Annotated in this window: 57 protein-coding genes (2 of these 57 cut by a window edge); 20 read left to right on the plus strand and 37 right to left on the minus strand. The window is 63.6% G+C overall.

The annotated features are described in order from the left end of the window. From ruvA to E0702_RS00840, 5 genes are all read right to left on the minus strand, one after another. Positions 1-465 carry the 5' portion of a Holliday junction branch migration protein RuvA gene (gene ruvA, locus E0702_RS00820; protein ID WP_132041065.1) on the minus strand. Its footprint begins 147 nt before the window's first position, so the window shows 465 of its 612 coding nt (coding positions 1-465); the start codon lies at positions 463-465; the stop codon falls past the left edge of the window. Between the two features lie 135 nt (positions 466-600). Further along, a complete protein-coding gene (gene ruvC / locus E0702_RS00825) occupies positions 601-1,140 on the minus strand; it encodes a crossover junction endodeoxyribonuclease RuvC (RefSeq protein ID WP_132041066.1) in 540 nt (179 codons plus the stop codon). A gap of 9 nt (positions 1,141-1,149) precedes the next feature. Continuing rightward, the gene (locus E0702_RS00830; RefSeq protein WP_132041067.1) at positions 1,150-1,899 is read right to left on the minus strand and encodes a YebC/PmpR family DNA-binding transcriptional regulator; all 750 of its coding nucleotides are present in this window, start codon (positions 1,897-1,899) and stop codon (positions 1,150-1,152) included. Positions 1,900-1,974: 75 nt separating this feature from the next. Then, complete coding sequence (aspS, locus tag E0702_RS00835; protein ID WP_132041068.1) at positions 1,975-3,756, minus strand: aspartate--tRNA ligase; 1,782 nt, start codon at positions 3,754-3,756, stop codon at positions 1,975-1,977. Between the two features lie 100 nt (positions 3,757-3,856). Continuing rightward, positions 3,857-4,096 carry an FmdB family zinc ribbon protein gene (locus tag E0702_RS00840; protein ID WP_132041069.1) on the minus strand — a complete coding sequence of 80 codons (240 nt, stop codon included), beginning with the start codon at positions 4,094-4,096 and terminating at the stop codon, positions 3,857-3,859. 173 nt (positions 4,097-4,269) lie between these two features. Here E0702_RS00840 and E0702_RS00845 point away from each other — a divergent pair, with 173 nt between their 5' ends. Genes E0702_RS00845 through E0702_RS00855 form a run of 3 tightly spaced genes read left to right on the plus strand, consistent with a single transcriptional unit; the run spans position 4,270 to position 7,158 of the window. Beyond that, positions 4,270-5,208 carry a D-2-hydroxyacid dehydrogenase gene (locus E0702_RS00845; protein WP_132041070.1) on the plus strand — a complete coding sequence of 313 codons (939 nt, stop codon included), beginning with the start codon at positions 4,270-4,272 and terminating at the stop codon, positions 5,206-5,208. A 2-nt stretch (positions 5,209-5,210) separates the two neighbouring features. Further along, the gene (locus E0702_RS00850; protein ID WP_132041071.1) at positions 5,211-6,203 is read left to right on the plus strand and encodes a ribokinase; all 993 of its coding nucleotides are present in this window, start codon (positions 5,211-5,213) and stop codon (positions 6,201-6,203) included. Positions 6,204-6,216: 13 nt separating this feature from the next. Continuing rightward, a complete protein-coding gene (locus tag E0702_RS00855; protein ID WP_132041072.1) occupies positions 6,217-7,158 on the plus strand; it encodes a nucleoside hydrolase in 942 nt (313 codons plus the stop codon). Positions 7,159-7,174: 16 nt separating this feature from the next. On the opposite strand, the gene E0702_RS00860 is transcribed toward E0702_RS00855, so the two are convergent. Then, on the minus strand, positions 7,175-7,447 hold the full coding sequence (locus E0702_RS00860) for an acylphosphatase (RefSeq protein WP_132041073.1): 273 nt from the start codon (positions 7,445-7,447) through the stop codon (positions 7,175-7,177). Positions 7,448-7,506: 59 nt separating this feature from the next. Next, positions 7,507-8,454 (minus strand): YihY/virulence factor BrkB family protein, encoded by a 948-nt coding sequence (locus tag E0702_RS00865; protein ID WP_132041074.1) that lies wholly within the window; start codon positions 8,452-8,454, stop codon positions 7,507-7,509. A gap of 135 nt (positions 8,455-8,589) precedes the next feature. Here E0702_RS00865 and E0702_RS00870 point away from each other — a divergent pair, with 135 nt between their 5' ends. Then, positions 8,590-9,684, plus strand: a complete 1,095-nt coding sequence (locus tag E0702_RS00870; RefSeq protein ID WP_132041075.1) for a bifunctional nicotinamide-nucleotide adenylyltransferase/Nudix hydroxylase — start codon at positions 8,590-8,592, stop codon at positions 9,682-9,684. A gap of 53 nt (positions 9,685-9,737) precedes the next feature. Here the strand turns inward: E0702_RS00870 and E0702_RS00875 are convergent, their stop codons facing one another. From E0702_RS00875 to E0702_RS00900, 6 genes are all read right to left on the minus strand, one after another. After that, complete coding sequence (locus E0702_RS00875) at positions 9,738-10,655, minus strand: LysR substrate-binding domain-containing protein (RefSeq protein WP_132041076.1); 918 nt, start codon at positions 10,653-10,655, stop codon at positions 9,738-9,740. A 65-nt stretch (positions 10,656-10,720) separates the two neighbouring features. Beyond that, positions 10,721-12,139 carry a cardiolipin synthase gene (gene cls, locus E0702_RS00880; protein WP_132041077.1) on the minus strand — a complete coding sequence of 473 codons (1,419 nt, stop codon included), beginning with the start codon at positions 12,137-12,139 and terminating at the stop codon, positions 10,721-10,723. A gap of 163 nt (positions 12,140-12,302) precedes the next feature. Then, positions 12,303-13,808 carry a fumarate hydratase gene (locus E0702_RS00885; protein ID WP_132041078.1) on the minus strand — a complete coding sequence of 502 codons (1,506 nt, stop codon included), beginning with the start codon at positions 13,806-13,808 and terminating at the stop codon, positions 12,303-12,305. 229 nt (positions 13,809-14,037) lie between these two features. Next, positions 14,038-16,059 carry an excinuclease ABC subunit UvrB gene (gene uvrB, locus E0702_RS00890; protein WP_132041079.1) on the minus strand — a complete coding sequence of 674 codons (2,022 nt, stop codon included), beginning with the start codon at positions 16,057-16,059 and terminating at the stop codon, positions 14,038-14,040. Between the two features lie 59 nt (positions 16,060-16,118). Then, positions 16,119-16,535: an OsmC family protein gene (locus E0702_RS00895; protein WP_132041080.1), complete on the minus strand. Its 417-nt coding sequence runs from the start codon at positions 16,533-16,535 to the stop codon at positions 16,119-16,121. Positions 16,536-16,551: 16 nt separating this feature from the next. After that, on the minus strand, positions 16,552-16,749 hold the full coding sequence (locus E0702_RS00900) for a hypothetical protein (RefSeq protein ID WP_132041081.1): 198 nt from the start codon (positions 16,747-16,749) through the stop codon (positions 16,552-16,554). 140 nt (positions 16,750-16,889) lie between these two features. Here E0702_RS00900 and ygfZ point away from each other — a divergent pair, with 140 nt between their 5' ends. After that, a complete protein-coding gene (gene ygfZ / locus E0702_RS00905; protein WP_132041082.1) occupies positions 16,890-17,924 on the plus strand; it encodes a CAF17-like 4Fe-4S cluster assembly/insertion protein YgfZ in 1,035 nt (344 codons plus the stop codon). On the opposite strand, the gene E0702_RS00910 is transcribed toward ygfZ, so the two are convergent. Beyond that, complete coding sequence (locus E0702_RS00910; protein ID WP_132041083.1) at positions 17,919-18,677, minus strand: TatD family hydrolase; 759 nt, start codon at positions 18,675-18,677, stop codon at positions 17,919-17,921. The two genes, ygfZ and E0702_RS00910, sit on opposite strands and share 6 nt — an antisense overlap. Positions 18,678-18,867: 190 nt before the next feature. After that, complete coding sequence (locus E0702_RS00915) at positions 18,868-20,457, minus strand: peptide chain release factor 3 (protein ID WP_132041084.1); 1,590 nt, start codon at positions 20,455-20,457, stop codon at positions 18,868-18,870. 178 nt (positions 20,458-20,635) lie between these two features. Between E0702_RS00915 and E0702_RS00920 the strand changes: the two genes are divergently transcribed. Genes E0702_RS00920 through E0702_RS00930 form a run of 3 tightly spaced genes read left to right on the plus strand, consistent with a single transcriptional unit; the run spans position 20,636 to position 23,351 of the window. Continuing rightward, positions 20,636-21,442 (plus strand): formate/nitrite transporter family protein, encoded by an 807-nt coding sequence (locus E0702_RS00920; protein WP_132041085.1) that lies wholly within the window; start codon positions 20,636-20,638, stop codon positions 21,440-21,442. Positions 21,443-21,502: 60 nt separating this feature from the next. Next, positions 21,503-22,783, plus strand: coding sequence for an ATP-binding protein (locus E0702_RS00925; protein WP_132041086.1), 1,281 nt, complete (start codon positions 21,503-21,505; stop codon positions 22,781-22,783). A 28-nt stretch (positions 22,784-22,811) separates the two neighbouring features. After that, a complete protein-coding gene (locus tag E0702_RS00930; RefSeq protein WP_132041087.1) occupies positions 22,812-23,351 on the plus strand; it encodes a response regulator transcription factor in 540 nt (179 codons plus the stop codon). A gap of 64 nt (positions 23,352-23,415) precedes the next feature. On the opposite strand, the gene E0702_RS00935 is transcribed toward E0702_RS00930, so the two are convergent. Then, complete coding sequence (locus E0702_RS00935) at positions 23,416-24,183, minus strand: 3-hydroxybutyrate dehydrogenase (protein ID WP_132041088.1); 768 nt, start codon at positions 24,181-24,183, stop codon at positions 23,416-23,418. A gap of 107 nt (positions 24,184-24,290) precedes the next feature. Further along, complete coding sequence (hybE, locus tag E0702_RS00940; protein ID WP_165927457.1) at positions 24,291-24,749, minus strand: [NiFe]-hydrogenase assembly chaperone HybE; 459 nt, start codon at positions 24,747-24,749, stop codon at positions 24,291-24,293. 139 nt (positions 24,750-24,888) lie between these two features. Between hybE and E0702_RS00945 the strand changes: the two genes are divergently transcribed. The 3 genes from E0702_RS00945 to E0702_RS00955 all read left to right on the plus strand — a co-directional run bounded on the left by E0702_RS00945 (position 24,889) and on the right by E0702_RS00955 (position 27,022). Next, a complete protein-coding gene (locus E0702_RS00945) occupies positions 24,889-25,710 on the plus strand; it encodes an inositol monophosphatase family protein (protein ID WP_132041090.1) in 822 nt (273 codons plus the stop codon). Positions 25,711-25,879: 169 nt separating this feature from the next. Beyond that, positions 25,880-26,155: a GrxA family glutaredoxin gene (locus E0702_RS00950; protein WP_132041091.1), complete on the plus strand. Its 276-nt coding sequence runs from the start codon at positions 25,880-25,882 to the stop codon at positions 26,153-26,155. 99 nt (positions 26,156-26,254) lie between these two features. Then, complete coding sequence (locus E0702_RS00955; protein WP_132041092.1) at positions 26,255-27,022, plus strand: DUF1338 domain-containing protein; 768 nt, start codon at positions 26,255-26,257, stop codon at positions 27,020-27,022. Positions 27,023-27,181: 159 nt separating this feature from the next. Here the strand turns inward: E0702_RS00955 and E0702_RS00960 are convergent, their stop codons facing one another. Both E0702_RS00960 and E0702_RS00965 read right to left on the minus strand, forming a co-directional pair. Beyond that, positions 27,182-27,841 carry a CoA transferase subunit B gene (locus E0702_RS00960; protein WP_132041093.1) on the minus strand — a complete coding sequence of 220 codons (660 nt, stop codon included), beginning with the start codon at positions 27,839-27,841 and terminating at the stop codon, positions 27,182-27,184. Positions 27,842-27,899: 58 nt separating this feature from the next. After that, positions 27,900-28,601: a CoA transferase subunit A gene (locus tag E0702_RS00965; RefSeq protein WP_132041094.1), complete on the minus strand. Its 702-nt coding sequence runs from the start codon at positions 28,599-28,601 to the stop codon at positions 27,900-27,902. Positions 28,602-28,777: 176 nt separating this feature from the next. Here E0702_RS00965 and E0702_RS00970 point away from each other — a divergent pair, with 176 nt between their 5' ends. From E0702_RS00970 to E0702_RS00985, 4 genes are all read left to right on the plus strand, one after another. Beyond that, positions 28,778-29,680 carry a LysR family transcriptional regulator gene (locus E0702_RS00970; RefSeq protein WP_132041095.1) on the plus strand — a complete coding sequence of 301 codons (903 nt, stop codon included), beginning with the start codon at positions 28,778-28,780 and terminating at the stop codon, positions 29,678-29,680. An 87-nt stretch (positions 29,681-29,767) separates the two neighbouring features. Beyond that, entirely contained in the window at positions 29,768-30,637 is an 870-nt protein-coding gene (locus tag E0702_RS00975) for an acyltransferase (RefSeq protein WP_132041096.1), read from the plus strand. Beyond that, positions 30,586-31,509, plus strand: coding sequence for a M23 family metallopeptidase (locus E0702_RS00980; RefSeq protein ID WP_132041097.1), 924 nt, complete (start codon positions 30,586-30,588; stop codon positions 31,507-31,509). Before E0702_RS00975 ends, E0702_RS00980 begins: the two co-directional genes overlap by 52 nt. Before the next feature lie 2 nt (positions 31,510-31,511). Beyond that, on the plus strand, positions 31,512-32,102 hold the full coding sequence (locus tag E0702_RS00985; RefSeq protein ID WP_240721641.1) for an alpha-ketoglutarate-dependent dioxygenase AlkB family protein: 591 nt from the start codon (positions 31,512-31,514) through the stop codon (positions 32,100-32,102). Between the two features lie 129 nt (positions 32,103-32,231). Here E0702_RS00985 and E0702_RS00990 read toward each other — a convergent pair whose 3' ends face one another. Further along, positions 32,232-32,672 (minus strand): hemerythrin domain-containing protein, encoded by a 441-nt coding sequence (locus E0702_RS00990; protein WP_132041099.1) that lies wholly within the window; start codon positions 32,670-32,672, stop codon positions 32,232-32,234. A gap of 182 nt (positions 32,673-32,854) precedes the next feature. Further along, entirely contained in the window at positions 32,855-34,261 is a 1,407-nt protein-coding gene (locus tag E0702_RS00995) for an alanine/glycine:cation symporter family protein (RefSeq protein WP_132041100.1), read from the minus strand. A gap of 447 nt (positions 34,262-34,708) precedes the next feature. Between E0702_RS00995 and gcvH the strand changes: the two genes are divergently transcribed. Both gcvH and gcvP read left to right on the plus strand, forming a co-directional pair. Next, positions 34,709-35,101, plus strand: coding sequence for a glycine cleavage system protein GcvH (gcvH, locus tag E0702_RS01000; RefSeq protein WP_132041101.1), 393 nt, complete (start codon positions 34,709-34,711; stop codon positions 35,099-35,101). A 106-nt stretch (positions 35,102-35,207) separates the two neighbouring features. Further along, on the plus strand, positions 35,208-38,102 hold the full coding sequence (gene gcvP, locus E0702_RS01005; RefSeq protein WP_132041102.1) for an aminomethyl-transferring glycine dehydrogenase: 2,895 nt from the start codon (positions 35,208-35,210) through the stop codon (positions 38,100-38,102). A 96-nt stretch (positions 38,103-38,198) separates the two neighbouring features. Here gcvP and E0702_RS01010 read toward each other — a convergent pair whose 3' ends face one another. Further along, positions 38,199-39,122 carry a LysR family transcriptional regulator gene (locus tag E0702_RS01010; RefSeq protein WP_132041103.1) on the minus strand — a complete coding sequence of 308 codons (924 nt, stop codon included), beginning with the start codon at positions 39,120-39,122 and terminating at the stop codon, positions 38,199-38,201. A 100-nt stretch (positions 39,123-39,222) separates the two neighbouring features. On the opposite strand from E0702_RS01010, the gene ppnN reads away from it, so the two are divergent. Next, positions 39,223-40,584 (plus strand): nucleotide 5'-monophosphate nucleosidase PpnN, encoded by a 1,362-nt coding sequence (ppnN, locus tag E0702_RS01015; protein WP_132041104.1) that lies wholly within the window; start codon positions 39,223-39,225, stop codon positions 40,582-40,584. A gap of 71 nt (positions 40,585-40,655) precedes the next feature. Here the strand turns inward: ppnN and E0702_RS01020 are convergent, their stop codons facing one another. After that, entirely contained in the window at positions 40,656-41,027 is a 372-nt protein-coding gene (locus E0702_RS01020; RefSeq protein ID WP_132041105.1) for a hypothetical protein, read from the minus strand. A 1-nt stretch (position 41,028) separates the two neighbouring features. Further along, positions 41,029-41,493, minus strand: coding sequence for a flavodoxin (locus tag E0702_RS01025; RefSeq protein ID WP_132041106.1), 465 nt, complete (start codon positions 41,491-41,493; stop codon positions 41,029-41,031). A gap of 195 nt (positions 41,494-41,688) precedes the next feature. Here E0702_RS01025 and E0702_RS01030 point away from each other — a divergent pair, with 195 nt between their 5' ends. Next, on the plus strand, positions 41,689-41,898 hold the full coding sequence (locus E0702_RS01030; RefSeq protein ID WP_132041107.1) for a DUF2788 domain-containing protein: 210 nt from the start codon (positions 41,689-41,691) through the stop codon (positions 41,896-41,898). 121 nt (positions 41,899-42,019) lie between these two features. Here E0702_RS01030 and ihfA read toward each other — a convergent pair whose 3' ends face one another. From ihfA to E0702_RS01075, 9 genes are all read right to left on the minus strand, one after another. Further along, positions 42,020-42,322, minus strand: coding sequence for an integration host factor subunit alpha (gene ihfA, locus E0702_RS01035; RefSeq protein ID WP_132041108.1), 303 nt, complete (start codon positions 42,320-42,322; stop codon positions 42,020-42,022). Between the two features lie 78 nt (positions 42,323-42,400). Further along, positions 42,401-44,797, minus strand: a complete 2,397-nt coding sequence (gene pheT, locus E0702_RS01040) for a phenylalanine--tRNA ligase subunit beta (protein WP_132041109.1) — start codon at positions 44,795-44,797, stop codon at positions 42,401-42,403. A gap of 39 nt (positions 44,798-44,836) precedes the next feature. Then, entirely contained in the window at positions 44,837-45,856 is a 1,020-nt protein-coding gene (gene pheS / locus E0702_RS01045; RefSeq protein ID WP_132041110.1) for a phenylalanine--tRNA ligase subunit alpha, read from the minus strand. Between the two features lie 126 nt (positions 45,857-45,982). Continuing rightward, the gene (rplT, locus tag E0702_RS01050; protein ID WP_013332273.1) at positions 45,983-46,336 is read right to left on the minus strand and encodes a 50S ribosomal protein L20; all 354 of its coding nucleotides are present in this window, start codon (positions 46,334-46,336) and stop codon (positions 45,983-45,985) included. Positions 46,337-46,373: 37 nt separating this feature from the next. Further along, positions 46,374-46,568, minus strand: a complete 195-nt coding sequence (gene rpmI, locus E0702_RS01055) for a 50S ribosomal protein L35 (RefSeq protein WP_132041111.1) — start codon at positions 46,566-46,568, stop codon at positions 46,374-46,376. Positions 46,569-46,681: 113 nt separating this feature from the next. Further along, a complete protein-coding gene (gene infC, locus E0702_RS01060; RefSeq protein WP_306766891.1) occupies positions 46,682-47,224 on the minus strand; it encodes a translation initiation factor IF-3 in 543 nt (180 codons plus the stop codon). Between the two features lie 11 nt (positions 47,225-47,235). Continuing rightward, positions 47,236-49,155 carry a threonine--tRNA ligase gene (gene thrS, locus E0702_RS01065; protein ID WP_132041113.1) on the minus strand — a complete coding sequence of 640 codons (1,920 nt, stop codon included), beginning with the start codon at positions 49,153-49,155 and terminating at the stop codon, positions 47,236-47,238. 261 nt (positions 49,156-49,416) lie between these two features. Beyond that, positions 49,417-50,070: an OmpA family protein gene (locus E0702_RS01070; protein WP_132041114.1), complete on the minus strand. Its 654-nt coding sequence runs from the start codon at positions 50,068-50,070 to the stop codon at positions 49,417-49,419. Between the two features lie 259 nt (positions 50,071-50,329). Continuing rightward, positions 50,330-50,797, minus strand: a complete 468-nt coding sequence (locus E0702_RS01075) for a DUF2489 domain-containing protein (protein WP_132041115.1) — start codon at positions 50,795-50,797, stop codon at positions 50,330-50,332. A gap of 240 nt (positions 50,798-51,037) precedes the next feature. Here E0702_RS01075 and E0702_RS01080 point away from each other — a divergent pair, with 240 nt between their 5' ends. After that, complete coding sequence (locus E0702_RS01080; protein ID WP_132041116.1) at positions 51,038-52,510, plus strand: SLC13 family permease; 1,473 nt, start codon at positions 51,038-51,040, stop codon at positions 52,508-52,510. A gap of 137 nt (positions 52,511-52,647) precedes the next feature. On the opposite strand, the gene cyoE is transcribed toward E0702_RS01080, so the two are convergent. From cyoE to E0702_RS01100, 4 genes are all read right to left on the minus strand, one after another. Continuing rightward, on the minus strand, positions 52,648-53,601 hold the full coding sequence (gene cyoE, locus E0702_RS01085) for a heme o synthase (RefSeq protein ID WP_132041117.1): 954 nt from the start codon (positions 53,599-53,601) through the stop codon (positions 52,648-52,650). Further along, positions 53,594-54,661, minus strand: coding sequence for a COX15/CtaA family protein (locus E0702_RS01090; protein ID WP_132041118.1), 1,068 nt, complete (start codon positions 54,659-54,661; stop codon positions 53,594-53,596). The genes cyoE and E0702_RS01090 overlap by 8 nt, the downstream gene beginning before the upstream one ends. Before the next feature lie 121 nt (positions 54,662-54,782). Continuing rightward, positions 54,783-55,331, minus strand: a complete 549-nt coding sequence (locus tag E0702_RS01095) for a hypothetical protein (RefSeq protein WP_240721631.1) — start codon at positions 55,329-55,331, stop codon at positions 54,783-54,785. Continuing rightward, positions 55,328-55,587, minus strand: the final stretch of a protein-coding gene (locus E0702_RS01100) for an SURF1 family protein (RefSeq protein ID WP_132041119.1). Its footprint extends 469 nt past the window's final position; 260 of the gene's 729 nt are visible here — the last part of the coding sequence; its start codon lies off the right edge, out of view — the gene reads right to left on this strand; the stop codon is at positions 55,328-55,330. Before E0702_RS01100 ends, E0702_RS01095 begins: the two co-directional genes overlap by 4 nt.

The following is a 55,587-nucleotide window of genomic DNA, read 5'->3' on the forward strand; positions in this document are numbered from 1 at the left end:
TGGCGAGCCCGCGGGGGGCTCGCCCTCCCCCCCGTCCAACAGGGCAGCCTCGGGGGCCTCCCAATGAGGGAAACGGTCGCGCATCTCGATGATCAACCGCTCGGCGGTCTTCTTGCCGACCCCGGGGAGTCGCGTCAGGGACTTGATGTCATCATCCAGAACACAGCGCCGAAAGGCGCCCTCGTCCATACCCGAGAGAATGGCCAATGCCAGCTTGGGCCCCACCCCGTTGACCTTGATCAGGGCGCGGAACATGGTGCGCTCCTGCTCGCGCAGAAAGCCATACAGCAGGTGAGCATCATCCCGGACGGTGAGATGCGTGTAGAGAGATATCGTTTCGCCGGCGGCCGGCAGCGCCACCAGTGTGGTCATGGACGCTTCCAGCTCATAGCCGACGCCGGCCACATCTACCACCAACCAGGGGGGCTGTTTATCGAGAAGCGTACCTCGCAGGCGTCCGATCATCGAAAGTCGTATCCTTGCATCAGGGAAGACGGCAGAGGCCGTCGATGCCGCCACTATACTGGTCGGTCACAGGGCTGACCAGTCCAGCAGAACGGCGTTCGAGAACATCAGTGACGTCGCCATATAGCGACAGTGTCAGGGGCGAAAATCCCGCCAGGAAGCGCCCTTGCGCCGGCTGCGATGACCTCCGAAGCTACCGCTGGTCAACAGGCCCCGACGCGCATGGGCGTGGGTCAAGGCGATGGCCAGGGCATCCGCGGCATCGGCCTGGGGCGTCGCGGAGAGCCCCAGTATGGCGGTGACCATATGCTGGACCTGGAGCTTGTCGGCGCGCCCTGACCCGGTGACCGCCTGCTTGATCTGGCGCGGCCCATATTCGCTCACCGCCAACCCGTGGTTGGCGGCACACACGATGGCGGTGCCTCGTGCCTGGCCCAGCTTCAGGGCGGAGTCGGCATTCTTTGACATCACTACCTGTTCGATGGCGAACTCGACAGGACGGTGTACGGCGATCAATTCGGCAACGCCGGCATAGACCTGGGCGAGCTTCTGGGCCAGGTCGTCGGCACGAATGCGAATGCAGCCACTGGCCACATAACGCGGCGTGGCGCTCGCCACATCCAGCACACCATAGCCGGTGATGCGTGAGCCGGGATCGATGCCGAGTATCAGCATGAGTCGGCCTCAGTCGATGGCATCGAGCACGGCATCGTCAAACTCCGCGTTGGTGGTGACATTCTGGACGTCATCCAGGTCCTCGAGCATATCGATCAGCCGGATCACCTTGCGAGCCAACTCCTCGTCGGCGATGGGCGTGGTCGTCTCCGGGAACAGCCCCAGCTCACTGCGTTCCGGCGTTATCCCTGCCTCGATCAGCGCCTCCTTGACTTCATGGTACGCATCGGGACTGGTGACCACCTCCAGGCTGTCGTCCTCCAGGGTCACGATATCCTCGGGTTCGGCCTCCAGGGTGGCCTCGATCACTGCCTCTTCCGAGAGGCCAGCGGGGAGCGCCAGGCGCCCCTGCTTGTGAAACATGAAGGCCACCGAGCCGCTGGTGCCGAGGTTGCCACCACTCTTGTTGAAGGCGTGTCGCACCTCGGAGACGGTCCGGTTGCGGTTATCGGTGAGGCACTCGACCATCACCGCGACCCCCTCCGGCCCATAGCCTTCGTAGATGCACTCCTCCATGGCGTCGCCGTCGACATTGCCGGCGCCACGATCGATGGCGCGCTGCACGGTGTCCTTGGCCATATTGCTGGAGAGTGCCTTGTCGACGGCGGCGCGCAGACGCGGATTATCCGCCGGGTCCGGGCCACCCTGGCGCGCGGCCACGGTCAGTTCACGAATCAGCTTATTGAAGATCTTGCCGCGCTTGGCGTCCTGAGCCGCCTTGCGATGCTTGATGTTGGACCACTTGCTGTGCCCAGCCATTCTCTTCTCCTTAGCTTCAACATGACACCGGCGCCCCTCGGGCGCCGGTGTGATCACTTCGGGTCGGAGTCGCCGTTACTCGCCGGCGGTCTCCGCCCTCGCCTTCTGCCGCAGGCGGATATTGAGTTCCTTGAGCTGGTCGCCACTGACCTCGCCAGGGGCATCGGTCATCAGGCAGGCCGCGCTCTGGGTCTTGGGGAAGGCGATCACCTCGCGGATGGTACGTCCGCCGGTCATCAGCATCACCAGTCGGTCGAGCCCGAAGGCCAGGCCGCCGTGGGGGGGGGCGCCGTACTGGAGGGCGTCGAGCAGGAAGCCGAACTTCTCGCGAGCCTCCTCTTCGCCGATGCCGAGGATCTCGAATACCTGGCGCTGCATCGCCTGATCATGGATACGAATGGAGCCGCCACCCAGCTCGGTGCCGTTTAACACCATGTCATAGGCCCGCGAGAGCGCCCCGGCGGGGTTCTCCTTGAGTTCCTCGGGGCTGCAGGCCGGCGAGGTGAAGGGGTGGTGCAGCGGGCTCAGGCGGCCATTGTCGTCGGCCTCGAACATGGGGAAATCCACCACCCACAGCGGCGACCACTCCTGGGTATAGAGGTCGAGATCCTCACCCAGCTTGACCCGCAGCGCGCCGATCGCCTCGTTGACGATGCGTGCCTTGTCGGCACCGAAGAAGATGATGTCGCCATCCACTGCACCTATCCGCTCGAGCAGCTCCTCGACCACGTTCTCCATGAACTTGACGATGGGCGACTGCAGTCCCTCGAGGCCCTTGGCGCGCTCGTTGACCTTGATCCAGGCTAGGCCCTTGGCGCCGTAGATGCCGACGAACTTGGTATACTCGTCGATCTCCTTGCGGGACAGCTTGGCCCCACCCGGCACCCGCAGGGCGGCCACACGACCGTCGTCGGCGCTGGCCGGACCGGAGAAGACCTTGAAGTCGACCTGCTTCATCAGGTCGTCGACGTCGGTAAGCTCGAGCGGAATGCGCAGATCGGGCTTGTCGGAGCCGTAGCGGTTCATCGCCTCCTGCCAGGTCATGCGCGGGAAGTCGGGGAGCTCCACGCTGAGTACGTCCTGGAAGAGCTGGCGAATCATCGCCTCGGTGATGCCCATGATGTCCTCTTCCTCCACGAAGGAGGCCTCGAGGTCGATCTGGGTGAACTCCGGCTGACGGTCGGCGCGCAGGTCCTCGTCGCGGAAGCACTTGGCGATCTGGTAGTAGCGATCGAAGCCCGCCACCATCAGCAGCTGCTTGAAGAGCTGCGGCGACTGGGGCAGCGCGAAGAAGCTACCCGCATGGGTTCGGCTCGGCACCAGGTAGTCACGGGCACCCTCGGGGGTGGCGCGGGTCAGGATCGGGGTCTCGATGTCGAGGAAGCCCTGCCCCTCGAGGTAAGCGCGTACGCTGTGAGAGATGCGTGAGCGCAGACGCAGCTTGTCGATCATCTCGGGGCGACGCAGGTCGATATAGCGGTGCTTGAGACGCACCTCCTCACCGACCTTGCCGTGCTCGTCGAGCTGGAACGGCGGCGTGGCCGCGGTGTTGAGCACCTCTACCTGCTTGGCCAGCACCTCGATCATGCCGGTGGGCATGTTCGGGTTTTGCGTGCCCTCGGGGCGCAGCCGCACACGGCCCTGGATGCGCAGCACAAACTCGCTGCGGGCGCGGTCGGCATTGGCGAAGGCCTCGGCGGTGTCGGGGTCGACCACGACCTGGGCGATACCATCACGATCGCGCATGTCGAGGAAGATCACGCCCCCGTGGTCACGGCGGCGGTGTACCCAGCCGCACAGGGTGACCGTCTGGTCCACCAGGGTCTCGTTGAGCTGGCCGCAATAATGGCTGCGCATGTCGTGTCCTGTTCTGTTGCGTGGTGTAAGTCAAATGGTGTTCGAGTAACGGGGTCGAACCGCTGGGGGGTGGCGGCCTGAGGGCCGCCACCCCATCCTGCTAGTCTGGCGTGGCGCCGGAGGAGGCGCCGCCATTATCGGCAAGATTCTTCTTGTTGCCGGACTTGAAGTCGGTCTCGTACCAGCCGTCACCGGCCAGACGGAAGCCGGCAGCGGAGACCAGGCGGGTCAGCGCCGAGGTCGTGCAGGCGGGACAGTCGGTCAACGGCTCGGCGCTCAACTTCTGAAGCTTTTCGAGGCGATGGCCGCAACCCTTGCACTCGTATTCGTAGATGGGCATGGTTTGATCACTCCAAATCGTCACTACCCAGTTCAGGACGCGGTCGGGCCCGACCCGACCCCAATGAATATGGGGCCGAGTGTGGCGTCTTCCAAGCCTGCCAAAGCGCGCTATTATAGCGCGCCTCATACCTATGCGGGCAAGGCGCCCCTCATCCAACGAGGAACCCTGTAATGAAAGCCGTCCTTCTCGATGCCGCAAGCCTCGGTCCCGATATCGACCTCGCCCCCCTTCACGAACAGGTCGACGAGCTGGTGGTGTACGAGCGCAGCGCCACCCACGAGACCCAGACCAGGCTGACAGACGCCGATGTCGCCATCGTCAACAAGGTGGTCCTGGATGCCGCGACACTGGAGGCACTGCCCTCCCTGAAACTGATCTGCGTGCTGGCCACGGGCACCAACAATATCGACATGGCCGCGGCTCGGCGCCTGGGGGTAGAGGTCAGGAACGTGACCGGTTACGGCACCGCCAGTGTCGCCCAGCACACCCTGATGCTGCTGCTGACCCTGGCCAATCGCCTGCCGCGCTACGGCCGCGATGTGGCGGCGGGTCGCTGGAACGAGAGCCCCTTCTTTTGCCTGATGGACCATCGCACCCTGCAGCTCGAAGGGAAGCATCTGGCGATTGTCGGGCAAGGGGAGCTGGGTGGCCGCGTGGCCCAGCTGGCCGAGGCCCTGGGCATGCGGGTGACCTTCACCGCCAGGCCCGGCAACGAGGCTCAGGATCAGCGTCCCGGCCTCGCCGATCTGGCCCCGGAGGTCGACGCCATCAGTCTGCACTGCCCTCTCAATGAAGCGACCCACCACCTGGTGGGTGGCGACCTGCTGGCCAGGATCAAGCCCGGCGCCCTGCTGATCAACTGTGCCAGGGGCGGCATCATCGACGAGGTCGCGGCCCTGACGGCCCTTCGCGAGGGTCGCCTCGGTGGACTGGCGGTCGATGTGCTCCCCGAGGAGCCTCCCCGAGATGGCCACCCGCTGCTCGATGCCTTGAATGAACCGCTCAACCTGATCGTCACGCCCCACAATGCCTGGATCACCCCCGAGGCACGCCAGAATGTGGTGACACTGACGGCCAATAACCTGAGTGACTGGAAGCGGGGGCAGTGATCATGCAGCGGCTCGACAACCCTCAGGCCGAGGCCAGGGTCGGCAGTGCCCCTCGGTTCCTCTGCTATAACTACGGTTCCATCAACCTTGATCATGTCTACCGTGTGCCCCACCTGGTGGCACCGGGAGAGACACTGGCGAGCCATGACTACAGCGTAGGGCTGGGTGGCAAGGGCGCCAACCAGTCGCTGGCCATGGCCCGGGCCGCCGGATCCATCAGCCACTGGGGTCGCCTGGGCCAGCAGGATGCCTGGGCTCGTGACACCCTGTACCGGGCCGGGGTCGACGTCGAGAGAGTGACGCTGCTCGATGGGCCCAGCGGCCACGCCATCATCCAGGTCGATGACCAGGGAGAGAACGCCATCATCCTGTTCCCGGGTGCCAACCATGGCACCACCCAGCAGGAGCTGGCAGAGCTCGTTGCCACCACTCAGCCGGGCGACTGGTTGCTGCTGCAGAACGAATGCAGCGGCCTCGAGACGCTGATCCCCCTGGCCGTCGAGCATGGGCTGAAGGTAGCCTTCAACCCGGCGCCCATGGATAACAATGTGGCTCGGCTCCCGCTTCATCTGTGCTCACTGCTCTTCGTCAACCGCACGGAGGCCGCCCTGCTTGTCGGGCTACCCGTGGAGAGCCGTGCCCAGGATCTGCTCGATGCCCTGGCACAGCGACTACCCGAGACCGAGATAGTACTGACCCTGGGGGGCGAAGGCGCCTGGCACCAGCAGCATGGCATGTGCCGACATCAGCCGGCGCTACCTGTTGTGGCCGTCGACACCACCGCGGCCGGCGACACCTTCATCGGCTACTACCTGGCGGCGCTTCAGGCTGGCAGTTCCGTCGACGACTGCTTGCGTCATGCCGCTACCGCCGCGGCTCTCGGGGTGCAACGGTCCGGCGCTGCGGAGAGCATCCCCACCCTCGATGAAGTCCAGCGCGCCCTGCAACAGGCCCCGACCTCCCCCGATGCTCCCGTCGACCCTCAAACCCCGTGACCCGGAGAGTAATGTGATCCACTCCATCATCTTTGATACGGACCCGGGCGTGGACGATGCCCAGGCCATCGCCATTGCCCTGCGCCACCCGGAGATCGACCTGCTTGGCATGACGACCACCTACGGCAACGTGGATGTCGAGACCGCCACCCACAACGCCCTGCTGCTCGCCGAGCTGGCCGGGCGCGAGATTCCCGTGGCCCAGGGCGCCGCGGCACCATTGATCAAGCCGCGCCACGCCCCTCCCGCCCATATTCATGGCGCCAATGGCCTGGGCAATATCACGCTGCCGACGGTAAGCGGTCGAGCGGAGAGTCGGTGTGCCGCGCAGTTCATCGTCGATACGGTGAATGAGCGCCCCGGAGAGGTGACCCTGGTCGCCGTTGGCCCCTTGGGCAATCTGGCGGCGGCGCTACAGCTAGACCCGACACTTGTCGACAAGGTGAAGGGTGTGGTTGTCATGGGGGGCTCCATCCGTGAAGGGGGAAACGTGACCCCTGTGGCCGAAGCCAACATGTTCAACGATCCTGATGCAGCGGCGCGGGTGCTTACCGCTGGCTGGCCGTTGACCCTGGTGGGTCTGGATGTCACCCATCGCTGCGTGCTGACGCCAGCCCATATGGCGCGGATCGAGGGCGGCCAGGGCGAGCTCGGCCGGGTGCTGGCAGGCAGTTACGCCTTCTACCGTGACTTCTATCAGTCGGCTCTGGGCATCGACGGTTGCTGCCCCCACGACAGCTGCGCCCTGGCCTGGCTGCTGCGCCCGGAGCTGTTCACCACCTCACGGGGCCACCTCTCGGTGGTGACCGAGGGGGACGCCGAGGGCCAGACACTCTTCGCACCCGAGGGACGTGGCTTTATCGAGGATCGCTGGTCGCGCACTCCGCTGGTGGATGTGTGCCTCGGGGTCGAAGGACAGACCGTCAGCGACTGGATCGCCGAGGTGCTTGCCTGAGCCGTCAATCTCCCACCTAACCGGTGCGAAAGTCATCCGGGGCATGCGTCTCGACAACATTGAACTCCACATGGGTGACCCGGGCATGCTCCGGGCCCCTCCAGAGCCATTCACCGACCTCCCGGACCGCTGCGGGTCGGCCGCAAAGCAGCACCTCCACCCGGCCGTCAGGCAGATTGATCGCATGGCCGGTCAGGCCCTGCTGCAGCGCCTGCTCCTGGGTGGCACGGCGATACCAGACGCCCTGAACCTTGCCGGTCACCAGGGCTTTCACGCAGGTCGTCTCCATGACGCGCTCCTTGTCGATACATCTATGATGTCTTCTCCACCAGCCGGACCCCATCGCGGTCAGCCGCCAAGATCACGCTCCAGCAACTCGCGCTTGACCTCCACGGCGGTGACCCGGGGCACCAGGGGCCTGCCTCTCGCGATAAGGTGGCAGCGGGTAAAGGCCGCCCCGAACAAAAGTATTAGAGAAGAATAATAGACCCACAGCAGGATCATCACCACCGACCCTGCCGCCCCATAGGTGGAGGCGGTAGCCGTGTGCGAGAGGTAGAGGGCGATCATCGACCGGCCTACCGCAAACAGCAGCGCCGTGACCACGGCTCCTACCATGACGTCTCGCCAGCCAAGCACCACATCGGGAAGGACCTTGAAGATAGTCGCGAACAGCAGCGAAATGATCACCAGTGAGATCAGGAATTCGGCCCCGGTGGTCAGCGCTCCCACATAGGGCAGCAGTGTGTCGGCGGCCTGCAGGGTGGCGCGCAGCATCACGCCGAGGACCAGCGATACCAGCAGGATGAAGCCGATGGAGACCACCACTGCCAACGACAGGAGGCGGTTCTTGATAAAGATCAGTGCACTATTGGCGCTGGGGCGCGCGGTCACGCCCCAGATGGTGTTCAGCGAGAACTGCATCTGGGCAAACACGGTGGTGGCACCCACCAGCAGGGCTCCTACCCCCAGCAGGCTGGGCATCAGCCCCGATTCCTCGATACGCGACTGGGCGACGGCGGCCTCGATGGCCGCGGCGGCATCATGCCCCATGGTGCCCTGCAGCTGAGCGACCATCTGGCCATGAGCCGCCTCCTCGCCAAGCACCAGGCCAATCACGGTGACCGCGATGATGATGGTGGGCGCCAGGGAGAATAGCGTGTAGAAGGCCAGTGAACCCGCGTAGCTGAAGGCATTGCGCTCCAGCCATAGCTGGACCGCCCCCTGCATCACTCGCCACCAGAAGAGCGTCTCGGCCTTGAGCCGGGCGGGCGACAGCTTTCTCGCTTCGAACATCGAACTTCCTTGCTTCCCTGTGATATCGTCACAGGATAGCCGAACCCCACCCCGTACGTCTCGCCCGCGCCCGGTACATTGCAAGCCATCGGGGTGGCTAACATAATGGCCGGGTAACTCCATCACAGGCCTGCCATGACCCCTTGCACGGACGCCAATTCCGATCGCCCCGATTTTGACTGCCTGGTCTTTATCGGCCGGTTCCAGCCGCCTCACCTTGGACATCTCGCGGTCATCCATGAGGCCCTGAAGCGTGCCAGGCAGGTCATCGTGATGGTGGGGTCGGCCTGGCAGGCGCGCTCGCTTCGCAACCCGTGGCGCTTCGACGAGCGCAGCGCCATGCTACGCAGTGCCTTCGATGCCGAGGAGAATGAGCGGCTGGCCGTGGTGCCACTGCTCGACGCCCTCTATAACAATGATGTCTGGGTGCGTGATGTACAGCGCAAGGTGCGTGATATTGCCAGTCCCCAAGGAGCGCGCCTGCCGCGTATCGGGCTGATCGGGGCCAGCCGCGGCCAGTCGAGCTACTATCTGGCGCTGTTTCCTCAATGGGAGTCGGTGAGCGTGGCGCTGGTAGAGGGAATCTCCGCCAGCCAGATTCGTGAGCGGCTATTCCACTCCAGCCCGTCAGCCGGTGACTACCTCAGCACCGGCGCCTTCCACGATCTGCCGCCCGGGGTCATCGACACCCTCCACGACTTCTGCGCCGGTAATGACTACCGTCAGCTGATCGAGGAGCAGGTGCTGCTCGATCAGTATCGCAGCGCCTGGGCCCAGGCGCCCTACCCGCCCATCTTCGTTACCGTCAACGCGGTGGTCGTGCAGTCGGGGCATGTGCTGCTGGTCAGGCGCACCGCGGCGCCCGGCAAGGGGCTCTACGCCCTGCCGGGAGGCTTCATCAACCCTCATGAGCGGCTGCTGGACGCGTGCCTGCGGGAGCTGCGCGAGCGGGTGCGCCTCAAGGTGCCGGAGCCGGTACTCAAGGGGTCGTTGCGGGGCCAGCGCCTGTTCGATGAGCCGCATCGCAGCTGGCGTGGGCGAACACTGGCCGAGGCCTTCTACTTCGCCCTGCGCCCCGAACAGCAGCTACCCCGTCTCAAGCCGGTACAGGGTGGCGATCACGCACGCTGGGTGGCGCTGGCCGACCTCGACCCGGAGAGCCTGTTCGAGGACCACTTCTTCATCATTCAGGACTTCCTGGGCCTGCCTGCCGATTTCGGCATGCCGTGAGCCGTGAAAGAATCGAAGAATCGTACCCTGTTGTAGATAGAACCCTGTTGCAGTCAGCCCTGAAGAAAGTCGCGCGGCAGTTTCTGCATCTGCTTCCAGAGTTTTTCGACGCCGGGCTTGTGCACCAGAGAGCAGCGGTAAAGGCGTATTTCCAGCGGGATATCCCACTTTTCGTCGCCGGCCCGAACCAGCCGCCCATCTCTCAGCTCTTCGCGAATACAGAAGTCGGGAATCCAGGCCAGCCCCATGCCCTGCATCACCATGCCCTTGAGTCCTTCCGCCATGGCGGTCTCGTAGACGGTGCGCAGGCGCAGGCGCAGTGGGTCGTTCTTGAGGAGCATGCGCACGCTGCGCCCCAGGAAGGCGCCCTGGGTGTAGGCGAGATAGGGGACCGGCTCCTCCGCCTGCAGGGGAAAGCGCGGTTCACCATCCTCATCCGGCAGACAGACCGGTGCCATCTTGACCTGGCCGATGGAGAACGAGGGGAACACCTCGGAGTCCAGCTGCATGGTGGCGTGGGAGTCGTGATAGGCCAGCATCAGATCACAGTTGCCTTCGCGCAGCACATGGATGGCCTCCCCCACGTTCATGGCCACCAGGCGCGTGGGAAGCTCGCCGATACCCTGCTGCAGGCGCGATATCCATGGCGGGAAGAAGCTCAATGCCAGGGAGTGGGCAGCAACGATATCCAGGGCCTCGTTGGCCATGGCCAGGCCTCGCAGATGCCCCAGGCTTTCGTTGAGCTGCTCGACCAGGTTGCGTGCCGTTATCAGGAAAAGCTGCCCTTCTGGCGTCAATCCGACCGGCGTGGTGGAACGGTCGACCAGCGTGGCCCCGACTGCCTGCTCCAGGGAGCGAATACGGCGACTGAAGGCGGGCTGAGTCACATGACGCTGGCGAGCCGAAGCGGAAAAACTGCGTGTATTAGCCAGGGCAACGAAGTCCTCTAGCCATTTGGTCTCGAGGTTCACCGTGACTCCCGATTCATGATGAGGGTAACGACCGGGCTTGCCGATCACCGCAAGTAATTAATATATCACTGTATTGGCGCCATCAGGTAGGCAGCCCTGGACATCAGCTTGCGCCATAGTGGCCGCGAGGTAACCTCCTCGACGCTGATCTCCCGGCAGTGACTGAAATCCTCCTCGAGCATCCGCTCAACCTGGGCGGCAAAGTGGCGATCCGGAAGGAAGGCCGTGATCTCGAAGTTGAGCCGGAAGGAGCGGTTGTCTAGATTAACCGTGCCGACGCTGGCCGCCGCCTGATCGATCAACATCACCTTCTGATGCAGGAAGCCGGGCTGGTAGCGATAGACCCTGACGCCGGCACGTAGCATGTCCGGCAGAAAGGAGAAGGCGGACAGGAACACCAGCAGATGGTCGGGGCGCTCGGGGATCATGATTCGGACGTCCACACCGCGCATGGCCGCCAGGCGCAGTGCGTCCTGCACGCTCTGGTCGGGCACGAAATAGGGACTGGTGACCCAGAAGCGCTCTCTTGCGCTGTGGATGGCGTGCTGGACCAACAAGCTAGCGGTATCTTGCGTATCCGCCGGCCCCGAGGGCACGATCACCACATCATGGCACTCCTCGCAGATGGTGGTCGGTATCCAGGAGAGATTGATCAGTTCACCGGTCGCCCAGTGCCAGTCCTCCCAGAACGCCTCCTGCAGTCCCAGCACGCTAGGGCCGGTAAGCTTGAGATGGGTGTCACGCCATGGACCGTGTCGTGGATGCTGTCCCAGGTATTCGATGCCGACATTGAAACCGCCGACCCAGCCCTCCTTTCCATCCACCACCAAGACCTTGCGGTGGTTGCGGAAGTTGATCTGGAATCGATGACGAAGGCCACGCGATGAGCGAAAGGCGTAGACTTCGATCCCCGCCTCGGCTAGATCACGCAGATAGCCCTCATTCAGCTTGTGGCTACCTATCTTGTCGTACAGAAAATAGACCCGAACGCTACGTTCCACGGCGCGCCGCAGGCACTCCTTGAGCCGCAAACCCAAGGCATCGTTGCGCACGATGAAGAACTGCACCAGCACGTACTCCTCGGCCCTATCGATACCGGCGAACAGGCTGTCGAACGTCGCTTGACCATCGACCAGAAGCTCGGCGCGATTGCCACTGGTCAGCGGCATCTGGGCCAGCTGTTCCACGGCACGTACATCGGGATCCGGAGTATCGGTCAGATAGGGATCGACATGCGAACGGTAGCGTGCCAGCACACGGCGCAATACGCTGTCGCGCTCTCCCCGGGCGGTGACATAGCCATAGAAGCGCGGCTGGCCGAAGATCCAGTAGGCGGGGACCGCCAGGTAGGGAAGCGTGATAAGCGAGAGGATCCAGGCGATGGCGCCCTGGGAGGTGCGACTGGAGAGCAGCGCCAGTACCGCCGAGACGATACCCGCCATGTAAAAGGTGAAGATTACCAGCCCGAACAGCCAGGACGTCATGAACTCTCCCTGCAGACACTCTCGTCACCGGCTGCGCCGGCCATGATGGCACGAGCCCACGCCTTCGCGAGGGAGATTCCCGCAACACCTTGTGGGGGGTCAGCATACCCAAACGACGGCGGCCCCGCCAAGAGGCAGGGCCGCCAGGATCCATCGTCAGGCCTCAGGCGCGCTCGGCGATGATCTCCTTCCACTTGGCGGGCCCCGTCTGATGGACCGAGGTGCCCTGGCTGTCGACCGCGACGGTCACCGGCATGTCCTCCACCTCGAACTCATAGATGGCCTCCATGCCAAGGTCCTCGAAACCCACCACGCGAGCCTTCTTGATCGCTTGAGCCACCAGATAGGCGGAGCCCCCCACTGCCATCAGGTAGACCGCCTTGTTGTCGCGGATGGCCTCGATGGCGGCTTCACCGCGTTCGGCCTTGCCGACCATGCCCATCAGGCCGGTCTCCTCGAGCATGGTGCGTGTGAACTTGTCCATGCGGGTGGCGGTGGTGGGGCCGGCCGGTCCCACCACCTCGTCGCCAACCGGGTCCACCGGCCCAACGTAGTAGATGAAGCGACCCTTCATGTCCACGGGCAGTGGCTCACCCTTGGCGATCATGTCGACCATGCGCTTGTGTGCCGCGTCACGACCGGTGAGCAGCTTGCCGTTTAGCAGCAGGGTGTCACCCGGCTGCCAGGTCTGCACTTCTTCCGGTGTGATGTTGTCGAGGTCGACACGCCTGACGTTATCCCCTGCCTCCCGCGTGACCTCGGGCCAGTCCTCTAGCTTCGGCGCCGGCAGTGAGGCCGGACCGCTGCCATCCAGGGTAAAGTGGGCGTGGCGAGTCGCGGCGCAGTTGGGAATGATGGCCACTGGCTTGTTGGCCGCGTGGGTGGGGTAATCCTTGACCTTGATGTCCAGCACCGTGGTCAGGCCACCCAGCCCCTGGGCGCCGATGCCACTCCGATTGACGCGATCGAACAGCTCAAGGCGTAGCTCCTCGGCACGGTTGGCGGCACCACGGGCCTGCAACTCCTGGATATCGATGGGGTCGAGAAGCGCCTCCTTGGCAATCTCCATCGCCTTCTCCGCGGTGCCGCCGATGCCAATGCCGAGCATTCCCGGTGGGCACCACCCTGCCCCCATCTTGGGCAGCTGCTCCATGACCCAGTCGACCACACTGTCGGACGGGTTGAGCATGGCGAACTTGGACTTCGCTTCGCTACCCCCGCCCTTGGCGGCCACATGCACATCGACGCGATCCCCCGGCACAATCTTGTGATGAATGATCGCCGGCGTGTTGTCGCCGGTATTGCGGCGGGTGCCGTCAGGATCGGCCAGGACCGAGGCGCGCAGCACGTTATCGGGGAGCTGGTAGGCGCGACGGACGCCCTCGTTGACCATGTCATCGAGGCTCATCTCGGCTTCCCAGCGAACATTCATGCCCACATGCAGGAAGACGGTGACGATGCCGGTGTCCTGGCAGATAGGACGGTGTCCCATGGCGCACATGCGCGAGTTGATCAGGATCTGGGCGATGGCATCCTTGGCCGCAGGATTCTCCTCGCGCTCATAGGCCTGGGCCATGGCATCGATGAAATCCTTGGGGTGGTAGTAGGAGATATACTGCAGCGCATCGGCAACGCTCTGGATCAGGTCATCCTGACGAATCACGGTCATGGGCAAGAAGCTCCTCGGCTTGTCGGCATGCCCGCACCCCGGCGCTATATCACTGCCGGTAAGCGGGCTGAAACGCGAGCATTATACCCTACCCCATCCCCTGCCGACATTACCGGCACATCAGGCAATTATCTATTTATACCGAATTTAGTTAACGGTATAAATCTGGAAATCCCCCCCTAGCTTCCAGCCCATCGCTTTGGGGGGAGCCGGGCACTGCTCTGGTGCCCTAGCCCAGGGCGAGCTGGCGTTCCTTCAGATCATTCAGCCGGTCGCGTAGACGCGCGGCCTCCTCGAACTCGAGGTTCTGAGCGGCCTCGAACATCGCATCCTCCACCCGCGTCAGTTCACGCAACAACTCCTGTGGCGAGAGCTCGGCGGGATCATACACGGCCGCCGATTCGGCAACCTTGCGCTCACCGCGACGTCCCTTGCCCTTCTTGCCGGGAGTCTGGGCCGCCTCGAGAATATCCGCCACCGAGCGGGTCACCGTTTGGGGCGTAATCCCGTGCTCCTCGTTGAAGGCGATCTGCTTGGCACGACGCCGCTCCGTTTCCTGCATGGCGCGACGCATGGAGTCGGTGACCCTGTCAGCGTAAAGAATGGCGCGACCATTGGCGTTGCGTGCCGCCCGCCCGATGGTCTGGATCAGCGACCGTTCGTTGCGCAGGAACCCCTCCTTGTCGGCATCCAGGATCGCCACCAGGGAGACCTCCGGAATGTCCAGGCCCTCGCGCAACAGGTTGATACCGACCAGCACGTCGAACTTGCCCAGGCGCAGGTCGCGAATGATCTCCACCCGCTCCACGGTATCGATATCCGAGTGCAGGTAGCGCACGCGCACGCCATGTTCATCCAAGTACTCGGTGAGATCCTCGGCCATGCGCTTGGTCAGGGTCGTGACCAGCACCCTCTCGCCGGCGGCGGCACGCAGCTGGATCTCGGAAAGCAGGTCGTCCACCTGGGTAGTGGCCGGGCGCACCTCCAGCTCGGGGTCGAGCAGGCCGGTGGGGCGCACCACCTGCTCAACGACACTCCCGGCGTGCTCGGCCTCATAGGGGCCCGGTGTCGCCGACACGAAGATGGTCTGGGGCGAGATGGCCTCCCACTCCTCGAACTTCATGGGGCGGTTGTCGAGGGCGGAGGGCAGGCGAAAGCCGTACTCCACCAGGGTCTCCTTGCGCGAGCGATCGCCCTTGTACATGCCCCCGACCTGGGGAACGCTGACGTGACTCTCATCAATAAGCAGCAGAGAGTCATCGGGAAGATAGTCGAAGAAGGTGGGCGGCGGCTCCCCGGGATTGCGGCCCGACAGATAGCGGGAGTAGTTCTCGATGCCATTGCAGTAGCCGAGCTCCAGCATCATCTCGATGTCGTACAGGGTACGCTGCTCCAGGCGCTGGGCCTCCACCAGTCGCTCATGCTTTCTCAGCCACTCGAGGCGCTCGGCGAGCTCGGCCTTGATCTGGTCGATGGCCCCCAGGATGGTCTCTCTGGGCGTCACATAATGGGACTTGGGGTAGATGGTCATGCGTGGCAGCTGGCCACGCACCTCGCCGGTCAGCGGGTCGAAGAGACGAATCGAATCGATCTCGTCGTCGAACAGCTCGACGCGCACCGCCTCATCCTCGGCATCCGCCGGAAAGACATCGATAACGTCGCCGCGCACTCGATAGGTACCGCGCTTGAAATCGAGGTCGTTGCGCGTGTATTGCAGTTCGGCCAGGCGACGCAGGAACTTGCGCTGATCGATCAGCTCACCTCGGGTGAAGTGCAGGCGCATCTTGAGATACTGGTCGGGGTCGCCCAGGCCGTAGATCGCCGATACCGAGACCACGATCAATGCATCACGACGCTCGAGCAGGGCCTTGGTGGCGGAGAGCCGCATCTGCTCGATATGGTCGTTGATCGAGGCATCCTTCTCGATAAAGGTATCCGAGGAGGGTACGTAGGCCTCGGGCTGATAGTAGTCGTAATAGGAGACGAAGTACTCCACGGCGTTGTCAGGAAAGAAGGCCTTGAATTCGCCATAGAGCTGGGCCGCCAGGGTCTTGTTGGGCGCCATGACGATGGTCGGGCGCTGCAGCCGCTCGACAACATTGGCCATGGTGAAGGTCTTGCCGGATCCCGTGACCCCAAGCAGGGTCTGATGGGCCAACCCCGCCTCAAGACCTCCTACCAGAGCATCAATGGCCGCCGGCTGATCGCCGGCGGGCTGAAACTTCGAGGCGAGGCGAAAGGGCTTGCTCATGCTCTCTCCGGGTTGGTTCGGCGCCTTGCACAGCCGGCGTTAGATGGATGACCCGGATATCAGGCCGGGGTCACGGCGCGGGTGCTCACTTCCACGGTGGAGCTGGTCATCAGCCGGTGGATGGGGCACTTGTGGCTGATCTCCTCGAGCCGAGCGACCTGCTCGGGGTCGATGATGCCATGAAACTGCATCTCGACATCGAGCCGATAGGTGCCCTGGCGCTCCTGGCTGTCATCTCGGTGCACCTTGACGCTGATTCCCTCGAGGGGCCACGCCTTGCGCCGGGCATACATCAGCGAGGTGATCGCCTTGCAGGCACCCAGTGACAGGTCGAAGTAGTCATGAGGATCGGGAGCCGTTCCCTCGCCACCATAGGCCTGCGGCACGTCGACGAACAGCTCCTCGAAGCCATCGAGCTCGACCCTCTGTCGAAAGATATGGTTGCGTATGCTCTGAATCTCAATGGTCTTCTTCATGCCTATGGCTCCCTGCTCATTTGACCCGGATCGGAAGTTTCAGCGCTTCGACCGCCTTGATCAGCGCCTCGCGCCGGGCACGCCCCTCCACCTCGGCGCCGTGACGTCCAACTTCCGCGCTTTCGACGCCGTCGAGCATCATCAACGCGGTCGTGATGCGGTTAACCTGATCGGCGTCGGTAACGCCCTCGAAGCTCAGCGATTGATGGGCCATGACCTGACTCCTGGATTGCCTGGCGTGAATAACGTCTGGATTCTAACATGACCCCTCCAGGTCAGCAGTGGTTGCAATGTCGCTTCCCTGCCCAAATGTATTGGAGTATTCCGATATTTCCCTGACACGATGAGGCCCACATGTACGACTGGATTTCCGCGCTGGAGGCAGAGCCGCTCAGCGATGACCGTATCCGCTTCGACACTCGGGACCCCGCACGTCAGGCGCTGGATGGTACGGTGGTAACACCACTTGTACAGTTCGGTGTACTCGACGTGACAGGTATTGACGCCGAGAAGTTCCTGCAGGGCCAGGCAAGCACTCAACTCGCTCTGGTCGACGGCGACTTCGCACCACTGACCGTATTCTGTACCCCCAAGGGACGCATGCTGGCCAACGCCCAGTTGCTGCGCGTGGCAGAAGAGCACTACCGACTGATAATGCATCGTGACCTGGTCGACTCCCTGGCGGAGCATCTGCGCAAGTTCGCCGTCTTCTACAAGGTCGAACTGGCCACGCGCCAGGATCTCGCCCTGATCGGCCTGGTCGGCCAGGAGGCCGGCGCGCTGGCCGAGGTACGTCTGGGGGTCGCCCCACCGTCGATCTGGCACCAGTCAGGCGATGCCGAGACTCAGCTGCTGGCTCATCCAGGCCCCCGCCAGAGGCTGCTGGCTCTACTCCCTGCGAGTCGCGCGACCGAGATCTGGCGCCGGCTGGTCGACCAGGCCACGCCCGTAGACAACGCGGTCTGGTGCCTGCACGACATCCAAGCGGGCCTAGCCTGGCTGACCGCCCAGCATCGCGACGCCCTGCTGCCCCAGATGATCAACTGGGAAGCGCTGGGCGGCATCAGCTTCAAGAAGGGCTGCTATACCGGACAGGAGGTGGTGGCACGTGCCCACTTCCGTGGGCAGGTCAAGCGCCGGACGATGCGCGGCCAGCTCGAGGGAGCGGTTTTGCCCGAGATCGGCTGCCCGGTAGTGGATAGCCGCGAGAAGTCGGTGGGCGAGGTGCTCGCGGCGGAGCGTGACGCCTACGACCAGGCCGAAGTGCTGGTGGTGATGAGCACCAAGGAGGACATGGGCCCGCTGAGTGTGGCTGGACAGAAGCTGAAGCTGCTGAAGCTCCCCTACCCCGTCGAACGCCTGGACCCGGAAATCCTGGCCACCCTATAACCGAAACAGGCGGCGGGCATTGGCGGCACTGTTCGCCGCCACGCACTCCGGGGATTGGCTACGTAGCGCCGCCACCGCACGACACACCTGAACGAGGGCAGCGGGTTCATTACGCTGCCCCTGGTGGCCGGCCAGCGGCATATCGGGGCTGTCGGTCTCCAGCACATAGCCGTCATCGGGCAACGATCCGACCGCCCGGTGCAGACGCTTGGCCCGCTCGAAGGTGACTGCTCCTCCCAGCCCGACGACGAATCCCAGCTCGAGGAATCGGCCCGCCTGTTCGGGGGAGCCGGCGAAGGCGTGAATCAGCCCACCGACGGGAAGCGCCAGCTGACGAAGCCGCTTGGCTACCTTATCGTTGGCCTGCACGCAGTGAATCACCACCGGCAGCCTCCTCGCCTTGGCCAGCCTGAGCTGAGCATCGAACAGCTTCCACTGGGTCTCGAGAGTCTCGGTGAAACGGGCATCGATGCCGCACTCCCCTATCCCCACCACCCGAGGGTGGTCATCCAGCGCCTTGGCCAGGGCATCGAGGTCCGCGTCACGGTGAGACTCCATAAAGCAGGGATGCAACCCCAGGCAGACGCTGACATCGTCACGCCCGCCCAGCGCCAGCACCGCGTCCCAGCGCGCTCGAATGGTACCGGGGACCACGAAATGCCCTACCCCCGCGGACCTCGCCCGCCCGAACACGGCGTCGCGGTCGGCGTCGAAGGAGGGGAAGTCGAGATGGCAGTGAGCGTCGATTAGCATGGGTAGCGCTCCACAGCTAAAGTGGCAACGGTCCGCGGCTTACCTGGGGCCTGCCCTTCGCGGAGGCGCTGTGAATACCTCCCTGTACGCTACCGACGCCTTCCCTGGCGTAGGACCTCCGCTTCGGGCTGTCCCCAGCGCCGCTCGGCTTGGCACTATCCTGCTGTCCCCTGCGAGCTAGCTTCTCGCTTTAATGCTCCCGGGTCGCCTGGAAGCGGATCTCGGGCCAGCGCTCCTGGGTCATCTGCAGATTGACCCGGGTGGGGGCGATATAGGTCAGGTAACCGCCGCCGTCGATGGCCAGGTTGGCACTGGCCTTGCGCTTGAACTCCTCGAGTTTCTTTGCATCGTCACAGTAGACCCAGCGCGCGGTATTGACGTTCACCCCTTCGTAGACGCAGTCGACCTTGTACTCCTCCTTGAGGCGATGGGCGACCACGTCGAACTGCAGGGTACCCACGGCACCGAGAATCAGATTATTGTTATCCAGCGGCATAAAGACCTGGGTCGCCCCCTCTTCGGAGAGCTGCTGCAGGCCCTTCTGCAACGCCTTCATCTTCAGCGGGTCCTTCAGCTGCACACGCTTGAACAGCTCCGGGGCGAAATGAGGAATGCCGGTGAAACGCATATCCTCACCCTGGGTGAAGGTATCACCGATCTGGATGGTGCCGTGGTTGTGCAGACCGATGATGTCACCCGGCCAGGCCTCCTCCACCTGGGCGCGATCCGAGGCCATGAAGGTCAGTGCATCGGCAATCTTGACGTCCTTGCCGATGCGTACATGGCGCATCTTCATGTTCTTCTCGTACTTCCCCGAACAGACACGCAGGAAGGCGATACGGTCACGGTGCTTGGGATCCATGTTGGCCTGGATCTTGAACACGAAACCGGTAAAGCGGCCGTCGTCTGCCTCGACGGTGCATGCGTCGGTTTCTCGGGGCTGGGGGGGCGGCGCATATTCGACGAAGCCATCGAGCATCTCGCGTACCCCGAAGTTGCCCATGGCGGTACCGAAGTAGACCGGCGACAGCTCGCCACGACGATAGGCCTCCAGATCGAACTCATGGGAGGCGCCGCGTACCAGTTCCACCTCCATTCGCAACTCCTCGGCCTGCTCCTCGCCGAGCAACTCATCCACTTCGGGATTGTCGAGTCCCTCGATGCGCTTGTCATCGGGAATACGATTGCCCTGCCCCTGAGTGTAGAGATGGATCGTATCGTTGTAGAGGTGGTAGACCCCCTTGAAGTGCCGACCCATGCCGATGGGCCAGGTCATCGGCGCACACTGGATATTGAGCACCGTCTCGACCTCGTCCATCACCTCGATGGGATCACGAATATCGCGGTCCATCTTGTTGATGAAGGTGAGAATCGGCGTGGTACGCAGGCGGCACACCTCCATCAGCTTGATGGTGCGCGCCTCGACGCCCTTGGCGCCGTCGATCACCATCAGCGCCGAGTCCACCGCGGTCAGGGTGCGGTAGGTGTCCTCGGAAAAGTCCTCGTGCCCTGGCGTATCGAGCAGGTTGACGACACGGCCCCCATAGGGGAACTGCATCACCGAGGTGGTCACCGAGATGCCACGCTCCTGCTCCATTTTCATCCAGTCGGAGGTCGCGTGACGGTCGTTGCGTTTGCTCTTGACCGAGCCCGCCATCTGGATGGCATTTCCAAACAGCAGCATCTTCTCGGTGATGGTGGTCTTACCCGCATCCGGGTGACTGATAATGGCAAACGTGCGTCGCAGTTCGGTTTCACGGGCCTGATTGGGATTGGGCATTACGTCTCGTCGCAGATTGATCCGCACCCTCGCTCGCGCCGAGCGCAGGGAGGATGGCGTGTTGTGAGGCTAGTCGCGGAATTGTACCGGCATGGCGTGACCACTGCCACGTCGTGGCGAGCCGCGACCCGCTATAGTGAATGTCACAGCACGTCACGACCATCAAGGCGGCTCGACCATGCATCAGGACCCCTTGTTCAGCGACGCCTATCAACCCCGTGAGATTGCCCATAGGGTGACTCAAATGGGTGTCACCAAGGCTCGCGCCAATCCCTTGAGCCTGCTGATTCTGGCGGTATTAGCGGGAGCCTTCATCTCGCTGGGGGCATTGTTCTTTGCCGTGGTGGTCACCGGAAGCGAGTTGGGGTTCGGTGTCACTCGACTGCTCGGCGGGCTCGCCTTCTGTCTGGGGCTGGTATTGGTGGTGATCGCCGGCGCCGAGCTGTTCACCGGAAACAACTTGCTCGCCATGGCCTGGGCGAGCGGTGAAATCCGCGGACGCGAACTGCTGCGTAACTGGTGGCTCGTCTACCTTGGCAACGTGATCGGCTGTCTGGGCACGGTCATACTGGCGATAGGGGCCGACTTGGCGAGCCTCGGCGGGGGCGACCTTGGCGAAACCTTGAGCAGAATCGCTCTGGTTAAAGCCGAGCTCTCCCCTCTCGCCGCCTTTGCCCGAGGCATTCTGTGCAACGTGCTGGTCTGCCTGGCGGTATGGCTGGCGATGGGCGGACATACCGTCACCGACAAATTTCTGAGCATTCTGCTGCCGGTCAGCGCATTCGTGGCGTTGGGCTTCGAGCACTCGGTAGCCAACTGGTTCTTCCTGCCAATGGGGTTTTGGCTAGCGCCCGACGCGGTGTCGCTCAGCAGTGCGGCCATCAATCTGGCGGTGGTTACCGTCGGCAACATTCTCGGTGGCAGTCTGCTGGTCGCCGGAGTCTACTGGCTGGCCTACCTGCGTCATGGCTGTGACAGCGGGTGAGATCAAAACAGCATCGACGCCTATCGGGTATCATCGTGGCCAGCCCACTCCGGAGTGTCCATGCAATCTGCCCAGCCTCTTCCATTATCAACCCCCAACCGCAACCTGGTTCGCCTGACCATCGTGCGCGGCATCACGTGGACGGGGTTTCTGGCTGCCATCATCTTCGGCGTCGAGGTGCTCGGCTTCGAGCTCGAGGTCACGGCGGTGATCAGCGTGATACTGGTGATGGCATTGATCAACCTGGCGACCTGGTGGCGCCTGGGACGTCATCGCGACGTTACCGACGGTGAATACCTGCTCCACCTTCTCGCCGATGTTGGCGGGCTGACGCTGCTGTTCTACTTCACCGGCGGTGCCAGCAATCCGTTCATCACCTACTACCTGGTGCCGGTCACCATCGCCGCCGCCACCCTGCCCTGGCGCTGTGCCTGGATCATCGCCGCCACCTCGATGCTGGGCTACAGCGCCCTGCTGGTCTTCTATCATCCCGTCCCGCAGCTTGGAGGAGGGTACGGCTCCAGTGGGGAGCTGAATCTGCATGTGCTGGGCATGTGGCTCAACTTCGCCCTGTCGGCGGGACTGGTGACCTTCTTCATCTATCGCATGGCCCATGCGTTGCGCCGCAGGGAGCAGGCGCTGTCTCGCACTCGTGAGGCTGCGCTGCGCAATGAACAGGTGATCGCCGTGGCCACTCAGGCCGCCGGCACCGCTCATGAGCTGGGCACGCCCCTCTCTACGATGGCGGTGCTGCTTGCCGAAATGCGAGAGGAGGCGGAGGCAGATGACCACCCCAGACTGCAGCAGGATATCGAGCTGCTGCGCCAGCAGGTGGATACCTGCAAGTCACGACTCCAGCAGCTGGTGGAGAGTGCCGACCGACGTCGCATGGGCAAGCCACAGATTACCGATGCCGAGGTGTGGCTGGGTGGCGTGGTCCAGCGCTGGCTGGTGCTGCGCCCCGACGTCAGCCACCAGATGAGCGTGGCGGAGCACCGCAGCCGCCCCATGCTGGCCGTCGACACCACGCTCGAGCAGGCGCTGATCAACCTGCTCAACAACGCCGCCGATGCCAACCCGGACGATATTGCGGTCAGCCTCGACTGGGATGACGATGAGGTGATCATCGACATTCGCGACCACGGCCCCGGGGTCGCCCTCTCCATCGCCGACCAGCTGGGCGAGACCTTTGTCTCCACCAAGAGCAAGGGAATGGGCATCGGCCTGTTCCTGACCCATGCCACCATCAACCGTTTCGGCGGCGGTGTCAGCCTCTATAATCACCCGGAGGGTGGCACCCTGACCGAGGTCATGCTGCCACGCGCGGCAGGCACCGAATGACCCCACCTACCATCCGAGCGAGAACTCCATGCAAGAGACGCCCCTACGCCTGCTGATCATCGACGATGACGAGATGTTCTGCCATGTGCTTGACCGCGCCATGACCCGACGCGGTTACGAGGTGGTGGTTGCTCGGGACGCCCAGGAGGCCCTCTCCCTGGCGCGACAGCACCGCCCTGCACTGGCCACGCTGGATCTCAAGCTGGAGCACGAGTCCGGGCTCAAGTTGCTCCCGGAACTGCTGGAAGTGGTGCCGGAGTGCCGTATCGTGATCCTCACCGGCTACTCCAGCATCGCCACGGCCGTGGAAGCGATCAAGCTGGGGGCGGTCAACTACCTGTGCAAGCCGGCCGATGCCGACGAGGTGCTGGCCGCCTTCGAGAAGGATGATGGCGACCCGCAGATCGAGGTGGCCGACCACCCCCCCTCCATCAACCGCATCGCCTGGGAGCATATCCAGAAGGTACTCCAGGAGCACGACGGCAATATCTCCGCCACCGCCCGTGCCCTGGGGATGCATCGGCGCACCCTGCAGCGCAAGCTGCAGAAGCGCCCGGTGCGGCGATAAGCCGTAAGCTCCCTTTGGGGACACTCCCTTCCCGCTACAGCTTACGTCTCCCGGCGAAACCCGGTTATTGTGCCGTCCATCCCAGGTCGATATTCCAGCTGGCACCGGTCACGGCACCGGCCGAGTCTGACGCCAGATAGGCCACCAGCTCGGCCACCTCGTCGGGTTCGATCAGGCGCTTGACGGCGGCATTCTTGAGCATGATCTGCTCGATCACCTCCTGCTCCTGCATGCCATGCAGCTTCGCCTGGTCGGCGATCTGGTTGTCGACCAGCGGGGTCTTCACATAGGCGGGACAGATGGCATTGGCGGTAATTCCCTGACTCCCCCCCTCCAGGGCGGCGGTCTTGGTCAGGCCGATCATGCCGTGCTTGGCGCTGATGTAGGCTGACTTGCCCGGTGATGCCACCTGAGCATGTACCGAAGCGATATTGATGATGCGCCCCCAGCCACTCTCGCGCATGGAGGGCCAGGCGGCCTGGCTCAGCAGGAAGGGGGCCGTCAACATCAGATCGATGATCTGACGCCACTTCGTCTCGGGAAACTCCTCGACCGGCGCGACATGCTGAATGCCGGCATTGTTGACCAGGATATCCACACGACCGAAGCGCTTGATCGCTTCGGCAACGGCAGCCCGACAGGCATCCCCATCGGTCAGATCTGCCTGGAAGAAGCTCGCGCCCGCCTCTTCGGCCACCTCTCGCCCCGCGGGGTTGAAGTCAACCGCCAATACCTGATGGCCCAGGCGACAAAAGTGACGGACCACCGCCTCGCCGATACCGCTACTGGTACCGGTAACGAGGGCGACGCGGGGGGTGACGGATATTGACATGGGCAACTCCTTGCTCGATCGATGTATGGGCATTGGGGGTACGGGCTCTTCAGGAGCCACCAGCATAAGGGGATCGGGGTAGGCCGCGCCACCTCAGTCGCCTGCCATCACGCACCTGATTGCGATGGCGCCTGCGCACTCTCATCGCTCCTCATGACTCGCTCCATCAACCGCTGGGCGAGGCGGCTGGCATCCTGACGAGAGGCCACATCGGTCAGGTCATCGAGCAGTATCAGGCGCCAGCAGGCGACCTCATCGCCCAGCTCGACCGCCTCCATGGGATAGCGACCGGAGGGCAATGTCAGCGTGCAGCGCTCACCCGCGACAGGCAGGGGGGCATTCGCTCGCTCAGGCAGCATCACCAGCCATAGCGAGACCGGCGTGACCAGGGCTCCGACCAGCTGCTCGCCATGCTCGGGAAGGCGGTAGCACTGGAAGCAGAGGGCATCCGCGGCCAGCAGAGGATTGAACTGGGGCAGTGACTTCGACTCGCGCAGATGACTGGCGGTCCAGGCTTCGGCGAGTCGCCGCAGGCGCTGATACTGGTCTGGCGTCAGGGCATGCATGGGTTTCTCCATGTCGATAATCGGCGCCAGTATAGGCGCACGCGCCCATCGGGCCCAACCAGGCGTCGGCGCGGGGCCGATGGAATTGCTAGGCTAACGTCACCCCGATAGCCACCCACTCACGCCGAGGTAGTCCACCATGACCGACGACGAACGCCTGCAGCATGCCCTGGAGATCGCCGGGGAGGCGGGTGAGATGATCCGCAAGGCACGTCATGAGCGAAATTTCAGCCAGTCATACAAGGCTGGGGAGGAGCTGGTAACCGATATTGACGTCGCGGTGGATCGCCATATACGGGATCGTCTGGATGCCATCTTCCCCGGGGAGGCTCGTCTCAGCGAGGAGCTCTCCCCCGACCGCAGCGAACTGGCGGCCGAGGGAGCGCTATGGGTCGTCGATCCCATCGATGGCACCGTCAACTTCGCCCACGGTCTGGCCCATGTGGCCGTCTCCATTGCCTGGCTGGAGGATGGAGTGCTTCGTGTCGGTGTCGTGCATGCTCCCTTCCTGGGCGAAACCTTCACCGCCATCCAAGGCGAGGGAGCCTGGTGCAATGCTCGGCCGATCCGTGCCAGCCGCCGCAAGGAGCTGAGCCACAGCCTGGTTGCCACCGGATTCCCCCATCGACGTGATAGCCGACCGCCGCTGATGCGCCGGTTGGCCGCCGTGCTGGAACAGTGCCAGGATGTGCGTCGCAACGGCTCGGCGGCTCTCGATCTATGCGATGTGGCCTGCGGTCGTCTGGATGCCTACTACGAGAGCGTCTCCCCCTGGGACTTCGCGGCGGGCTGGCTAATCGCCAGGGAGGCGGGTGCTCGAGTCGGTCACCTCTATCCCTGCCCCGAGGGTATTCCGGAGGCCCTGTATGGCGAGAACCTGCTCGCCACGAGCCCCGGCATCCACGCCGAGCTGGGGGATCTACTGCGGCGTGCCGATGCCGGCGAACTTAATGGGCCATAAATAAGAGACGGCTCTTCGTCATGGCCAACCCGCATAGGCGCTCTAGCCATTCTCAATAGCCGCTCTCAATGGCTCGGCTTGCCGGTACCTATTGGTCATGGCTAGATCAATCGACGACAATAGCAGCCTGCTTCATTCATGTTCGCGCTAATAGTGCCGAGGAGTTTCGATGTTCGTGACCATCTATGGCCGCCCAGGCTGCCCGTTCTGTGTGTTTGCCAAGGACCTGGCCCAGCGCCTCGAGTCGCGTGATGCCATAGAGGGCTATCGCTATGTCGATATGCCCTCCAATGGCCTGACCAAGGCCGATCTCAGCGCCAAGGTGGGCCAGACCGTGCATACCGTGCCACAGGTGTTCCTGAACGACGCGCCAATCGGCGGATTTTCCGAGTTCGATCACTACGTGCGTGAGCACGGCATGCTGACGACTTCCCCAGCGCATTGAGCCAACTCGACAGGGCCAGCGTGGTCCAGGCGTTGAAAGGCATCTCATCAGTGACGCCTATACTTCCCGCCAGTCATGCCGATACGGGAAGCGGGTTCGATGCAGAGGGCAGAATTCATTCAGCAGCTATGGCTGGATTTCATTCATCAACATCCGGAGATCGCTGGGCTGCGCCTATGGCCCCCCGGCGCCTCGGCAGAATACCTTGCCCTGCTGACCCTCAATCACCATCATCACGGCATGGAAGCCCTACTGCCATCCCTGGAACACTTCGGCTTTCGCATCCGCCACCGCCACGCCATGGCGGATCGAGGGTTGCTCGTCAATCTGCTGGCACCGCCTCGGGAGGGGCCTTGGTTGGCGGTCGCCGAGCTCCAGATCGGCACTCTGGCGAGACGGCCAAGGGCACTGCTCGAGGAGCTCGTAGAACGAGCGCCTGACACCGCTCACCGCGGCCCCAACCGCCTGTGCCGAGGGCGTCCCTGGCCAATGCCGGAGTGGCAGCGCTACCAGGCGCTTCATCAGGCCCACCCTCTGGCGGCAATACTCGCCATCAACGGCCCTCGTGTGCATCACGTTGGCTACGACTGCCGTCATCTCGGTACCCCGCTAGACGAGTTGCACCGTGGAATGGAAGAAGCCGGCTTTGCCGGCACAGACGATCGTCATCATGGTCTCTTCCCTATCTCGCCACTGGTTGACTATCGGTTTTATCCCTCCGGTTCACGCAGCCTGCCCTTCGCCGAGGGGGATGAGCATCGAGTCGAGACCGGTGGTATCGCGCTGGTCGAGAAATCGGTGCCCCCCCAGCAGGAGCGCCTGGTGGAGTTTCTGCTCCCCCAACACACCCGCTGTGAGCTCTCCTGAGCCCCATCCACAATTTCTGTGGATAACGCTGTGCAACACTTCTTCCGGGACCCGGGCCATCAATCCCTTGATGCAATGGTCATTTAATCACCACCCCTGAACGACCGCGGCCCGGACTCAAGAAGTCCGGGCCGCGGTGGTTTCCAGGCAGGTAGAGCCTCAGTCGAAGGTCATTTCCGGCACATGATCAGGCACCACCAGCTTGCCCGCCGTCAACTCCTTGATCTCCTCGACGCTAACACCCGGTGCACGCTCCTTGAGATGGAAGGCCCCATCCTTGATCTCCAGATAGGCCAGATCGGTCAGCACGCGATTGATACAGCCAGCGCCGGTCAGCGGCAGGTTGCAGCTTTCGAGTAGCTTGGACTCGCCATGCTTGGAAGCGTGGGTCATGGTACAGATGATATTTTCGGCGCCCGCCACCAGGTCCATCGCACCGCCCATGCCCTTGATCAGCTTGCCGGGAATCATCCAGGAGGCAATATTGCCGTTCTGGTCGACCTCGAAGGCGCCAAGCACGGTCAGGTCGACATGGCCGCCACGGATCATGCCGAAGGACTCCGCGGAGTCGAAGATCGCCGCCCCGGGGCGTGCCGTCACCGTCTGCTTGCCAGCGTTGATCATGTCAGCGTCGACCTCCTCCTCGGTGGGAAAGCGCCCCATGCCAAGCAGACCATTTTCCGACTGCAGCATCACGTCGATGCCGTCGGGCACATAGTTGGCCACCAGGGTAGGAATGCCGATGCCGAGGTTGACGTAGAAGCCATCTTCCAGCTCACGCGCCACGCGCATTGCCATCTGTTCGCGAGTCAGTGCCATCTTGTTGCCTCTTTATTCGATGAGAAACGGTCGGTGATAAACGCTCGTTGCGAGGGTGTCACGCTTCGCGAACGGTGCGCTTCTCGATGCGCTTCTCGAAGGTGCCCTTAATGATACGGTCGACGTAGATCCCCGGGGTGTGAATCTGATCAGGCTTCAACTCGCCCGGCTCGACGATCTCCTCGACCTCGACCACCGTGATACGCCCACAGGTGGCCGCGAGCGGGTTGAAGTTCTGAGCGGTGTCCCGGTAGACCACGTTGCCGTAGCGGTCAGCCTTCCAGCCCTTGATGATGGCGAAGTCGGCGTGAAAGGCCTCCTCGAGGATATGCGGACGACCATTGAACTCGCGCACCTCCTTGCCTTCACCGATCGGCGTGCCGTAGCCCGTGGCGGTATAGAAGGCGGGGATGCCTGCGCCGCCGGCGCGCATCTTTTCGGCCAGGGTGCCCTGAGGTGTGAGGATGACCTCAATCTCATTATTGAGCATCTGCTGTTCGAACAACGCATTCTCACCGACATAGGAGGCATAGATACGCGAGATCTGCTTATCCTCGAGCAGCAACCCCAGGCCGAAGCCATCGACACCGCAGTTATTGGAGATCACTGTCAGGTCCTTCACACCGCGACGCCTGATCTCGGCAATCAGGTTCTCGGGAATGCCGCAGAGGCCAAAACCACCGGCAGCGACCGTCATACCGCTCTCGATGCCTGCCATCGCCTCTTCATAGGAGTTAACGCGCTTGTCGAATCCGGCCATAGGGCGCCTCATTTGTTGTGACTGAAAAGTACTCGGGAAGAATCGCGGGTCTGTGGAGACTCGTGACCCAGTGTTGGTCCAGAACATATATTTGTTAAGTTTGTTTTTTTTATCGTTTGATCGCAAAGACTTATTAGTTCAACCTTCGTCGCATAGACATCACGGATACCCCTCCCATGACTGCCAAACAGCTACGTGCCTTCCTGGCCGTCGCTCAGACCCTCAGTTTTACACAGGCCTGCGAGCATCTGCATCTTTCCCAGCCAGCGTTGAGCCTCGCAATCAAGGGCCTCGAGGAGAGCCTCGGTGGACGCCTGATGACCCGCACCACGCGAAGTGTTCGGCTAACACCCGAAGGCGAATCACTGGTTCCGTTGGCCAAGCGACTACTGGCCGAGTGGGATAACATCGAAGAGCTGATGCGCCAACGCTTCACCCTGCAGCTGGGGCGTCTCGGGGTCGCCGCCATGCCCTCCTTCGCCAGCAACCTGTTGCCCTCCGCTCTGATGGCGTTTCGCCAACGTTACCCCCGCATCAATGTCACCGTTCATGACGTCATCAATGAGCAGGTCATCGACATGGTACGCAACGGCCAGGTAGAGCTCGGCATCGCCTTCGAACCCGAGGCCACGGGCAGTCTCGCCTTTACCCCCCTGTTCAACGACCGTTTCGTGGCCGTGGTGCCGCCCCGCTCACTGCTCGCCCGGCACGCCACGCTTCGCTGGGAGATGTTGCTTACCCACGATTTTATTACCCTGCAGCGTCCCTCAATGGTGCGGCGATTGCTGGAGCAGCAGTTGGAGGCCGAAGGCCTGGCGCTACCCACCGCCTTCGAGAGTCATCAGCTTGCTACCGTCGGCAGGATGGTAGCCAGCGGACTGGGCGTCAGCGCCGTTCCTTCGCTATGCCGTGTCCAGATGGAGGAGCTCGGTGCTTGTTGCCTACCGCTGGAGGCCCCCGTCATCGAACGCGCCGTGGGCATCCTGACCCACGGCGAACTCTCCACCGCCGCCCTGGCTCTGAAAGAGGTCGTCGTCGAGACCCAGAATGCCTCGGAACAGCCCCATGTCACCCCCTGAACAGCGGGGGTTACTGGCGGCGCTGGGCAGGCAACGGATGATCCTTTAGCATTGCCGTCACTATCGTGACCACGCATGGAGATCGGCATGTCGACCCTCAGGGGCATTGTCAGCCTGCTGTTGCTTACCCTGACCACTCTGCTATGGGGTCTTCCCCTGCTGCTGATGACCCTGGTCAAGCTGGTGACACCGGGCCATCGCTTGCGCCTGGCAGTGCTCAAGTTGCTTAACGCCATCGCCCTCAACTGGATCGGCCTCAACCTGTGGTGGATGCGGCACTGGCTAAAACCGAACCTGGAGATCGAGATTCCGGAAGGCCTCTCCCGTCGGCAGGGCTGGTTGGTGCTCTCCAATCACCGCAGCTGGACCGATATCTTCGTGCTCTTCTTCGCGTTGCATCGACGCATCCCCATGCCACGCTTCTTTCTCAAGCGGCAGCTGATCTGGGTGCCGATCGTGGGGCTGGCCTGGTGGGCCCTTGAGTACCCCTTCATGCGTCGCATGACCGCCGAGCAGAGGGCCCGTCACCCTCATCTCGCCCGTCGCGACCAGGAGGCCACGGAGCGCATGTGTCGGCGGGCCCACGAAATGCCTATCGCCATCTTCAACTTCGTGGAGGGTACTCGCTTCACAGCCGCCAAGCAGGCCGCCCAGGCATCACCCTACCGACACCTGCTGAGGCCTCGTGCCGGGGGCGTCGCTCAGGTACTCAACCTGCTGGGCGATCAGCTCGCCGGCATCATCGATGTTACCCTTCACTACGACAACCCGAACCCGAGCTTCTGGGGCTATCTGTGCGGTCGCGAGGGTCGTATCGTGATGCAGACCCGTGTCCTGCCGGTCGCAGACTGGATGCATGACGGCAACTACCAGGACAACGCCAGCGACAAGGAACGCTTCCACTCATGGATCAATGCGCTTTGGCAACAAAAGGACGAACGGCTTTCGCGCTTCTGATCGCGCTGCTGCTACTCACCGGATGCGCCTCACGGTCGACCGACGGAGTGACACGCGACGCGGCGGAAGCCTCTCGTAACGGTGGCTGGGTCATCGTGCAGCGGGGTGACACCCTGGGTACCCTGGCACAACGCGCGGGCATCCCCTTGGAGCGACTGCAGCGCTTCAATCCGGGTGTGAATGCCAGGCGCCTGGCGGTTGGTCAGCGACTGCTGATGCCCACCCAGCGCGAACGCGCGCCCTACCGTGGTCCCTACCGTTATCAGGTGCGCCCCGGTGATACCTACTCCCGTATCGCCCGGCGCTTCGGAACCCAAGCCTCGCAGATCCAGTCGGCCAATCCCGGTGTACGGCCCACCCAGCTGAAAGTTGGCCAGCTGATTCAGGTCCCCCTATCCGCGCGCGGCACGGCATCCCGTTCCGGTGGCAGCTCAAGCTCTAGCAAGCCGAGCGCCCCGCGTCGGGCCAGCCTGCCAGACCCTGGGGCGCTCCCAGGCTCGGCGCGTCGTTGGCCCTGGCCGCTGGATGACTACCGCATCGCCAGAGCCTACGGCACCGACAGCCACGGCACCCTGCAGCCCATGCTGCTGGCTACCGAGCGTGACGCCAGGGCCAAGGCCGTCGCCTCCGGCGAGGTGCGTTATGCCGGCAGCATGCGTCAGCTCGGCAAGGTGGTCATCGTCCATCATCCCGACAATCTGCAGAGCGTCTACGCCCTCTGCGATCGCCTGCTGGTGGAGAATGGCCAGGCCGTCAAGCGTGGGGAGGCGCTCTGCACCGTGGGCTACAGCAACGCCACCGAGCGCCATGATCTGCTGTTCGACCTTCGCCACGGCGGCAAGCCGGTCAACCCACAACGGGTGCTGCGTTGAAGGTGGTGCTGGCAGCGCCACCATTGGGGCTCAGCCATGGCGTGCTGGCCCCCGCAGTGTCTGACCGCCTGCTGAGCCAACTGGATCGAGCGCTCTGCTGGCAGCGCCCCACACTGCGCCTGTATGGTCGCGAACACCCCATCCCACGCCGCCAGGTCTGGATGGGGGATACCGGAGCCGGCTACCGCTACTCCGGGTGTGACTTCACCCCGGAGCCCTGGCATCCGATCGTGGCCGACCTGCGCGACCGGGTCATCGAAACACTCGCTTCGGAGGGGATCGACGCCCGCTTCAATAGCGTGCTGCTCAACCATTATCACGACGGTGAGGAGCGCATGGGGTGGCACAGCGATGACGAGCCAGAGCTCGGCGATAGCCCACTGATTGCCGCACTCAGCCTGGGCGCCGAGCGGCCACTGCGCTTTCGTTGGAAGAATCGCCAGGCCCCCGCCTTCAATGTCTGGCTGCCCCACGGCAGCCTGCTGGTGATGGGGCCTGGGGTCCAGGCGCAGCTGCAGCATGCCCTGCTGCCCCGGCGTATCCCGGGGCTGCGCATCAGCCTGACCTTTCGCCGAGTCATCGGGCCTGGTTGATCCTGAACAAGCCAGGCTTCATGGTTCATGGGTCGGGTGCAGGATGGCACGGCAAGATAACGGTATAAGATTCTTCCCCGTAGCCATCGGTCGCATCGCCTCTCGCAGGCCCAGGGGCTGGCCTGTGACCTAGGGAGCCTCGCGCTCCAGCATGTCTTCCTGATAGGTACTGGCCAATTGCGTCTTGGTGGCGTCATCGAACACCCGCCCCGCCAGCTGAAAAACTTCCTGCTCCTCTTCATCCAGGTGGTGAATGACGAGATCCTGCAGCCTCCTGGCCGCCGCCAGCCAGCCCGGTGAGCTATAGTCCGTGGTGTCGAGCGCCTCGAGTGCCTCATCGATCTCGTGATGTTCGGCGACGCTGTGCCTAGCCTTCTCCTGGGTCAGGTCGTACTCCATCATCGGCACGTAGAGAGAGCGCTCCTCGGCCCCGGCATGATGGATCAGTTCGGCGCGCAGGCGCCGATAGAGCTCGTCGCGCCCCTCGCTGTCACCGCTGGTTTCGACCAACAGCGACAACAGTCGGCGCTGCTTGTCGTGACTCTCACGCAGGGCCTCGAAAATTGTCATGGCACTCTCCTCCGGTAGTCACCGATGTCATGGGTGGGCTCACTGCCTGGCTGGCAGGACCGCGTACCAGTCTGGTAGGCAAGAACGATATCGACAAGCCCACGACGCTAGCCACGGCAGACCCCTAACGGCAGGAGGCGCCCCGCGGGGCGCCTCCTGTGATGCTGCACAAGCCTGAGGGATCACGACTTGTCGTGGTCCAGCTCCTCGCCCGGCAGCACGTCTTCGCCATTGAAGTAGGCGCGTGCCAGCTTGAACACCACCGGCGACAGCAGTGCCAGGGCGATCAGGTTGGGAATCGCCATCATGGCATTGAAGGTGTCGGCCATCAGCCAGATGAAGCCCAGGCTCGCCAGCGCCCCCACCGGAATCGCCAGCACGAACAGTACCCGGTAGAGCATGATCGAACGGGTGCCGAACAGGAACTGGAAGCACTTCTCACCATAGAAGGACCACCCCAGGATGGTGGTAAAGGCAAACACCGCCAGTGCCAGTGATACCACCTCGTTGCCCAGGCCCGGCAGTGCCGCGTCGAAGGAGAGTGCGGTCAGTGAAGCGCCGGCCTCGCCCGTCTTCCATACGCCGGCCGTCAGGATCACCAGGGCGGTGATGGAGCAGACGATGATGGTATCGATAAAGGTGCCAAGCATCGCGATCAGCCCCTGGCGAACCGGGTTCTTGGTCTGCGCCGCGGCATGGGCGATGGGCGCACTGCCCAGGCCCGCCTCGTTGGAGAAGATCCCGCGGGCCACGCCGAAGCGGATGGCCGCCATCACGGCCGCACCGGCGAAACCACCGACGGCGGCGTGGGGGTTGAAGGCGTAGGTGAAGATCATGCCGAAGGCGCCGCCGACCTGGTCGGCGTTGATCGCCAGCACGACCAGACCCGCGATCACATAGGCGATACCCATGATCGGAACCAGCTTGCCCGCCACCTTGGCGATCCGCTTGATCCCGCCGAGGATCACCGCGCCGGCCAGCACCATGATCACCACACCGGTGACCCAGTGGGGCAGCCCGAAGGTGCTGTCGAGGGCGTCGGCCACGGAGTTGGACTGCACGGTGTTGCCGATGCCGAAGGCGGCGACGGCACCGAAGAAGGCGAAGGCACCACCCAGCCACAGCCACTTACGGCCCAGGCCATTCTTGATGTAGTACATCGGGCCACCGATATGGTAGCCGGTGCTGTCGGTTTCCCGGAAGCGAACCGCCAGCACCGCCTCGGCGAACTTGGTGGCCATGCCCACCAGGGCGGTGATCCACATCCAGAACACCGCACCGGGGCCACCCAAGGCGATAGCGGTGGCCACGCCGGCGATATTGCCGGTGCCGATGGTCGCCGACAGCGCGGTCATCAGGGCGTTGAAGGGCGAGATCTCGCCATCCTCCTCGCCCTTCGACTTGCCATCGGGGGTGTGCTTGCCATCACGCCCCTGCCACATCAGCTTGAAGCCTTCCCCCAGCTTGCGGATCGGCATCAGCCTGAGGCCAGCCTGCAGGTAGATCCCCACCCCGAGCAACAGGATGAGCATCAATGGCCCCCAGACCACGCCGTTGATGGCGCTGAAGATACTGTTCAAGGTTTCCACGTGAATCTCCCTAAGCGGTTTATTGTTATGCGCTGCGGCTCACCGCCCGCCGTTCGCACCTCGATCGACGACCGACGGGCAACCGATCCATGAACCTGTACCGCGAGAATCGATCACCATGGCTCTGGCGCATGATTCGCCGCAGCATGGCTAACCGGCCATGCGAACCCCAACACAATCCCGCGTAACATAGCGGATTTTATGGTCATCGCACCACCCAGACGAACGACGCACGTTCAACCGTCAGGCTCCCGCCTCCCTTCATGTTTCCAATCAGAAACATGAAGGGGTTGACGGCGCCAAAACTGGACGGATAGCTCGCGACCCGCCACCCTGAGTGACGAGCCATCAGAGTAAGCCCCTGGCGATGATGATGGACTCGCCAAACGCCGCCAATGGCGGTAGCATTCCCGCTGCCTGGAAAAACTTTTCTTATAGGAAATATCGATGAGCTCTATTCCTGCCAATCTGCGCTACGCCGACAGCCACGAGTGGGTCCTCGACAATGGCGACGGCACCGTGACCATCGGCATCAGTGACCATGCCCAGGAAGCCCTGGGTGACGTCGTCTTCGTCGAACTGCCCGAGGTGGGCCGCACCCTCGAGCTCAAGGAGGAGTTCGGTGTGGTCGAGTCGGTCAAGGCCGCCTCCGACCTCTACGCCCCGGTGGCCGGCGAGGTCATCGACGTCAACGAGGTGCTGGAAGACGCCCCCGAGACGCTGAACGAGTCCCCTTACGAGGATGGCTGGATCATGAAGGTGCGCCTCGAGGACGCCACCCAGATCGACGACCTGCTGGACGCCGACGGCTACCAGGCCGTGGCCAGCGCCGACGACTGATCCTGCGCTGATTGCCTCACGCCCCGGCCCGCTGGGTCGGGGCTTCCACGTTCTACCGTGCCGCCTGTGATGGCGACCGGACCTTACTTTATCGACAGGGTGTGACATGGCTCTCGACAACCGCCGCCTGGCCGATCTGGCCGCTCATGATGCCTTTATCCAACGCCATAACGGGCCCCGCGAGCAGGACGTGAAGGCCATGCTCGACGAACTGGACATGCAAAGCCTGGACACCCTGATCGAACGCACCGTGCCCAGCGATATTCGCCTGGGCCGGGAGCTCGATCTCGACCCGCCGCGTAGCGAGGCCGAGGCACTCGACTACCTCAAGCGCCTGGCCGCCCAGAACCGGACCTACAAGAGCTATCTGGGACAGGGCTACCACGGTACCCACCTGCCGACGGTGATCCAGCGCAATGTCCTGGAGAACCCCGGCTGGTATACCGCCTACACGCCCTACCAGCCCGAGATCTCCCAGGGCCGCCTTGAAGGGCTGCTCAACTTCCAGCAGATGGTCATGGACCTGACCGGCATGGAGCTGGCCAACGCCTCGCTGCTCGACGAGGCCACCGCCGCCGCCGAAGCGATGGCCCTGTGCAAGCGCGCCAACCGGAAGGCCAAGAGCGACGTTTTCTTCGTCGCCGATGATGTCCTGGCCCAGACCCTGGACGTGGTGCGTACCCGTGCCGCCTACTTCGGCTTCGAACTGGTCGTCGCCCCGGCGGAACAGCTCGCCGAGGTCGATGCCTTCGGCGCCCTGCTACAGTACCCTGGCGAGAGCGGTCGGGTGACCGATCTGGCGCCGCTGCTGGAGGCGGCCGGCAAGCGCGGCATCATGACCTGCGTGGCCGCCGATATCATGAGCCTGGTGCTGCTCAAGGAGCCCGGCGCACTGGGTGCCGATATCGTCGTCGGTACCACCCAGCGGTTCGGCGTCCCCATGGGTTTCGGTGGCCCCCATGCCGCCTTCTTCGCCACCACCGACAAGCTCAAGCGTTCGATCCCGGGTCGCATCATCGGCGTCTCCAAGGACAGCCGTGACGGCCAGGCGCTGCGCATGGCGATGCAGACTCGGGAGCAGCATATCCGCCGCGAGAAGGCCACCTCCAATATCTGTACCGCTCAGGCACTGCTGGCCAATATCGCCGGCTTCTACACCGTCTACCACGGTGCCGAGGGGCTGCGCACCATCGCCGGGCGCATCCATCGCCTGACCACCCTCCTGGCCCTGGGCCTTCAGGAAAAAGGGGTGGCGCTGGTCCACGACAGCTGGTTCGACACCCTGCGCCTGACCGGCGTCGATGCGGGCAAGATCCACGGGCGCTGCCTCACCCATGAGATCAACGTCCGTTACTTCGACAATGGCGATGTCGGCATCAGCCTGGATGAGACCACCACCGCCCACGATCTCGACGTTCTCTTCGACGTGCTGCTCGGCGAGGAGCATGGCCTCTCGGTTCGCGAGCTCGACGAGCGGGCGCTGGCCGATGGGGCGAGCGGCATCCCCGCGGCCTGTCGCCGCGAGAGTGACTTCCTGACCCACCCCACCTTCACGCGCTACCGCAGCGAGACCGAGATGCTGCGCTACCTCAAGCGCCTGGAGAACAAGGACCTGTCGCTGGCCCACGCCATGATCCCGCTGGGGTCGTGCACCATGAAGCTCAACGCCACCAGCGAGATGATCCCCATCACCTGGCCGGAGTTCGCCACGGTGCACCCCTTCGTGCCCCGCGACCAGGTCGCCGGCTACAAGCAGATGATCGACGAGCTCTCCGCCTTCCTGGTGGAGATCACCGGCTACGACCATATCTCCATGCAGCCCAATTCCGGGGCCCAGGGCGAGTATGCCGGCCTGGTGGCCATTCGCCGTTACCAGGCGTCCATCGGCGAGGGGCATCGCGATATCTGCCTGATCCCCAGCTCGGCCCACGGCACCAACCCCGCCTCTGCCGCCATGGTCGGCATGAAGGTCGTGGTGGTCGAGTGCGACGCCGAGGGCAATATCGACATCGCTGACCTGCGGGCCAAGGCCGAGAAGCACAGCGATGCCCTGTCGGCAATCATGATCACCTACCCTTCCACCCACGGTGTCTTCGAGGCCGGGGTACGCGAGGTGTGCGCGGTCGTTCACGAGCATGGCGGCCAGGTCTACGTCGACGGCGCCAACATGAACGCTCAGGTGGGCCTCTCGCGCCCCGGCGACTTCGGCGGTGATGTCAGTCACCTCAACCTGCACAAGACCTTCTGTATTCCCCACGGTGGCGGCGGTCCGGGCATGGGGCCGATCGGTGTCAAGGCACACCTGGCCCCCTTCGTCTCCAACCATGTGGTGACACCCATCGACGGCGTCAACGCCGAGTGCGGCGCGGTATCCGCGGCGGCCTTCGGCAGCGCCTCGATCCTGCCGATCTCCTGGGCCTACATCAAGATGATGGGCGCCCGGGGGCTGCGTGAGGCCACCGAGCTGGCGATCCTCAACGCCAACTACATCGCCAAGCGCCTGGGCGACCACTACCCGGTCCTCTACAAGGGGGAGAACGGTACCGTGGCCCATGAGTGCATCATCGATATTCGCCCGCTCAAGGCCAGCTCCGGCATCAGCGAGGAAGACATCGCCAAGCGCCTGATGGACTACGGCTTCCACGCCCCGACCATGTCCTTCCCGGTGCCGGGAACGCTGATGATCGAGCCCACCGAGTCGGAGTCGCTCTACGAGATCGACCGCTTCTGCGACGCCATGATCGGCATTCGCGAAGAGATCGCCCGGGTCGAGGCCGGCGAGTGGCCCGTCGACAACAACCCGCTGGTACGGGCGCCTCACACCATGGCCGACCTGATGGATGACGGCTGGGAGCGCCCCTACTCTCGCGAACTCGGCGCCTTCCCCAGCGAGGCCGTCAAGGCAGCCAAGTACTGGCCGGCGGTCAACCGGGTCGACAACGTCTTCGGTGATCGCCAATTGATCTGCTCGTGCCCGAGCATCGACGAGTATCGCGACTGATATCCCGGAGACAGCCGCGCACCATATCGAAGGGCCCCGCCGATGCGGGGCCCTTTTTTGTAATGGGGGAATTCTTTGTACTGGGGCAGTTTTGTACTAGGGCAATGGCGCGACCTCAGGTGAGTCACCATAGCCATGCAGGGCGAGACGGCGCTGCTCGCGAAAGTCCTCCAGCAACCGGACATAGCGACGCGGCATTTCGCTGCCCGCTCGGGTCACGCGATAGAGGGTTTCATATACCGCCACGGGCAGTTCCAGTGCCTTGACCTGACGCTGCCAGGGGGATGTCTCGAGCACCGGCCGTGACACCACCGTAAAGCCCAACCCCCGCGCCACGGCATCCATCACCATGCCCACTTCATTGGTAAAGCCCTGGCGGCGGAAGTGGCTCATGGAGCGAAACTCGCGGGGGAAGTTGCTACGTAACAGGGCACTGGCATGATTCAGTCCATCGAAATAGCTGATAAAGCCGATCCCCATCAGCTCGGCCAGTCCGGTCCCGGTGAAATCCGCCGGCACCACCAGGCATAGCGGCTCGCGGTGCCAGAGCGCCACCTCGAGATCGGGATGGCGCATGGCCTCGGTGACGATACCCAGGTCATAGCGTCCCGCCAGCACATCCTGGGAGATCTCCTGGTTGAACGCGAAGCTGTAGCTGACCGTCAGCCCGGGATGCATCTGCTGCTGGCCGAGCAGGAAGGGGTAGAGCATCGCGCCCACGCTGCCGGGCGAAGCGAGCCGACAGTCCCCTGAATAGGTCGAGTCGGCGTCCAGGGAGTGGCGAAACTGCTCATGTTCGGCGAACAGCTTGAGGGCATAGTCGTAGACCCGCCGCCCCGCCTCGGTCAGCGTGAAACGCCGCCCGTGACGCTCCAGCAGAGACTTGTCCAGATAGCGCTCGAGCTTGCGGACATGCTGACTGACCCCGGGCTGGGTCATCTCCAGCCGATGCGCGGTCTGGGTGAAGCTACCGGTCTCGACAAGGGTGATGAAGGTTCTGAAGTAGAGCGCGTTGAACATGAGAGGTCACAGGACGAGTGGAGTCATGATTCTACCACTGTGGTCGAGCCCGGCGTGATAGCATCAGAGATGCACGTTTCCGCACGACAAGGACGCCCACATGCCCGATACCATCTCTACCACCATTTCGCCGGAAGGCAGTCTCGAGATTCTCTCTCAGCATGAGGTGGCACGACTCCATGATACCTCTCGCGCCGGACTGCACGACCTGCTGCGCCGTTGTGCGCTGGCCGTGCTTAACTGCGGCTCGCCCACCGACGACGGCCTGGCCCTGATGGAGGCCTACGCCGATTTCGATATCGAGGTAGTGCCTCAGGATCGTGGCATTCGTCTCAAATTGACCAATGCCCCGGCCGAGGCCTTCGTCGACGGCAAGATGATTCGTGGCATACGCGAACATCTCTCCTCGATACTGCGTGATATCGTCTACGTCTACAACGAGATCCAGGGGCATCAGCGCTTCGACCTGACCACCGGCGAAGGCACCACCAACGCGGTGTTTCATATCCTGCGCAAGGCCGGCACACTCAAGCCCGGTGTCGATCCGAGTCTGGTGGTGTGCTGGGGTGGCCACTCGATCTCACGGGAGGAGTACGACTACAGCAAGGATGTCGGCTACCAACTGGGGCTACGTGACCTGGATATCTGCACCGGCTGCGGCCCTGGGGCCATGAAGGGCCCCATGAAGGGGGCCAACGTCGCCCATGCCAAGCAGCGCCGCCACCAGGGTCGCTACCTGGGGGTCTCCGAACCCGGCATCATCGCCGCTGAGGCACCCAACCCCATCGTCAATGAACTGGTGGTGATGCCCGATATCGAGAAGCGTCTGGAGGCTTTCGTGCGCCTCGGCCATGGCATCATCGTCTTCCCCGGCGGGGTAGGTACCGCCGAGGAGATCCTCTACCTGCTGGGAATCCTGCTGCACCCCGATAACGCCGATATGGCGATGCCCGTGATCTTTACCGGCCCGGCCAGCAGCGCCGACTACTTTCAGCGCATCGACGAATTCCTGGTCTACACCCTGGGCGAAGAGGCACGCCGCCGCTATCGCATCATCATCGACGACTCCATCGAGGTGGCACGCACCATGCGCAAGGGGATCGATGAGGTCACCGAATACCGTTGTGCGCGGCAGGATGCCTTCTACTACAACTGGCGACTGACCATTGACCGACACTTCCAGGCCCCCTTCGAGCCTACCCACGAGGCCATGGCCAACCTGGCGCTGAACAACCAACAGCCGGTACACGAACTGGCCGCCAATCTGCGTCGAGCCTTCTCCGGCATCGTCGCCGGCAACGTCAAGGAGCAGGGTATCCGCGCCATCAAGGCTCATGGCCCCTTCCGGCTCAATGCCGAGCCCGAACTGATGTCACGCCTGGATGCGCTGCTCGACTCCTTCGTCGTCCAGGGACGCATGAAGCTTACCGGCGACTATGAGCCCTGCTATACGCTGGGATAAGCCGTAAGCCAGTCCGCCCCAAGCCCACGGGAACTGTTCCCGTGGGAATTAGGGCATGGGGTCTGTGCCGGCTATTCTCGGAAGGGCGGCCGCACCCAGAGGCCAAGGGCATGCAGCAGCAGTCCCAGAGTGGTGCCATGGGAGAGCCACAGTTCCCAGCCGATGAAATCGGTGAACAGGGCATGCCAGCCTGCCATGCCGGCGAGACCGGCCAGCAGGCATAGCCCCAGACGGCTCAGCAGCCGAGGCAGACGCGCTTTGCCAGCCACATCCAGCAGCCGCCACTGCAGCACGCCCACCAGACAGACCACCGCCAGCGCCATCAGCATCAGGTTAAAGCGATTCTCGTGCCCCGCCACCAGATAGCGCGGCAAACTGGCGAGCATCAGCAGGGCAAGACCCAGCAATAGGCTGAGTCGTTCGGCGGTCGGCTGGCCACCCACCTCAAGCGACCTTCAGCTGCTGTGACTCGATCCACTCCTCGACCCATGGAATGGCGGCATCGTCGGCCATGAAGGTCTCCATGGCATCGATTTCGAGGCGCTCTCCCAGTCGCTGGGCGCCCTGCCCCTCCAGCAGTTCATCGAGCTGGCGGCCGGCACCACAGAAAGTATCGCCGTAGGAGCTATCCCCCAGGGCAATCAACCCGTAGCGCAGCGAACCGAGCCCCGGGCTCTTCTCGGCGATGGCCTGGGCAAAGGACGCGAAGCTGCCGGGGTAGTCACCGCTACCGGTGGTCGAGACACAGAACAGCGCCAGGTCGGTGTCGGCGGCGGCCAGGTCTTCAAGGGTGGGGTTCTCGAGGATGACCACTTCGTGCCCTACCTCCTCGAACAACGGTTTGACCTGCTCGGCAACGTCAAGCGCACCACCATACATGGTTCCCACAAAGATCTTGAGTTTTGGCATGTAACGGATTTTCCAAAGAATTTTGTCGATATACTAGCATACCCCGCGGTTGACTCGCATCTCGTGGACAAAGACCACGATGCGAGCAGCAATGCCTAGAGATGGATCAATCACGGGACATTTTGTCGCATGCCGACATCCTCGCACCCATCCACGTAAGCGTATAATACGGGCTTTACCCCTGACGGAGATATCATGCAGCAGACGTTCGAGGCGTGGATCACCCCGCTGATGATCGGCGGCCTGATCCTCTTCATGTGCTTCATCATCTGGGACCTTGCCAAGAAGTCCAATGCCGGCCGATTCGGCACCATCATGCTGTTTGTGGTGCTGGGGGCAGGCATGCTCGGCTATGTGCTCAAGGTGATCATCACCTGGATCCTGGAGAACGGCGGTGCCGTATAGCCATAGCGCCGCATGAAAAGAGCAGGATAAAAACAGGAAGGGCCACCCCATCGGGGTGGCCCTTCGTTCTTGACGAGCCGTTATCGGCTGTTATCGCTCAAGGGTGATGCCGTGGAGCGTGTCAGTGGTGCTCTCCGCGATACCCTTCGACCTGACTCTTCAGCTTCTGCCCCGGCCTGAAGGTCACCACCCGACGCGCGGAGATGGGGATCTCCTCGCCCGTCTTGGGGTTGCGCCCGGGCCGTTCGCGCTTGTCGCGCAGATCGAAGTTGCCGAAGCCGGACAGCTTGACCTGCTCGTTCTCCCTCAGGCAACCACGGATCTCCTCGAAGAAGGCCTCCACCATGGACTTGGCCTCCCGCTTGGAGAGGCCGAGTTCGGCATGCAGGTGTTCGGCGAGCTCCGCCTTGGTCAGTGCACCCATCGTTGCTCTCCTCTCCAGGCCCTTACGGGCCCGCTAGGCGATCGACACCCGCCTGCCTTGCCCCGCGGAGAGACCTCACTAGGTACGCAGTTCGGCACCCAGATGTTGGCGGGACTCGTTGACGATGGCATCGACCAACTGATTGATTTCCTCGTCATTAAGCGTGCGCGAAGGATGCTGCCAGGTCAAGCCCAGGGCAACGCTCTTGCGCCCTTCCGGCACTCCCTTGCCCTGGTAGACGTCGAACAGGCGGCATTCGCTCAGCCACTCACCCGCCTCGGCTCGCAGGGTATCCAGCAGCGCCTGCACGGGCAGATTTTCATCCACCAGGAACGCCAGGTCACGGCGCACCTCGGGGTAACGCGATAGCGGCATAAAGGCCGGCACGCGGCCGTGGGTCAGGGCATCGAGGCGAACCTCGAAGAGCAGTGCATCGACCTTGAGCCCCAGCTGGGCACGCACCGCCGGATGCAGGGTACCGATCCAGCCGGCCTCCTCACCGCGGTACAGCAGTCGGGCACACTGCCCCGGATGCAGTGACGGATGCTCGGCGGGCTCGAAGCGCCACGCCTCGGCATCACCGCCCATGGCCAGCAGACTCTCGAGATCGCCCTTCAGGTCGAAGAAGTCGACCGCCGTGCGCTCGGCGGCCCAGCCCTCTGGCTCACGGCTGCCACAGACCAGGGCACCCAGCATCGGCACCTGTGCCAGATCATCGAGCTCGCCACGAAAGACGAGACCGGTCTCGAACAAGCGGACACGGCTCTGCTGGCGATTGAGGTTATGCTGCAAGGCCCGAATCAGGCCTGGAAAGAGGCTGGCCCGCATCACTGACAGATCCGCCGAGATCGGATTGGCCAGCACCGGCGACACCGCCTCGGGCAGCAGAGTCTTCTGCAGCTCGGGGGCGACGAAGCTGTAGGTCACCGCCTCCTGGTAGCCACGCGCCACCATCTGGCGCCGCAGGCGGGCCAGCGGCGTGCGCGCCTCATGATCGGGGCGCAGCCCCAGACGGGCCTGGGGACGGCGTACGGGAAGGCGGTTGTAGCCATGGATACGCGCCACCTCCTCGATGAGATCCTCCTCGATGGCGATATCGAACCGCCAGCTCGGCACCACGGCGCGCCATTGGGCATCGGTCGTCTCGACTTCCATGCCGAGCCGCTCGAGTATCTCGCTGACCTCCTCGACCGCGAACGTCTTGCCGAGCGCCTGTTCGAGTCGTGCGCGCCGCAGCACCACGCGACGCGGTGCAGGCAGGTGGTCGTCGCTGGCCACCTCCACCAGTGGGCCGGCCTCGCCGCCGACGATATCGAGCAACAGAGCCGTGGCGCGCTCGGTCGCCTCGCGGGCCAGCTGGGGATCGACGCCGCGCTCGAAACGATGGGAGGCATCGGTGTGCAGGCCATAGTCACGCGCCTGACCGGCCACCGCCAGGGGCGAGAAGAATGCCGACTCGAGGAAGATATCACGGGTCTTCTCGTTGACACCCGACTGCTCCCCACCCATCACCCCGGCGATGGCCAGCGGCCCGCGTTCGTCGGCGATCACCAGGGTCGATGCATCGAGGCTGACTTCCTGGCCGTCGAGCAGTACCAGCCGCTCTCCCTCCCGGGCCAGGCGCACGATCACCGCACCGTGAAGGTTGTCGCGATCGAAGGCATGCAGCGGCTGCCCCAGCTCGAGCATCACATAGTTGGTGATGTCGACGACCGGGTCGATGCTGCGCACGCCTCCACGGCGCAGGCGCTCGACCATCCACAGCGGAGTCTGGGCGGTGACATCGACCCCCTTGATCAGTCGCCCGATATAGCGGGGGCAACGTTCGGTGTCCTCGACGCGAACCGCAAACGTCTCAGCATGGCTCGCCGGTACCGCCTCGCATGTCGGGGCTTGAACAGGAAGGCGGTTGAGCACGCCGACCTCACGGGCCAGGCCCTTGAGGCTCAGGCAGTCGCCGCGATTGGGCGTCAGGTCGACCTCGATGGTGCAGTCGTCCAGCCCCAGCCAGGCGCGCAGGTCCTCGCCTCTGGGTGCATCGGCGGGCAGCACCAGGATGCCCGGGGAGGCCTCCTCCTCGAGCCCCAGTTCGGACGCCGAGCAGATCATGCCCCGGGACTCCTGCCCCCGAAGCTTGGCCTTCTTGATCTTGAAACCCGACGCCTTGGAGTCATCGGGCAGCACCGCGCCCACCCGGGCGAAGGCCACCTTCTGCCCCGCCGCGACATTCGGCGCACCACAGACCACCTGAACCGGTTCACCGCTGCCATCGTCGACCCGGCAGACGCTGAGCTTGTCGGCATCCGGGTGCTGCTGCTTCTCTACCACCTCGGCGACTACCACGCCCTCGAAGGCCGCCGCTACCGGCTCCACGGCATCGACCTCGAGCCCTGCCATGGTGATCTGGTCGGCCAGTGCCTGGGTTGCCAGCTGAGGGGAAACCCACTCGCGCAGCCAGTGTTCGGAAAATTTCATGACAAATCCTATCGCTGTGTTCTGCGTTCAGGTGGACGATCAGGCGAACTGGCGCAGGAAGCGCAGGTCGTTGTCGAAGAACAGTCGCAGGTCGTTGACCCCATAGCGCAGCATCGCCAGGCGCTCGGCTCCCATGCCGAAGGCGAAGCCGGTATAGCGCTCGCTGTCGATGCCGGCGTGCCGGAACACCTCGGGGTGCACCATGCCGCAGCCCATCACTTCCAGCCAGCCGCTCTGGCCGCACACCCGACACCCCTCGCCAGTGCACATCACGCACTGGATATCGACCTCGGCGGAGGGCTCGGTGAAGGGGAAGTAGGAGGGGCGGAAGCGCACCGAGAGATCATCACGCTCGAAGAAGGCGTGCAGGAAGTCCTCGATCGTGCCCTTGAGATCGGCGAAGTTCACCCCCTCATCCACCAGCAACCCCTCCACCTGGTGGAACATCGGGGTATGGGTGAGATCCGAGTCGCTGCGGTAGACCCGCCCGGGGCAGACGATACGAATCGGCAGACTGCCCTGCTTCATGGTGCGCACCTGAACCGGCGAGGTGTGGGTTCGCAGCAGCCGGGTAGCGTCGAAATAGAAGGTGTCGGCCATGCCCCGCGCCGGGTGATGGGCGGGGATATTGAGCGCCTCGAAGTTGTGGTAGTCATCCTCGATCTCGGGGCCCACCGCAACGTCATAACCAACGCGTGTGAACAGGCCCTCGATGCGCTCCAAGGTGCGGGTCACCGGGTGCAGCCCACCGCTGGGCTGACCACGCCCGGGGAGGGTCACATCGAGCCGTTCGGCGGCGAGACGCGCTTCAAGGGCGGCCTTCTCGAGCGTGGCCTTGCGCGACTCAAGCTCGGCCCCCAGGGCCTGCTTGGCCTCGTTGATGCGCTCGCCGGCAGCCGGGCGCTCGGCGGCGGGCAGCTTGCCCAGCCCCTTGAGCAGCGCGGTGATCTCGCCCTTCTTGCCGAGGTAGCGCACGCGCAGCTCGTCCAGTGCCGGAATACTATCGGCGGCCTGGATCGCCTCGCGGGCCTCGGTGACCAGGTTGGGAAGGTGGTCCATCCGTTGCGCTCCGAATTCGATACGTAAAACACAGGGCTAAAAAAACAGGGGAAGAGCGGCTGCTCTTCCCCTGCGACGTCTACGGCTACCCGGCAACAGCCGGGTGGCCGAAAATGACGCTGTCTCTTACTGGGCAGCCTTGGCCTTCTCGACGATGGCAGCGAAGGCTGCCTTCTCGTTGACGGCCAGGTCAGCCAGGACCTTGCGGTCGATCTCGATCCCGGCCTTTTTCAGGCCACCGACGAAGCGGCTATAGGACAGACCGTGCTGGCGAGCACCGGCGTTGATACGCTGGATCCACAGGGCACGGAACTGACGCTTGCGCTGGCGACGGTCGCGGTAGGCGTACTGACCTGCCTTGATGACCGCCTGCTTGGCGACGCGAAAGACGCGGCTCCGGGCACCATAGTAACCCTTGGCCTGCTTGAGAATCTTCTTGTGACGGCGACGGGCGACGACGCCCCGCTTGACACGAGTCATAGCTTACTCCTGACGAAAAATGGGTCTACCAAGGGGCTTACAGGTTGGGCAGCATCCGCTGAATGAGCGGCTTGTCCGCGTCGTGAATCTGCTTCATGCCACGCAGTTGACGCTTACGCTTGGTGGACTTCTTGGTCAGGATGTGGCTACGGAACGACTGCTTGTGCTTGAAGCCGTTGGCCGTCTTCTTGAAGCGCTTGGCAGCGCCGCTGTTGCTCTTGATCTTCGGCATGAGAATAACTCCGCTCGAGGTTCTTCAGAAAACCCGAGGCCGACGCAAGGCATGACACCTTGCGCCCGTTGAACCGGCCACCGGATCACTTCTTTTGGTACTGCTGGTACCGCTTACTGCTTCTTCTTGGGCGCGATGATCATGATCATCTGACGACCTTCCATCTTCGGGAAGGATTCGACACTCCCGAGTTCTTCAAGGTCGGCAGCGATCCGCTCCATCAGCTTGCGACCGATGTCCTGATGCGCCATTTCACGACCGCGGAAACGCAGCGTGACCTTGCCCTTGTCGCCCGCTTCGAGGAAACGCGTCAGGTTCTTCATCTTGACCTGATAGTCACCCTCGTCGGTGCCAGGCCGGAACTTCACTTCCTTGACCTGAATCTGCTTCGTCTTCTTCTTCTGGGCAGACTTCTGCTTCTTTTGCTCGAAGACGAACTTGCCGTAATCCATGATCTTGCAAACGATCGGATCGGCATTGGAGATCTGTACGAGATCCATACCGGCGGCTTCGGCACGCTCCAGCGCCTCGCTGGTGGGCACTACCCCCAATTGCTCGCCGTCGCTGTCGATCAGGCGAACCTGATCATCGGTAATACGCTCGTTCATCGGGGGGCGCTTATCCTGTACGCGCCCTCTTGGGTTGCTACGCTTGATGTTCCGTCTCCTTAGGCAATTGACGAATGTCTCTCACCGAGCTCTTCACCGAGGCGCGCCATGAGGTCATCGATCGTCATGGTGCCCAGATCTTCACCACTGCGCGTACGCAGGGCGACCGAATCGGCTTCGACTTCCTTATCTCCTACCACCAGGAGATAGGGAACTTTCTGCAAGGTATGCTCCCGGATTTTAAAGCCGATCTTCTCATTCCTCAAGTCCGCCTTGACGCGCAGGCCGAATTTCTGCAGCCGACGCTCCAGCTCCAGCACAAAATCACGCTGGGAGTCGGTGATATTGAGGATCGCCACCTGCTGGGGAGCCAGCCAGAGCGGCATGGCGCCGGCGTGATGCTCGATCAGGATCCCCAGGAAGCGCTCGAATGAGCCAAGAATCGCACGGTGCAGCATTACCGGCGTCTTGCGGGCGCCATCCTCATCGACGAACTGAGCCCCCAGACGTCCCGGCAGATTGAAGTCGAGCTGCAGGGTACCACACTGCCAGACCCGATTGAGGCAGTCGCGCAGGGAGAACTCGATCTTAGGACCGTAGAAGGCACCCTCGCCTGGCTGAAGTTCCCACTCGAGGCCGGTGGAGTCGAGCGCGGCCTCCAGACCCGCCTCGGCGCGATCCCACAGCTCCGCCTCGCCCATGAAGTCATCGGGACGCGTCGACAGCTTGAGCTCTACCTCATCAAAGCCGAGGTCCTTGTAAACCTTGAGGGTCAGGGCAATAAATGCCTCGGCCTCGGACTGAATCTGCTTTTCCGTACAGAAGATGTGGGCGTCATCCTGGGTAAAGCCACGCACCCGCATCAGACCATGCAAGGAACCGGAGGGTTCGTTGCGATGGCAGCTGCCGAACTCCGCCAGACGCAGCGGCAGATCCCGATAGCTCTTGAGACCCTGATTGAACACCTGCACGTGGCAGGGACAGTTCATGGGCTTGATGGCGTAATCGCGCTTCTCCGACTCGGTGGTGAACATCAGCTCGCTGTAGTGTCCCCAGTGACCGGACTTCTTCCACAGCGACAGATCCACCACCTGGGGGGTCTTGATCTCCTGGTAGCCATTCTCGACCTGCACCCGGCGCATATACTGCTCGAGCGCCTGATACATGGTCCAGCCGTTGGGGTGCCAGAACACCATCCCCGGCGCCTCTTCCTGGAGGTGGAAGAGATCCATCTTGCGCGCCAGCTTGCGGTGATCGCGCTTCTCCGCCTCCTCGAGGCGCTTGAGATAGGCCTTGAGCTGCTTCTTGTCGGGCCAGGCGGTGCCATAGATGCGCGTCAGCATGGGCTTGGTGGCATCACCACGCCAGTAGGCACCGGCCAGCTTGGTCAACTTGAATGACTTCAGATGCCGGGTATTGGGCACATGTGGCCCCCGGCACATGTCGACATACTCTTCATGGTGATAGAGACGGATCGTCTCCCCTTCGGGAATCTCCCGCACGATCTCCTGCTTGTAGGGCTCATCGCGGTGCAGGAAGGCAAGCATCGCCTTATCGCGGTCGACGTACTCACGGACCACCTCATAGCCCTTGTCGATCAGCGCCTTCATGCGCTGCTCGATGGCTTCGAGGTCGTCCGGGGTCGCCGAGCGACCGAAATCGATATCGTAGTAGAAGCCATCATCGATGACCGGCCCTATGGCCATCTTCGCATCGGGATAGAGCTGCTTGACGGCGTGACCGATCAGGTGGGCACAGGAGTGACGCACCACCTCCAGACCCTCGGGGTCCTTGGCGGTAAGGATTGCCACCTCGGCATCACGATCGATGATATCGGCGGCATCCACCGGCACACCGTCGATCTTGCCGGCCACACAGGCCTTGGCGAGTCCTGGGCCGATGTCTTCGGCCAGTTGCATCACGCTCAGCGGGGCATCGAAGCGTCTCTGGCTGCCGTCAGGCAGGGTCACGATTGGCATGAAGGGGTCCTTTCGCGCAGTGGTGGCCCATACGAAAGACCACATGTCGCAGTGAACAAAGAGTGAATAGGTACTTGTCAGCCGGAGCCCGGCCATCGCCGTAAACAAGAAGTGCCGCTGGCGAGACGGTGCCGGACCGTGCCGGATGACGCGCCACGATAACAAAGCACCACTTTTGGCGCCACTGTAGCGACGCAACAGGGGCGCCCTGAGGCGCCCCTGCAAGCGAGCCTGAGCCCGCCGTCAACATGAATCCAGTCGTTACTGGCTCATGATCTCCACGCGACGGTTCATGGCACGCCCCGCGTCGGTCTCGTTGGTGGCGACCGGGCGCTCTTCACCGTAACCCACGGTGTTCATGCGATCACCGGCAACGCCCTGACTCATCAGGTAGTCACGCACGGAGTCGGCACGATCCTTGGAGAGCTCCAGGTTGTACTCGTTGGTACCGATGGCGTCGGTATGACCGGCGATGGTCACACGAACCTCGGGATTGTCGTTGAGGGTGCTGGCGACCTGGTTCAGCTCGGACGTGGCGCCGGGACGCAGCTCGGCGGAGTCGAAGGCAAAGGTCACATCGCTCTGCAGGGTCACCGGCACAAACACGGGCTCGGGCTCGGGCTCGGGCTCCGGCATCGGCGCGGGCTCGGCCACCGGCTCCGGCGAATCGGCGCACAGCAGGGCGCCGATGGCAGCGGCGGAGGTAGCGCCAACGGCAGCACCGGTTTCCTCATCGGACTCACCGCTGGTGGCATAACCGATACCACCGCCGATCAGAGCACCGGCGATACCGCAGGTCACCGGCTGCTGATACCAGGGCTTGTCGGAGGACGGGGTCGTATTCGGGGTGGCGCAGCCTGCAAGGCCGACCACCAGAGCAGAACCGAGCAGCAAGCCAGTCGTGGACTTCTTCATGTGAAACTCCTTCTCTTTTCTTTTATCGCTCCAGGGTAGGCAACTGCTTGCCGCCTCCCAGATGATCCCGACGATCGTGTGTGGCACTCTTCGTTGCAACACAGATGCTGTGGCACGGCACACCCTTAGGGTATTCACCGACCCCAACACGCGCCAAGCTTGCAGCAGCTCGGCAGATTGTTCAATCGTCTAGGGATAGACTAGCAAAACCTGGCGCTATCGCACAGTGTTCGATAAAGGTTGCTGGCGTGCCTAACTCTCAATGCAGGCTCGCCGGCCAATCGCGCCGGAAGACCAGCGCGGCGCGGGCGGCTTCGAGAACGGCATCGCGATGCTCCTCCTCGACCGCAAAGCGCTCCTTGTCCTCCTTGAAGCGCTCCTTGGGGGTCAGCGCCTTGCGGGCTTCATGGGTATGAAGGTGGCGAGTCCGTGCATGGACCTCGCCGAAGGGGCGAAAGCTCTCACGCTCCAGCAGCCGTGAGTCGAGGATCTCGAGCAGCACCTTGCAACGCCAGGCACCCTCGGTGATATCCACCTGCTCCTGAAGCAGTGCCGAGGCCACCAGCTCCAGGTTCTCCAGACAATTTTCATGGGCCCGACGCAGTTCATCCTGCTGCCTGGCCCGCCGCCGCCGAACCTCGCGCCAGAGGGTAAAGGCATAGGCGCCGAGGCCGGCGATGACGACCAGGGCTAGGCCGGCAAGAATCAGGGCGGTGGTGGAGCTCATCGAGTATCACCATGGCATGACAGAAAGTGGGCGTACGATTCTACCCCCTTGCGGGCCGCGACCCCAACGTGCCGCGACCCCAACTGGTCTCGAACCCAACGTTTCTAGACTCCAAGCCCGGCGGCGCATGCCTCTGACGTTACAGAAGATTCTTGAGTACAATGCGGCCGCCTTATCGCCAGACACTCAATCGCCAGGCACTCAACCTTTCACTGCACTCACCCGGTACTGGAATCCGCCATGCCCGATCACTCCAGCTCGTCCAGGGCACCGGCGCCGCCCGCCCTCGCCGCCAGAATCGGCCTGTGGCTCGGCCCCGCCCTGTTGCTGCTCACCCTGCTGTTACCGCCCCCCGCCCAGATGCCGCCGGCGGCCTGGGCCTGTGTCGGCATGGCACTGTGGATGGCCGCCTGGTGGTCGACCGAGGCCATCCCGATTCCCGCCACCTCTCTGCTCCCCATGGTGCTGGTACCGGCACTGGGGCTGGGTAGCATGGGAGAGGCGACTGCCAGCTATGCCAACCCGATCATCTACTTGTTTTTGGGTGGCTTCCTGCTCGGCATCGCCATGCAGCGCTGGGACCTGCATCGCCGCCTCGCCCTGCACGTGCTCAAGCTGGTGGGGCACCAGCCGCGCAGGCAGATCGCCGGCTTCATGGTCGCCACCGGCTTTCTCAGCATGTGGGTGTCGAATACCGCCACCTCGATCATGATGCTGCCCATCGGCATGTCGGTGATCAGCCTGCTCGGCGACAGCGACCCCGAGGAGCTGCGTCGTTACGCGACCGCCCTGCTGCTGGCCATCGCCTACTCGGCCAGCATCGGCGGTGTCGCCACCCTGATCGGCACGCCACCCAATGCACTGCTGGCCGGCTACCTGGCCGAGGACCGCGGCATTGACCTGGGCTTCGCTCAGTGGATGCTGGTGGGCCTGCCGATCAGCATCACCATGATGGTGGCGGCCTGGTGGTGGCTGACACGGCGTGGCTTCAAGCTCGATGCGGCCAACCCCGATTCGGCCAATCTCAGCGCCGAGCTGATCGATAGCGAGCTTTCCAACCTCGGCCCGATGTCCTCCGCCGAGCGCCGCGTGGCGGTGCTGTTCTCGCTCGCCGCCATCGCCTGGGTGGCACGCCCGCTGCTCAACGACGTCGGGCTGCCCTGGTTGACCGACACCGGCATCGCCATCGCGGCCGGCATTGCGCTGTTTCTGATCCCGAGCGGGAGGCAATCCCGCGAACGTCTCCTGGCCTGGGATGATGCGCAACAGGTCCCCTGGGGCATCCTGCTGCTGTTCGGGGGCGGTCTGGCCCTGGCCGGTACCATCACCCGTACCGGCCTGGCGGAGTGGATCGCCGGCCAGCTGGGCATCTTCGGCACCCTGCCGCTGCTGGCCATGATCGGCATCGTGGTATTGGTGATCATCTTCCTGACGGAGGTGACCTCCAACACCGCCACCGCCGCCGCCTTCCTGCCGCTGCTGGGCGCCCTGGCGCTATCGCTGGAGATCTCACCGCTGTTGGTCACCGTGCCGGCCGCCATCGCTGCCAGCTGTGCCTTCATGATGCCGGTGGCCACGCCACCCAATGCCATCGTCTTCGGCACCGGGCATATGAAGATACAGTCGATGATCCGGGCCGGCTTCGCCCTGAATCTGGTCGGCAGCGTGGTGGTCACCGTGATGGCCTACCTGCTGGTCATCCTGCTCTGGTAGCTCCGCTCTGATAGCCCCGCCCTGGTAAACCAGTTCTGATAAACAGCCACCAGGCCAACACGCCACAGGCCCGGCAATCACCGGGCCCGTGTCGTTTCTCGGGGTCGCATCAATACCACGACGGCACCACTCCCCGACTACTGGATCGCCGGCGCCAGCCATAGCGTCCAGGCCTGGGCGTAGTGGTCCAGCAGCAGCACGCCGAACAGCCCCAGGATATAGCGGATCGAAAACCAGAAGGCGGCCAAGGGCGCCCTGGGGTCCTGCCCCCGCCAGACGCGGTAGTTCCAGAACATGAAGCGCGCATTGAGCACCATCACCCCCACCAGGTAGACCGCACCACTCATGCCGATCACAAATGGCAGCAGCGTTACCGCCACGGTCAGCCAGCCGTAGAGCCATACCTGCAGGCGGGTGAAGGCCACGCCGTGGGTCACGGGCAGCATCGGTATCCCGGCACGCGCATACTCGTCGCGCTTGTGCAGCGCCAGCGCCCAGAAATGCGGTGGCGTCCAGGCGAAGATGATCAACACCAGCAGCAGTGGCTCGGGTCCCACCTGGCCGGTAACTGCCGTCCAGCCCAGCAGCGGCGGCGCGGCACCGGCCAGCCCGCCGATCACGATATTCTGGGGCGTGGCATGTTTGAGGAAGGTCGTGTAGACCAGCGCATAGCCGATCAGTGACCCCAGGGTCAACCAGGCGGTCAGCCCATTGACCTGCCACACCAGCAGGCCAAGGCCGGCCAGCGACAGCAGTGTGGCCCAGGCCAGGGCGATGCTGCCCGGCATGCGCCGGGTGGCGAGCGGCCGCCGCGCGGTGCGCAGCATCATGGCATCGAGACGCCTGTCGACCACATGGTTGAAGGCGGCCGCACCACAGGCGGTGAGGCCGATGCCCGCCAGGCCGAAGAAGACGACCCCAAGCGACGGCAGCACCGGCCGCGCCAGCGCCATGCCGACCAGGGCACACACCAGCATCACCAGCACCACGCGTGGCTTGCACAGGGTAACCAGGTCTCGCCAGCCCCAGCTGTCCAGCGAAGGGGGTGCGAGCTCGGAGACGCGGATCTCGGTGGTCAGTGAATCAGACATGGACCCACTCCTTCTTCTGCTGCGTTATGGGTTGTGCTCTGTGCGGGGATGGTTCGAGAGAGCGCCACCGCCAGGCCGCCAACGCCAGGCTCAAGACCAGCGCCACGGCCCCCGCGGTATGCAGCAGCGCCAGCCATAGCGGCAGCCACATCAACACATTGGCGACCCCCAGGGAGAACTGCCCGGCGTAGGCCAGTACCACCCCCGTCAGGGGCCCACGCAGCGCTCTCTCGCGCCGGTAGCGGGTCCACAGCGCCAGAATCGCGAGACCCAGCGCCAACGCCCCCAGACGGTGCCCCACCTGGATGGCACTGCGCGCCTCGGCATGCAGCTGCCCATGCAGATAGTTGGGCCCGACGCTCTGGGTCAGATGAAACCCCTCGCTCCAGTCCAGGGCCGGCCACCACTGGGTGTTGCAGGTGGGAAACCCCTGACAGGCGATGCCGGCATAATTGCTCGAGACCCAGCCTCCCAGGGCCAGCTGGATCACCAACAGTCCCGCGGCCAATCCCCAGAGGGGGGTGAGACGACGACGGGGCGGGGCCACGCCACCCAGGGTCAGATTCCCACTGGCACAGCGGCGCAGGCGCAGATGCAGCCAGAGAAACACCAGCATCACGCCAAGCCCGCCGAGCAGGTGCAGCGTCACCACCTGGGGCCACAGCTTCAGCGTCACGGTGAAGGCACCGAACGCCCCCTGCACCATAATCAGCCCAAGCAATACCAGGGAGAGCCGCCAGGGATAATCGGCATGGCGCCTGAGCCGCCAGCCCAGCACCACCAGGGCGATCACCAGCAGGCCCAGAGCGGAGGCCACATAGCGATGGATCATCTCCATCCAGGCCTTGGCGCTCTCCAGCGGCGAGTCCGGGCTGTGCGCCAGCGCCTGTCCTTCGTCGGGCACCACCAGGGCACCGTAGCAGCCCGGCCAGTCCGGGCAACCCAGGCCGGCATCCACCAGGCGCGTCCAGGCACCCAGCAGAATCACTCCTACCGTGAATACCACACCCGCCAGGCTCAACGCCTTGAGCAGTGCCAACCGCCGATGTACTGCCTGCATCGCCAACCCTCACCTTGCTCTATGTGTGCGGGCTCAATGCCCGTCAGCGTCCCGGCCCCTTGAACCGTGCCAACCGCCGATGTGCTGCCTGCATCGCCAACCCTCACCTTGCCCCGTGGGCTCAGCGCCCCGCCAGTTCCTGGTCAGCCTGCCAGGGGGCCTCCGGGTTCATGCGCAGCAGACGCTCCAGGTCTGCCTTGACCGCATAGGGGTCCGCCTCGGGCTCATAGCCGAGCACCACCTGACCGCGCGGATCGATCACCCATACCCGGTCCGACTCGAGCCAGGCGGGGCGTTCGACCCACTGCCCAACCACCGCCCCGGGCAGCGCATCGCCAACGCCACCCACGCGCAGCCGGCTGACCCTCGGCGCGTCGCTGCCCAGTGCGCGATGCAGGCGCCACCACTGATCGCTGAGTTCGTCACAACGCTCGCCGCAGTCGAACGCCAGGACCCAATCGCCGGAGACCATGGGCGCCATCGGCGTGGCCAGTGGCCAATCGGCCAGCACCGGCACCCCTGGCGCCAGCTCGCCATGCGCGGTGCGCCCCTCGGGAATGCCGACACGCCACAACGCCATCACCGTGGCCACCAGCACCGGCAGCGAGAGAAACAGCAGCAGCGCCGCCAGCTTGAGCCGTCCATAGGGGGTGGCATGGTCCATCATCATGATCGATCCTCCGCGGGTATCTCATCGGGATGCCGCCCCATGCGCCGGCCACCGAGCACCATCACCACCAGTGCCGCCAGCGCCAGCCCCCACCACTGCACGGCATAGCCGACGTGGCGACTCGGTGGCATGACGCTCGGTGACCACCAGCCGGGCAGTGCACCGGGGCCCTCCTCCAGGTGCAGCCAGCCGGGGTGGGCGAAGTCGAGCGCCCAGGCTTCAAGCTCGATGCGCTGCAGCCTGGCCCCCTCGCGAT

The organism is Halomonas marinisediminis, from assembly GCF_004347715.1.
Taxonomy (GTDB): Bacteria; Pseudomonadota; Gammaproteobacteria; order Pseudomonadales; family Halomonadaceae; genus Halomonas; species Halomonas icarae.

Excerpts from the sequence above, each read along its gene's own strand:
- ruvC (WP_132041066.1), bottom strand. The coding sequence starts at position 1,140 with ATGCTGATACTCGGCATCGATCCCGGCTCACGCATCACCGGCTATGGT.
- E0702_RS00830 (WP_132041067.1), bottom strand. The coding sequence starts at position 1,899 with ATGGCTGGGCACAGCAAGTGGTCCAACATCAAGCATCGCAAGGCGGCT.
- aspS (WP_132041068.1), bottom strand. The coding sequence starts at position 3,756 with ATGCGCAGCCATTATTGCGGCCAGCTCAACGAGACCCTGGTGGACCAG.
- E0702_RS00840 (WP_132041069.1), bottom strand. The coding sequence starts at position 4,096 with ATGCCCATCTACGAATACGAGTGCAAGGGTTGCGGCCATCGCCTCGAA.
- E0702_RS00845 (WP_132041070.1), top strand. The coding sequence starts at position 4,270 with ATGAAAGCCGTCCTTCTCGATGCCGCAAGCCTCGGTCCCGATATCGAC.
- E0702_RS00850 (WP_132041071.1), top strand. The coding sequence starts at position 5,211 with ATGCAGCGGCTCGACAACCCTCAGGCCGAGGCCAGGGTCGGCAGTGCC.
- E0702_RS00860 (WP_132041073.1), bottom strand. The coding sequence starts at position 7,447 with ATGGAGACGACCTGCGTGAAAGCCCTGGTGACCGGCAAGGTTCAGGGC.
- E0702_RS00865 (WP_132041074.1), bottom strand. The coding sequence starts at position 8,454 with ATGTTCGAAGCGAGAAAGCTGTCGCCCGCCCGGCTCAAGGCCGAGACG.
- E0702_RS00870 (WP_132041075.1), top strand. The coding sequence starts at position 8,590 with ATGACCCCTTGCACGGACGCCAATTCCGATCGCCCCGATTTTGACTGC.
- cls (WP_132041077.1), bottom strand. The coding sequence starts at position 12,139 with ATGACGTCCTGGCTGTTCGGGCTGGTAATCTTCACCTTTTACATGGCG.
- E0702_RS00885 (WP_132041078.1), bottom strand. The coding sequence starts at position 13,808 with ATGACCGTGATTCGTCAGGATGACCTGATCCAGAGCGTTGCCGATGCG.
- uvrB (WP_132041079.1), bottom strand. The coding sequence starts at position 16,059 with ATGAGCAAGCCCTTTCGCCTCGCCTCGAAGTTTCAGCCCGCCGGCGAT.
- E0702_RS00895 (WP_132041080.1), bottom strand. The coding sequence starts at position 16,535 with ATGAAGAAGACCATTGAGATTCAGAGCATACGCAACCATATCTTTCGA.
- E0702_RS00900 (WP_132041081.1), bottom strand. The coding sequence starts at position 16,749 with ATGGCCCATCAATCGCTGAGCTTCGAGGGCGTTACCGACGCCGATCAG.
- ygfZ (WP_132041082.1), top strand. The coding sequence starts at position 16,890 with ATGTACGACTGGATTTCCGCGCTGGAGGCAGAGCCGCTCAGCGATGAC.
- E0702_RS00910 (WP_132041083.1), bottom strand. The coding sequence starts at position 18,677 with ATGCTAATCGACGCTCACTGCCATCTCGACTTCCCCTCCTTCGACGCC.
- E0702_RS00915 (WP_132041084.1), bottom strand. The coding sequence starts at position 20,457 with ATGCCCAATCCCAATCAGGCCCGTGAAACCGAACTGCGACGCACGTTT.
- E0702_RS00920 (WP_132041085.1), top strand. The coding sequence starts at position 20,636 with ATGCATCAGGACCCCTTGTTCAGCGACGCCTATCAACCCCGTGAGATT.
- E0702_RS00925 (WP_132041086.1), top strand. The coding sequence starts at position 21,503 with ATGCAATCTGCCCAGCCTCTTCCATTATCAACCCCCAACCGCAACCTG.
- E0702_RS00930 (WP_132041087.1), top strand. The coding sequence starts at position 22,812 with ATGCAAGAGACGCCCCTACGCCTGCTGATCATCGACGATGACGAGATG.
- E0702_RS00935 (WP_132041088.1), bottom strand. The coding sequence starts at position 24,183 with ATGTCAATATCCGTCACCCCCCGCGTCGCCCTCGTTACCGGTACCAGT.
- hybE (WP_165927457.1), bottom strand. The coding sequence starts at position 24,749 with ATGCATGCCCTGACGCCAGACCAGTATCAGCGCCTGCGGCGACTCGCC.
- E0702_RS00945 (WP_132041090.1), top strand. The coding sequence starts at position 24,889 with ATGACCGACGACGAACGCCTGCAGCATGCCCTGGAGATCGCCGGGGAG.
- E0702_RS00950 (WP_132041091.1), top strand. The coding sequence starts at position 25,880 with ATGTTCGTGACCATCTATGGCCGCCCAGGCTGCCCGTTCTGTGTGTTT.
- E0702_RS00955 (WP_132041092.1), top strand. The coding sequence starts at position 26,255 with ATGCAGAGGGCAGAATTCATTCAGCAGCTATGGCTGGATTTCATTCAT.
- E0702_RS00960 (WP_132041093.1), bottom strand. The coding sequence starts at position 27,841 with ATGGCACTGACTCGCGAACAGATGGCAATGCGCGTGGCGCGTGAGCTG.
- E0702_RS00965 (WP_132041094.1), bottom strand. The coding sequence starts at position 28,601 with ATGGCCGGATTCGACAAGCGCGTTAACTCCTATGAAGAGGCGATGGCA.
- E0702_RS00970 (WP_132041095.1), top strand. The coding sequence starts at position 28,778 with ATGACTGCCAAACAGCTACGTGCCTTCCTGGCCGTCGCTCAGACCCTC.
- E0702_RS00975 (WP_132041096.1), top strand. The coding sequence starts at position 29,768 with ATGTCGACCCTCAGGGGCATTGTCAGCCTGCTGTTGCTTACCCTGACC.
- E0702_RS00980 (WP_132041097.1), top strand. The coding sequence starts at position 30,586 with ATGGATCAATGCGCTTTGGCAACAAAAGGACGAACGGCTTTCGCGCTT.
- E0702_RS00990 (WP_132041099.1), bottom strand. The coding sequence starts at position 32,672 with ATGACAATTTTCGAGGCCCTGCGTGAGAGTCACGACAAGCAGCGCCGA.
- gcvH (WP_132041101.1), top strand. The coding sequence starts at position 34,709 with ATGAGCTCTATTCCTGCCAATCTGCGCTACGCCGACAGCCACGAGTGG.
- gcvP (WP_132041102.1), top strand. The coding sequence starts at position 35,208 with ATGGCTCTCGACAACCGCCGCCTGGCCGATCTGGCCGCTCATGATGCC.
- E0702_RS01010 (WP_132041103.1), bottom strand. The coding sequence starts at position 39,122 with ATGTTCAACGCGCTCTACTTCAGAACCTTCATCACCCTTGTCGAGACC.
- ppnN (WP_132041104.1), top strand. The coding sequence starts at position 39,223 with ATGCCCGATACCATCTCTACCACCATTTCGCCGGAAGGCAGTCTCGAG.
- E0702_RS01025 (WP_132041106.1), bottom strand. The coding sequence starts at position 41,493 with ATGCCAAAACTCAAGATCTTTGTGGGAACCATGTATGGTGGTGCGCTT.
- E0702_RS01030 (WP_132041107.1), top strand. The coding sequence starts at position 41,689 with ATGCAGCAGACGTTCGAGGCGTGGATCACCCCGCTGATGATCGGCGGC.
- ihfA (WP_132041108.1), bottom strand. The coding sequence starts at position 42,322 with ATGGGTGCACTGACCAAGGCGGAGCTCGCCGAACACCTGCATGCCGAA.
- pheT (WP_132041109.1), bottom strand. The coding sequence starts at position 44,797 with ATGAAATTTTCCGAACACTGGCTGCGCGAGTGGGTTTCCCCTCAGCTG.
- pheS (WP_132041110.1), bottom strand. The coding sequence starts at position 45,856 with ATGGACCACCTTCCCAACCTGGTCACCGAGGCCCGCGAGGCGATCCAG.
- rplT (WP_013332273.1), bottom strand. The coding sequence starts at position 46,336 with ATGACTCGTGTCAAGCGGGGCGTCGTCGCCCGTCGCCGTCACAAGAAG.
- rpmI (WP_132041111.1), bottom strand. The coding sequence starts at position 46,568 with ATGCCGAAGATCAAGAGCAACAGCGGCGCTGCCAAGCGCTTCAAGAAG.
- thrS (WP_132041113.1), bottom strand. The coding sequence starts at position 49,155 with ATGCCAATCGTGACCCTGCCTGACGGCAGCCAGAGACGCTTCGATGCC.
- E0702_RS01070 (WP_132041114.1), bottom strand. The coding sequence starts at position 50,070 with ATGAAGAAGTCCACGACTGGCTTGCTGCTCGGTTCTGCTCTGGTGGTC.
- E0702_RS01075 (WP_132041115.1), bottom strand. The coding sequence starts at position 50,797 with ATGAGCTCCACCACCGCCCTGATTCTTGCCGGCCTAGCCCTGGTCGTC.
- E0702_RS01080 (WP_132041116.1), top strand. The coding sequence starts at position 51,038 with ATGCCCGATCACTCCAGCTCGTCCAGGGCACCGGCGCCGCCCGCCCTC.
- cyoE (WP_132041117.1), bottom strand. The coding sequence starts at position 53,601 with ATGTCTGATTCACTGACCACCGAGATCCGCGTCTCCGAGCTCGCACCC.
- E0702_RS01090 (WP_132041118.1), bottom strand. The coding sequence starts at position 54,661 with ATGCAGGCAGTACATCGGCGGTTGGCACTGCTCAAGGCGTTGAGCCTG.
- E0702_RS01095 (WP_240721631.1), bottom strand. The coding sequence starts at position 55,331 with ATGATGATGGACCATGCCACCCCCTATGGACGGCTCAAGCTGGCGGCG.